This window comes from Streptomyces sp. x-80 (assembly GCF_046549095.1).
GTDB lineage: Bacteria > Actinomycetota > Actinomycetes > Streptomycetales > Streptomycetaceae > Streptomyces > Streptomyces celluloflavus.
Window position 1 is genome coordinate 1 of the sequence record NZ_JAJPWM010000002.1, and the last position, 57671, is coordinate 57671.

Below are 57671 nucleotides of genomic sequence, written 5' to 3' on the forward strand. Positions count from 1 at the left end.
CCGAAACCGGTTCATCGTTCGACTTGCATGTGTTAAGCACGCCGCCAGCGTTCGTCCTGAGCCAGGATCAAACTCTCCGTGAATGTCTCCCCGATACCGGGGCAAACACCACGAGAGCGGAACCACCGGACGGAATAAGTCCAGCAGTTCACAGCGTCCTCGCTAGTGTCGCCTCCCACACCACCACGGGTGCCGGAGGACTTTTTCAAAGGAACCTCATCCACCGAAGTGGACGGGGTATCAACATATCTGGCGTTGACTTTTGGCACGCTGTTGAGTTCTCAAGGAACGGACGCTTCCTTTGCGCCTGTTTCACCAGGCTCTCCGGGCGCTTCCCTTCGGTCTTGCGTTTCCGACTCTATCAGATCCTTCCGGACCCGATTTCCGCCGGTCTGCGTTTCCGCCTTCCGGCTTCTTCGCTTTCCCACCGTACCAGATCCGTTTCCGCATCCGGCCCCCTGTGAGATCGGGGTCGGCCTTCCCGCTTTCGCTTTCCGGCCTTTCCGACTCTATCAGACCCGGTTCGTTCCGTTTCCGGTTCGAATTCGGTTCCGATTACCCGTCGGAGGGGCTTTGCCTTTCGGCTGATCCGACGTTATCAGAAGTGATTTGGTCGATTTAATCGACCGCTTCTTCCGGTTAGTGATCGGATGTGCTTCGCCGAATTGAACTTCCGGCCGAAGCGGAGATGGATACTACCGTTGCGACCGGACCATGTCCAGTTCCGCTGCAACCGTTCGAATCTACCTCCCCCTGACTCCCATGTCAATGGGTGCCTGGGGCGAAGAGGAGATTAGCAGGTCAGCGGGGTTCGACGCACATCAGGCGGCGGTCGGCAGGAGTGCGGTGCGGTCGGCGGTGGCCACGTCGCCCGTCTCGCCGGCGCGTACGGCTCGTCCGCCCAGGACGTAGACGTACAGGAGGAAGGCCAGCTCGGCGGCGATGCCTGTGCCGATGCGGGCCCAGGTGGGCAGGCCGGAAGGGGTGACGAAGCCTTCGATGGTGCCGGCCACGAAGAGGACCGCGGCGAGTCCGACGGCGACGCCGAGGGCGGCGCGGCCCTCCTCGGCCAGGGCCGTACGGCGGCTGCGTGAGCCCGGGTCGATGAGGGTCCAGCCCAGGCGCAGGCCGATGCCCGCCGCGACGAAGACGGCGGTCAGTTCGAGGAGGCCGTGCGGAAGGAGCAGGCCGAGGAAGGTGTCGAGGCGGCCCGCCGAGGTCATCAGGCCGAGGCCGATGCCCAGATTGAGCATGTTCTCGAAGAGGATCCACAGGACAGGCAGACCGGCGAAGGCGCCGAGGACCAGGCAGAGGGCGGTGGCCTGGGCGTTGTTCGTCCATACCTGGGCGGCGAAGGACGCGGCGGGGTGGCTGGAGTAGTACGTCTCGTACTTGCCGCCGGGGCGGGTCATGTCGCGGAGGTCCTGCGGGGCGCCGATGGCCGACTGGACCTCCGGGTGGGTGGCTATCCACCAGCCGATGAGGGCGGCGACCACGACGGAGAGGACCGCGGTGGGCATCCACCAGTGGCGCAGGCGGTAGACCGCCGCCGGGAAGGCCGTCGTGAAGAAGCGGGCCGCGTCGCGCCAGGACGCCTTGCGGGCGCCCGTGACCGTGCTGCGGGCGCGGGCCACGAGCGACGTGAGGCGGCCGGTCAGCGCGGGGTCGGGGGCGCTGGAGAGGAGGAGGGAAAGATGGGTGGTGGCGCGTTGGTAGAGAGTGACCAGTTCGTCGGCCTCGGCGCCGGTGAGGCGGCGCTTGCGGCGCAGCAGCGCTTCCAGGCGGTCCCACTCGGCACGGTGGGCCGTGACGAAGACATCGAGGTCCATGCGGTGTCGCTCCTCGCAGCGCCGTGACGTGAGTGCCTGGTCAGCTTGGCAGACTGGCCGGGGCCGGCATGGGGCGGGCGGGGCATCGGGGAACGAGAGGGAGTGGGCGCGTGAGTGAGCTCGTCACGGGTGAGGCGGTGGTGCTGGGGCTGCGGCCGGCCAGGCTGCCGAGCCGGGCGCTTGCGGTGCTGGTCGATCTGGCCGTGGCCTGGGGGACGTACCTCGTGGTGGCGCTGCTGCTGATGAGCGCGACGTCGTCGATGGACGCCGCCGCGATGGCGGCCCTGTCCGTCGCGCTGTTCATCCTGGTGCAGGTCGGGATACCGATCGTGATCGAGACGCTGAGCCATGGTCGTTCGCTGGGCAAGCTGATGTGCGGGCTGCGGGTGGTGCGGGAGGACGGAGGGCCGATCCGGTTCCGGCACGCGCTGGTGCGGGGGGCGATGGGGGCCGTCGAGATCGTGCTGACGATGGGGGTCGTGGCGTCGGTCGCCTCGCTGGTGTCGGCGCGGGGCCGGCGGCTGGGGGATGTTTTCGCGGGGACGGTGGTCATCCGGGAGCGGATACCCGCGGCGGGCCTGGGGCGCCCCGGGGTGGCGCTGTCGCCTCCGCCTCCGTGGCTGGCGGCGCAGCTCGCGGGCCTGGATCTGTCGCGGGTGCCGGACAGCTGGTGGCTGACCGTACGGCAGTACCTGGCGCGGATGCGGCAGCTGGATCCGCAGGTCAGCTGGACGATGGCCGGGCGGTTGGCGGGTGACCTGCGGGGGTTCACCGGAGTGGCCGGGCCGATAGGGGCGCATCCCGCGGCGTATCTGGCCGCGGTGGTGGGTGAGCGGCAGGCGCGGGAGGCGCAGCGGGCTTTCGGAGCGCCGATGCGGGCGCCGGAGAGAGTGGGGGACGCTCCTGGGGTTGGGGGCGCGGCCGGGGGGCCGGCGGCCGGTGAGCCGTGGGTTGCCGGTGGGGTGCCCGGGGCGGCCGGGGCGTGGTCGCCGCCTGCGGGGGTGCCGGTGGCCGGTGGCGGGGCGGCGGGTGTCGGGGTCGTACGGGACCGCGGGGACGGGGCCAGGTACGAGGACGGGGATGCGTACGGGCGCGGCGGGGGTGCCAGTGCCAGTGCCAGCCATGGTGGAGCACCGGGTACGGGGTTCGCGCCGCCTGGGTGAGAGATGGCGGTGGGGGTGGTGAGGGTGAGCTGGGGGGGGAGCGTGAGCCTGTCGGGGGTGTGTGGCGGACGGCGGCGCAGGTGCTGACGGGCGCCAGGGCTGCGGCGCGGCTACGTGGGCAGTTGCTCGTTCTGGGCGCGGGGCACGTGCTCGTCCAGGGCGCGGGGCACGAACGGAGCCCGGCGACTTCGGTTCGGTTTCGGTGGCGGCGCGGGTTTCGGGGCCGGGTAGCTGACGGGAGCGTCGCGTAGAGGGTCATGGCCCGTACCGGTGACTGGTGTGGTGCCGCGGCAGTGGGCATCGCGGGGCCGTCACAGGTGGCGCGCTCGGAAGCTTCGGCTTGTTGGCGGCGCGGGCGTCCAGGCCGCGTGGCTGCCCAGGGCGTCACGTAGACGGGTGGCCCGTCCCGACGGGCGGCCCAATCTCGGTGATTGGGGTGGGGCCACTGTGGTGGGCATCGCGGAGCCGTCACTGGTGGCGCGCCCGGCGGCTTCGGTTCGTTGGCAGCGCGGGCGTCGGGGCCGGGCGGCTGCTGGGAGCGACGTGTAAAGGGGTACGGCCTGTCCCAGTTACTGAGGTTGGGCCGCAGTTGTAGGCATCGCGGGGCCGTCGAGGATAGGTGTGCAGCGGGGCGCTTGTCGCGGTGAGCGGCTGGGCGTCGGTTCGTGGTGCGGTTTCGCGCGGGGTGTGGGGGTTGTGCGGGGTGTGGAGGCGTGCTCGATGGTCTCGGTGTGCGGGTGGGGTGTCGCGTAACGCCCGGGTGCTTCGCGGCGCGCTCCGGAGGGGCTGGGAGTGTCCGGGGCCAGAAGAGCCGGCGGGGCGGAGACTCAGAGCAGGCAGGTCCGCGTGTTCATAGCCATCCGCCGTACGCACACGTCGTGCGCGCATGTCTTACGTGCGTGACATGTCCGTAGGGCGTGCCCGGCCGCCGTTTCGGGTGCCGCGCTGTGTGGTGAAGGTGGCAGGTGGGTGCTTCGGGCCGGGTCAGGAGAACGTGGACGGCGGGGATTCGAGGGATTCGAGCTCGATGCCGGGGGCGGCCAGGACGACGTCGCCGGCGATGTGGACGGGGTGCTGCTCGCCGGTTTCGAGGTCGTTGACCTGGTATTCGTCGGCGATGAGGGGGGCGTTGTCAGTGGCGTGTGGTGTGCTTTTCAGCAAGGCCCAGGACTGGTCGAGGGTGCGGGGGGCGAGGACGGGGGGTGTGAGGGCCAGCAGGCGGGCGCGGACGGCTCCGGCGCCCAGGGCGGGGCGTAGCAGACGGGCGGCGGCGATGAGGAACGCGGGGGACGCGCCGGTGAAGGCGTGGGCGCGGACGTTTCCTTCGGTGGCGTGTTCGCCGGTCGGGTCGGTACGTACCCAGGTGACGCCGTCCAGGGCGGCGCCGCGGACCTGCCAGGCGGAGGCGTGGAGTTCGAGGCGGATGGGGCGGCCGAGTTCGTCGAGGGTGAGGTCGACGGAGCCGGCGTGGTCCCCGGAGGGGCTGATGATCTGGGAGACGTAGCGCCAGCCGGTGGGGCCGGTGGCGCAGTGGAAGTGCTCTTCACCGAGGGGGGTGTGATCGTGCGGGTCGTGCAGGGAGTAGTGACCGCGGGGCATGGGCGTCCTTCCGGCGGGCCGGTGCGGGGGCCTTCACGGGCCAGGCCCCCGCCGCGAGCGGCGAGGGCCTGGATACACCGCCTGCTGCGTGATCAGTAACGGTAGTGGTCGGGCTTGTACGGGCCGGTGACCTCGACGCCGATGTAGGCGGCCTGCTCCGGGCGCAGCTCGGTGAGCTTGACGCCGAGCGCGTCGAGGTGGAGGCGGGCGACCTTCTCGTCGAGGTGCTTGGGCAGCACGTAGACGTCGGTCGGGTACTCCTCGGGCTTGGTGAACAGCTCGATCTGGGCCAGCGTCTGGTCCGCGAACGAGTTGGACATCACGAAGGACGGGTGTCCGGTTGCGTTGCCGAGGTTGAGGAGGCGGCCCTCGGACAGCACGATCAGGACCTTGCCGTCCGGGTGGGTCCAGGTGTGGACCTGCGGCTTGATCTCGTCCTTGACGATGCCGTCGAGCTTGGCCAGGCCGGCCATGTCGATCTCGTTGTCGAAGTGACCGATGTTGCCGACGATGGCCTGGTGCTTCATCCGCGCCATGTCCGAGGCGAGGATGATGTCCTTGTTGCCGGTAGTGGTGATGAAGATGTCGGCGGTCTCGACGACGTCCTCAAGGGTGGTGACCTGGTAGCCGTCCATCGCCGCCTGGAGGGCGCAGATCGGGTCGACCTCGGTGACGATCACGCGGGCGCCCTGGCCACGCAGCGACTCCGCGCAGCCCTTGCCGACATCGCCGTAGCCGCAGACCACGGCGGTCTTGCCGCCGATGAGGACGTCGGTGGCGCGGTTGATGCCGTCGATCAGCGAGTGGCGGCAGCCGTACTTGTTGTCGAACTTCGACTTGGTGACGGCGTCGTTCACGTTGATCGCCGGGAAGAGCAGGTCACCGTCGCGCTGCATCTCGTACAGGCGGTGCACGCCGGTGGTGGTCTCCTCGGTGACACCGCGGATCTCGGACGCCAGGCGCGTCCACTTCTGCGAGGTCTCGTCCACGGTGCGGTGGAGGAGTTCGAGGATGGCGCGGTGCTCATCGCTCTCGGCGGTCTCGATCGCGGGGACCTTGCCGGTCTTCTCGTACTCGACGCCCTTGTGGACCAGGAGCGTGGCGTCGCCGCCGTCGTCCAGGATCATGTTCGGGCCGCCGGTGGGCGAGCTGGGCCAGGTCAGCGCCTGCTCCGTGCACCACCAGTACTCCTCCAGGCTCTCGCCCTTCCAGGCGAAGACCGGGACGCCGCGGGGGTTGTCGGGGGTGCCGTTCGGGCCGACCGCGATGGCCGCGGCGGCGTGGTCCTGGGTGGAGAAGATGTTGCAGGACGCCCAGCGGACCTCGGCGCCGAGGGCGACCAGGGTCTCGATGAGGACGGCGGTCTGGACGGTCATGTGCAGGGAGCCGGTCACCCGGGCGCCGGCCAGCGGCTGGGCGTCGGCGTACTCCTTGCGGATCGACATCAGGCCGGGCATCTCGTGCTCGGCGAGGGTGATCTCCTTGCGGCCGAAGTCGGCGAGGGACAGGTCCGCGACCTTGAAGTCCTGGCCGGTGGGTACTGACGTCATGGCTAACTGCTCCTGAGCGGTGCGGTGTTTAGGGCTGGGAGGTCTGCGACACGGGCAGGCAGGGACGTACGCAGAAGCGAACGCACCTCTCCCCCGGCCGCAGCGCAGTCCGTCGGAGGCCCTCTCTCCCTCGGCCGGTCCGCGGTGCGGGCCGCCCGACCGCCATCAGCAGCGACGTCTGGTACTGCGGACGAATCTACACCGCTCGGCCCAATGAACCCCAGTCGGCGGATTCCGGGGGGATCCGGCCGCTCCGGTTCGGTCAGGGACGGGATCCGGCACGGAATCCGGCACAAGGACCGGGGCGAGGTCCAGCCGCGGCCCGGATCAGGTGTGCGGCGGCGAACGGACCGGCGGCAGGCCGGGGCGAGCTCGCGGGCGGGGCCCCGTACGACGCGGGCGGGGCCCCGGACGGCCGGACCCGGGACCGGATCGCCAGGGCCAGGCGCCCGGGGCCGAGCCCTCCCACAGCCGCATGCCAGGACCTCTCGGATGTCAGCCTCCAGCGCGCGGCCCCCTCCGTACGGCTACGCGCCGGGGCCGAGGCGTCGCGCGGCCAGTGTCCGCGCCGTCCGCGGGCGGGCCCCGTACGGACGGACGGACGCACCCGCGACCGGGACCGCCAGGACCGGGACCGGGCGCCCTCGGCCGAGCCCTCCCACAGCCGCATGCCGAGCCCTCCCACGACTCCGCGCCGAGCCTCTCGGATGTCGCTCTCCAGCGCGCGGCCCCCTCCTACGGCTACGCGCCGAGGCCAGGGCGTAGCACCGCAGGGTCCGCGCCGCCCTGCCCGTCGGCCCGGATCGCCGCATCCCGGCGGGCCGGCAGGCCGGGCCTGGTCGTGGCAGGCCGGGCCAGGGCACCGCCGTGTTCAGGCCGATGGTCCCTGGTGTCCGGGTCTTGCGCACCTTTGCTTGTGTGGCCGCATGTTGCAGTATGCAAAGTGCGCGGGAGCTGTCGTACGTCCCGTGCGCACGTTCGTCTTGAGGAGAACCACGTGACCAGCAGTCCAGCCGATCCCCCCAGGGACGCGGGGAAGAGCGGGCGAGGGTTGAAGCTGCTCGCAGTGACCGCCTGCCCGACCGGTATCGCGCACACGTATATGGCCGCCGAGAAGCTGTCGCAGGCCGCGGAGGCGCTCGGCCACGAGATCAAGGTGGAGACCCAGGGCTCGATCGGGGTCGAGAACGCCTTGTCCGACAACGATGTCGAGGGCGCCGACGGCGTCATCATCGCCGCGGACAAGGATGTCGACCGCAGCCGGTTCACCGGGAAGCGGCTCCTGGCGGTCGGCGTCGCCGAGGGCATCCACCATCCCGCGCAGCTGATCGAGCGGGTGCAGCACGCCCCCGTGTACGACGGGGAGGAGTGCGGGTCCGCCAAGGACGGCGAGAGCGCCGGCGGTGGCGGCGGCAAGGAGCGCAGCCTCGCGTACAAGGCGCTGATGAACGGGGTCAGTTACATGATCCCGTTCGTCGTGGTCGGCGGTCTGCTGATCGCGATATCGCTGGCGATCGGCGGGCACGCCAACCCCGAGGGCGGCCTGGTCATCCCCGACGGATCGTTCTGGAAGCACGTCAACGACATCGGGGTCATCGGCTTCGCGCTGATGGTGCCGATTCTGTCCGGCTATATCGCGTACGCGATCGGGGACCGCCCCGCGCTGGTGCCGGGCATGATCGGCGGCTGGATCGCCAACACCGGTGATCTGTACGGCTCCAAGGCGGGCGCGGGGTTCATCGGCGCGATCGTCACCGGCTTCCTGGCCGGCTATCTGGTGCACTGGATCAAGAAGGCCAAGGTCCCGAGGTTCATCCAGCCGATCATGCCGATCATCGTGATCCCGATCGTGGCGACGGCGGCGCTGGGCCTCTTCTTCATCTACCTCATCGGCAAGCCCATCTCGTGGGTGTTCACGCACCTCACCGACTTCCTCGGCGGGATGACCGGGTCGAGCGCGATCCTGCTCGGCGCGATCCTCGGGCTGATGATCGCGTTCGACATGGGCGGGCCGGTCAACAAGACGGCCTTCCTCTTCGGCGCCGGGCTGATCGCCAGCGGCAACCAGACCGTCATGGGGATGTGCGCCGCGGCGATTCCGGTCATGCCGCTGGGCCAGGGGCTGGCCACGCTGATCCGTAAGCGGCTCTACTCCGACCAGGAGCGGGAGACCGGTATGGCGGCGCTGTTCATGGGGCTCTTCGGGATTTCCGAGGGCGCGATTCCGTTCGCGGCGGCGCGGCCCGCACAGGTCATTCCGGCGAACATGCTCGGTGGTGCGGTGGCCGGTGCCATCGCGGGCATGGCCGGGGTCACGGACGCGGTGCCGCACGGTGGTCCGATCGTGGCGGTGCTCGGTGCGGTCGGCGGGGTGCCGGCATTCTTCATCGCCGTCGCCATCGGTTCGGTGGTCACGGCGCTCGCCACGGTGACGCTGGTGGACATCGCCGACCGCAAGAAGAGCGGTGCGCCCGCGAAGTCGCTGGTGCCGGAGCCGGCGTTGGCGATGGCCGGGGCCGGTGCGGGAGCCGGGGCCGAGGTGGCGGACCGCGCGGCCGCCCCCGCCGGCACGGCCGGCGCCGCGGTACCGGCGTCCCGTACGGCCGTGTCCCCGGAGAAGCCGACGGCGACGGACGGCGCGACGACGACGGCACCGGCGGCCGGTACGGACACCGGCACCCGTACGGCGGCGGACGCAGCGGCGGACGGCGCCGTCGACGAGGTGCTTTCCGGGTATCTGACCGAGCGGACCCTCAAGACGCAGCTCGTCTCCCGGGAGAAGGAGGCGGCCATTCGCGAGATGGCCGAGCTGGTGGCCGGTACCGGCAAGGTGGCGGACGTGGACGAGCTGGTGCGGGTGGCGCTGGCCCGTGAGGCACAGGGCACCACCGGACTCGGCGAGGAGATCGCGATTCCGCACGCCAAGACGGACGCGGTGACCGCGCCGGTCGTCGGGTTCGCACGGTCCGCCGAGGGCATCGACTGGGGTTCGCTGGACGGCACACCGGCCAGGCTGGTCTTCCTGATCTCGGTGCCGCAGGCGGCGGCCGGTGACGAGCATCTGCGCATCCTGGCGCTGCTGTCGCGGAAGCTGATGGACCCCGGCTTCCGCGCCCGGTTGCAGAGCGCGCCGGACACCGCGGCGATCCTGCGGGTACTGGGCGAGATCCGGTAACCGGCCGCGCGCGAACGGTCACCGCGGGACTCCCGCACGGAGAAGGCCCCCGCACCAGATCGGTGAGATCGGTGCGGGGGCCTTCGCCGTATCCGTGGCTGTCCCGGTGCCGCTGCTGTCCGTAGCTGCGGCCGTACCCGTACCCGTATAGCCGTGGCCGGGTCCGCGGCCGTACGTACCGCAGCCGGTCAGCGGCCGCCCGGTACCTTCCCCGGGTTGTTCCCCGCAGCGGCCGCGGCCTCGCTGTAGATGTCGGGCTCCAGATAGATGACGCGGGCGATCGGCACCGCCGCGCGGATGCGGGCCTCGGCGGCGTTGATCGCGTCCGCGACCTGGGTGGCCGTGTCGTCGTGCTGTACCGCGATCTTGGCGGCGACCAGCAGTTCCTCGGGGCCGAGGTGCAGGGTGCGCATATGGATGACGCCGGTGACGACATCGCCGTCGACCACCGCGGCGCGGATCTTGGCCACCTGGTCGGCGCCCGCGGCCTCGCCCAGCAGCAGCGACTTGGTCTCGGCGGCGAGGACCAGCGCGATCAGTACGAGCAGCGTGCCGATGCACATGGTGCCGATGCCGTCCCAGAGGGCGTCACCGGTGGCGACGGTGAGGCCGACGCCGCAGAGCGCGAGGGCCAGACCGATCAGCGCGCCGAAGTCCTCCAGCAGGACGACCGGCAGCTCGGGGGCCTTGGCACGCCGGATGAACTGGGCCCAGCTCTGCTTGCCGCGCAATTCGTTGGACTCCTTGACGGCGGTCCGGAAGGAGAGCCCCTCGGCGACGATCGCGAAGACCAGGACGGCCACCGGCCAGATCCAGTTGTCGAGTTTGTGCGGGTTCTGGATCTTCTCGTAGCCCTCGTAGAGCGCGAAGACGCCGCCGAGGGTGAACAGGACGATGGAGACCAGGAAGCCGTAGACGTACCGCTCGCGGCCGTAGCCGAAGGGGTGTTCCTCGGTCGCCGCGCGCTTGGCCTTCTTGCCGCCGAGCAGCAGCAAGCCCTGGTTGCCGGAGTCCGCGAGGGAGTGCACGCCTTCCGCCAGCATCGAGGACGAGCCGCTGAAGGCGAAGGCCACGAACTTCGCCACGGCGATCGCCAGATTGGCGCTCAGCGCCGCGACGATCGCCTTTGTTCCGCCTGATGCACTCATGAGGCCGTTATGTTCCTTCCGTCGACCGGGCTTTACCGCCCCTTTAACGCTGGTGCGGCGGTCATTGTCGCAGCCCGGCCGACGTGCTTCACAGGTTCCTCAGGACTGTCCCGTCGTACCTGGTGGATCGGCGCGCGACGTCAGATGCGGTGCATCGCAAAGCTAAGGAGCGTCCGCCTGCTGGATGTACGTGGACGTTCCGACAACGCGGCGAGGTGCCGTAGCCGTCGTCGCGCACCCGCCAGGCATGACAGGACGGCCCTCAGGCGACCACCGTCGCGCGGAAGAGCGTGCCCTCGCCGGTGAGGGCGACCCGCTCACCGGCCCGGACGAACGCCGACTCACCGGGCGCGAGCACCAGTTCACCGTCCGCCGTCGCCTCGCCGCGCAGCACGACCGTCCCCGCCGTGCACAGCAGGACCTGCGGCGTACGGGCGTCGAGCGGACGGGGCGCGGCACCGGGCGCCAGGACGAAGCGGGAGAGCCGGAATTCGTCGATCGGGGTCTCGTAGACCTCCTCGCCGTCGACCGCCTCCGGGCGCAGGACGCCCGGGTCGCCGGACTCGAAGCGGACGATGCGCAGCAGTTCGGGGACGTCGACGTGCTTGGGGGTCAGACCGCAGCGCAGCACGTTGTCGGAGTTGGCCATCAGCTCGACGCCGAGGCCGTTGAGGTAGGCGTGCGGTATGCCGGCGCCGAGGAACAGGGCCTCGCCGGGCTGGAGTTGGACGTAGTTGAGCAGCATCGCGGCGATCACGCCGGGGTCGCCGGGGTAGTGGTGCGCGATGGCGGCGTAGGCGGCGTAGGAGGCGGCGAGCGGGCCGTCCCCGGCGCCCAGCTCCGCCGCCGCGGCGGCGGCCTGTTCGACGGTCTCGGCCATCGCGTCGTGCTCGGCGGTCAGGACGGCGGTCAGAACCTCGCGCAGCGCGTCCTGTTCGGGGCTGGCGCGCAGGATGTCCGCGTACGGCTTGAGGGCGTCGACGGCCAGGCCGTCCAGGAGGTCCGCGGCCTGCGCCGGGTGCCGGAAGCCGCAGAGCCCGTCGAACGGGGTGAGCGCGCAGACCAGCTCGGGCTTGTGGTTGGCGTCCTTGTAGTTGCGGTGCCCGGCGTCGATCGGGACGCCGCGCCGCTCCTCGTCGGCGAAGCCCGCCCGCGCCTGTGCGAGGTCGGGGTGGACCTGGAGGGAGAGCGGCGAGCCGGCCGCGAGCAGCTTGAGCAGGAACGGCAGCCGGGGGCCGAAGGCGCGGACGGCGTCGGCGCCCAGTTCGGCTTCCGGCGCGGCGTCGATCACCTCGGCCAGCGAGACGGGCCCCGCGCCGCGGTCGATGCGGGAGGGGGCGCCGGAGTGCGCGCCCATCCACATCTCGGCCTGCGGCGCGCCGGTCGGCTCGACGCCGAGCAGCTCGGGGATGGCGGTGACGGAGCCCCAGGCATAGGGGCGCACAGTGTTGGCGAGGCGGTCCATGGGGGTGCTTCCTGACGTTCGGTCGTGCGGGAGAACGGTGGTGCGGCGGGGCGGTCCGGGCCGGTGTGCGGAGCGGACCGGCCCGCGTCAGCCGGTGCCGGCGAGTGCCAGATAGACGGCGGCGAAATCCGTGACGGCGAGCAGTTCCGCGGCGCTCTCCAGGTCGCTGCCGGCCTCCGGTTCGAGCTCGCTGACGGCGGTGTCGCGTTCCTCGGCGAGGGCGTGCGCGGCGCGGGTGGCGGAGTGCGGGCCGGGTGCCTGGTCGCGCAGGAGGACGATCCGGGCGTGCAGGGTGGCGGGCTGGTCGACGCGGTCGCGGAAGAAGTCGTCGGGGTCGGCGCCCGCGGCGAGCGCGCCGGCGAGCAGCGCGCGGTGCGTGGCGAGCGCTTCGGGCAGCTCGGCGGTGAGCGCGGGGCGGCCCGCGAGGCCGGTCAGCACGGCCGCGAAGTGCCGGCCGACGGCTCCGGCGACGGTGCCTTCGGTCCAGATCAGCGGCAGCGTGTCGGCGAGCTCGGCGGCCAGCGTCTTGGCGGGGTTGCTGTACGTGGCGATGGCCGGGCCGCAGCGTTCGGCGAGCTGGTCGAGGCGGTCGGCGAGGCGGGCCAGTGCCTCGGGCGGCGCGTCGAGCAGGCCGATCCGGTCGGCGAGCGCGAGCAGCGGGATGAGCAGCGACCAGAGCGTGCCGGGGGCGGCCGGGGGCGCGCCCTCGACGTCGAACTCGGCGTCGTACGGGGTGGTGACCAGGGGGACGGCGAGGCCGCGGGCCTGGATGACGGCATCCGCGAGAGGGCCGCCGGCGGGGGTGACGGCGACGACGGCGCAGCCGCGGCGGTATGCCTGTTCGACCAGCTCGGCCAGACCCGGGTCGGCGGCGTCGGGCCCGGCGAGCAGCAGCAGGTCCAGCGGGCCGGTCCAGCCGGGCAGGGTCCAGCGCAGGGCGCCGGGCTGCGGGGCGACGCCGGTGGGCGGGAGGAGGGTGGCCGGGCAGCTGCCGCCGCCGAGTGCGGCGACGAGGTCGGCGACGCAGGCGGCGGCCGGGCCGGGGCCGGCGACGAGGACGGCGCGCGGCCGTCCGTCGGGGGTCAGGTCGGGGATGCCGGACTCGGCGGCGCTGCGGGCGGCGGTGCGGACCCGGGCGCCGGATTCGGCGACACCGCGCAGCAGCCCGAAGCGGTCGGCGCCCGCCAGCGCCTCGGGGGTGTCGAGGAGTGACTCGTCGAGCATGGTGGCGCGGCCTCCGGTCGCCGAAACGGGCGGTGAACTCCGGGCGGTGCCGGGTCGGGGCCCGGCGGTACGGTCAGGCGGGGCGGCGGGCCTCGTCGACGAGGAGTACGGGGATGCCGTCCCGGACGGGGTAGGCGAGGCCGCAGTCACCGGAGGTGCAGACCAGCTCGGACTCGGGGCCCGTGACGCCGTCGGCCGGGGTGCCGGCGGCCGGGGTGGCGGGTGCCGGGCGGTCCGCGAGCGGGGCGTGGCACGCCGGGCAGGCGAGGATCTCGATCAGGCTGGCTTCGACCGGCATGGGTGCTGCTCCTTCGGGTGGTTGCGGCTCGGCCAGCCTACCGCCGTAAGGGGTGCGCGGGCCTGCGCGGCGTGGGTTCGGGGTGGCCGGGCGGGGCCGGGGCGCCGGTACGCGGTCCGGGGCCGGTCCGGTCCCCCCGCCGCCGTGTCGGCCCCGGCCGCTCCGGTGTCAGCCGCGGATGATCGCCAGCGCCTCGTCGCGGACGCGGTCGACGGTCGCCGCGTCCCGGGCCTCGACGTTCAGCCGCAGCAGCGGCTCGGTGTTGGAGGCGCGCACGTTGAACCACCAGTCGGCGGTGGTGACCGTCAGTCCGTCCAGCTCGTCGAGGGTGACGCCGGGGCGGTCCGCGTAGGCGGCCCGGATCGCGGCGAGCCGGCCGGCCTGGTCGTCGACGGTGCTGTTGATCTCTCCGGAGGAGGCGTACCTGTCGTACTGCGCGACCAGCTCCGAGAGCGTGCCCTGCTGGCCGCCGAGCGCCGCCAGGACGTGCAGGGCGGCGAGCATGCCGGTGTCGGCGTTCCAGAAGTCGCGGAAGTAGTAGTGCGCGGAGTGCTCGCCGCCGAAGATCGCGCCGGTCCGGGCCATCTCCTGCTTGATGAAGGAGTGGCCGACCCGGGTACGGACCGCCTCACCGCCCAGCTCCGCCACGACCTCCGGGACCGACCAGGAGGTGATCAGGTTGTGGATGACCGTGCCGCCGGGGTGCTTGGCCAGCTCGCGGGCGGCGACCAGTGCGGTGATCGCGGACGGGGAGACCGGGTCGCCCTTCTCGTCCACCACGAAGCAGCGGTCCGCGTCGCCGTCGAAGGCAAGCCCGAGATCGGCGCCGACCTCGCGCACCCGCGCCTGGAGGTCCACGATGTTCTTCGGGTCCAGCGGGTTGGCCTCGTGGTTCGGGAAGGAGCCGTCCAACTCGAAGTACAGGGCGTCCAGTTCGAGCGGCAGTCCGGCGAAGACGGTCGGTACGGTGTGCCCGCCCATGCCGTTGCCCGCGTCCACCACGACCTTCAGTGGCCGGCTGCCGGACAGGTCCACCAGGGACCGCAGATGCGCCGTGTAGTCCGCCAGCACATCGCGCCGGCCGATCGTCCCCGGCGTCGCGGCCGGTTCCGGGGCGCCGTCCTCGGACCACCGCTCGACCAGTGCGCGGATGTCCGCGAGACCGGTGTCCTGGCCGACCGGGGCCGCGCCCGCCCGGCACATCTTGATGCCGTTGTACTGAGCCGGGTTGTGCGAGGCGGTGAACATCGCGCCGGGCAGCCCCAGCGCACCGCTGGCGTAGTACAGCTCGTCGGTGGAGCACAGCCCGATCTCGGTGACGTCCACCCCGCGCGCCGCGGCGCCGCGCGCGAAGGCGCCGGCCAGACCCGGCGAGGAGGGCCGCATATCGTGCCCGATCACGATCGCGTCCGCGCCGGTGACCTCCGCGAAGGCCGCGCCGAACAGCCCGGCCAGCGCCTCGTCCCACTGGTCGGGGACCACACCGCGCACGTCGTACGCCTTCACGATCTGCGACAGATCAGTCACAGCCAGCCCTCCTGGGGTCTCTACGGAGCCCCAAACCTACCCGTCCGGCCCGAGGCGGGGCGAAACGACCGCCGGGTACGCGCCATCGCGCGCGGCGGGCGCCCGGCACGGTTCCGGGCGTGGACCGGCGCCGGCGTCGGGGTGTGACCAGGGGGACTTGACGCAACTCACGGATGGTGACGATCACTTCACGCACCGCCATGCCGATCCGCGTGCGGCCGCGCACAACGGCGGCCGGTCGCTCAGGAGTCGGGCGAGCGCAGTACCCGCAGATGGCCGCGGCGGCCGGCCTCCGTGGGCTGGCCGTCCCGGCCGCCGGGCCCGGCGGTCTGCGGCCCCTCGCCCGCGGCGCGCTCCTGCGGCCGGGCGGCCTCGCGCACGGCGTTGGCGAGCGCTTCGAGGTCGTCGCCGCTGGGGCGGGAGGGTCCGGAGTCGATGGCGAGACGGACGACTTCCCAGCCACGGGGGGCGGTCAGGCGCTCGGAGTGCTCGGCACACAGGTCGTAGCAGTGTGGTTCGGCGTAGGTGGCGAGCGGTCCGAGCACTGCGGTCGAATCCGCGTAGACGTACGTCAGCGTTGCGACGGCGGGGCGGCCGCACGCAGTGCGCGAACAGCGACGTACAGGGCTCACGACGTTGGACGCTACCGCACTCTTGAGCGGGCCGCGACGACTCACCCCCGGCTCACCCAACCGTGTCGTCCCGCTTCGTCCGATGCGTCTGACCTGCACCCGCTCGACCTGACCTGCGCCGGGCGGGCCGGGACGGACGGTGCGGGGCGATAAATCCCGTCACTATTCGCTGCAATTCATGTCATTCCACAGGGGTTCCGCGATCTCATGACGGGACGCAAACGAACGCAACGCGGACCGTAGCGATCAACCGGCGACATGACGTGTGTTGTCGCGCACTGCGGTCCCCGCCGCCCCGCGGCGGCTACGCTCGACGGTGATGGACACCCCCGTACCGCCTCGTCAGTCGGAGCCGCGCCCGCGCCGCCGCGACCGCCACGGCCGTGGCATGCGCGGCCCGATCGCGCCGCCTCAGGTACCGCTGTCGGTGACCCGCGCCGATGCCTTCGTGGACCTCGTGTACGACTCCCGGGACCGGCTGGAGCGGCGCTGGCCGCAGCTCCAGAACGTCGACTTCATCGTCCTGGAGGTGCCCGGTTTCGGTACGGACGAGGTGCCGGACACCGATACGGACGACGAGGCCGTGCCGCTGGGCCGGGCGGTGCCGGCCGCCGGCGGATATCGCGACCGGATCGTGATCTACCGCCGGCCGGTCGAGATCCGCACCAAGAGCCGCGACGAGCGCGCACTGCTGGTCCATGAGGTGGTCGTCGAGCAGGTCGCCGAACTCCTCGGCCTGTCGCCGGAGTCGGTGGACCCGCGGTACGGCCAGGAGTGAGGCCGTACCGCGGTCCCGGCGCTCCGGTCGGTCAACTCCGCCCGGTCCGCGACCGTATGTCCGCTATGTGATCGCGCTGTGCGGTCAGTCCGTCAGCAGCGACAGGTCCTGGCGGGCCGTCGGGACGGTGACCGAGCCCCGGTCGTCCGGCAGGGTCTGGATGGTGAAGGCGGGAATCCCGCCCTGCGGTTGCGCCAGCATGCGCGCCGCGTAGACCGGCCCGCCGCCCGGTTCCGGCTCCACCGTCAGCGCGTAGGAGCCCTTGAGGCCCTGCGGGCGCGGCGGTTCGACGGCGAGCGTGGCACCGCCCTTGACCGTGTACGTCTTGCTGACGGGCGTGCCGCCGCCGCTCCCGGCGGACGCGGTGACCTTGACCTTCGCGTCCTTGCCCTTCTCCGGTGCGACGAGCGTCAGGGTGCTGCCCTTGTCGCGGTTGTCGGCGGCGGTGGCGCGCTCGCCGACCGGCCGGGTGGCCGGGATGAACGCCGTCTCCTGTTTGTCGCCGGTGCCCCGGGTCACCCGCAGCGCCGCCACGACCGGCGTCTTGGAACCGCTGTCGGTGGGCGTCAGCACCAGCGACGCGGCCTCGCCCTTGGTGATGTCCTTGAGGTCCACTGCCGTCGTCATACCGCTCTTGACGTGCAGCGTCTCCACCCCGGCCGGGGTGATCAGGCCGGTCGGGGTGGCCAGCTGCACCTTCAGGTCGGCGTCCGCGTCACCGGGCGCGAGGGCCACCAGCCGGACGGACGTGGCGTCGCCCGGGATGCCCGGCAGCACCGCGCCCGGCGCCGGGTCGGCGGCGGCCGGCAGCCAGTCGCCGCCGAGCTTGGCGTCGACGGCCTGGACGGCGGCGCCGACCCGGCCCTCGCGGGCGATGACGTTCAGCGTGGCGTCGGTGGCCGGGGCGCCGGTCAGGGTGGAGAGCAGCACCGGGACCGTGGCGTGCGGCGGTACGGAGATGTTCTCGCCGGCCGCGGCCCGCAACGCACCGTCCTTGCCGTGCAGTTCGAGGTCGACGACGGCCGGGGTCGAGTCGGGGTTGGTCAGATGGACGTAGTCCTGGCGGTCCTTGTCGGTGCTCACACCCGGGAACCAGAACGTCGTATCGGGCGCGACACAGCTCAGCCCGAGCAGCCCGCGGCCCGCGCCGGCCGCGATGGACGTGGTCTGCTGGACGGTCCAGCCGGGCGCGAACGCGCCGTCGGCGGCCCCCACCAGGGCGGGGGCACCGGCGCTGTCGGTGGTCGCGGTGACCGGCTTCCCGGCCTCCGTCAGCGGCGCGACCGGCTTGGTGTCCTGCGGTGCGGCGGCCTGCTGGCCGCCCCCCGCGCCACCTCCCTTGTCCTTCCCGTCCTTGCCGCCGCTCTCCTTGACCGACCCGGCGGGCAGCAGCTGCGCGGTGCCCTTCTTACCGGTCTTACCGGTCTTACCGGTCTTACCGTCCTCACCGGCCTTGCCGGCCGCACCGGCACCCGCGGGGACGAAGGAGGTGTACGTGGTCTCGCCGACCGCCGAGGAGGCCGGCGGCGGGCAGAGCAGCGCGGAGCGCTGGACGGGCAGCCGGGAGCCGCCCGGCGCCACGGCCTGCGCGGCGCCGCCGGGGGCCGGGGCCGCGACGGTGGCGACACCGGTGACGGCGGCGAGCGCGACGGCCGCGCCGATCAGGGACATCATGGTGCGCTTCACTGCTGGTCGCTCCCGTCACGGCGCGGCTCGGGGTAGGAGCCGTGGTACGTCGTGCCGTCGTCGTAGGGCAGGTGCTGGGGGGGCTGCTGCGGTCCGTCGGCGTAGGGCTGCTGCTGCGCCGGGTCGTAGCCGGGCTGCGGCGTCCCCTCGTAGGACTGCTGTCCATAGCCGTAGGGGTCGTAGGCGCCCGCCTGGTAGGGATCCGCCGGATACGCGGCGTTCTGGTACGGATCGGCCGACGGGTACGGCTGCTGCCCGTACTGGGCCTGGTAGGGATCGGCGGGCGGGTAGGGCTGCTGCTCGCCGGGGTGAGCCGGCTGGGCCGTCTGCCAGTCCTCGTACGTGTACTGGTGCGGCACCGCCGCGTACGGGTCGGCGGCCGGGCCGGGGGCCTGGGCGGGGAGCGCGGCGGTCACCGGACCGGGCGCCGGGTCTCCCGGCGGGCCGGCCGGTGTCGCCTCGTCCGTGCGCGGGCCCGCGACGGCGTCGGCCGCGGGGGCGGCGGCCTGCGCCGCGGCCCGCAGCCGCCGGGCCCGGCGGCCCTCGCCGGTGGCCCCGTCGGCGGCCGGCGCGGGGGCCGGGGCCACGGTCTCCTCCGGCAGGTCGTCGTCGATCTCCCGGCGGCGGCCCGGCAGGGCGAGCACCACCAGGACGACCGCGAGCAGGCCCTGCGCCGCCAGCCAGAGGGAGTGGCCGAGCGGGTCGTCGTGGGTGAGGTCCAGCTGTCCGCCGCCGGCCGGGAGCTCGAAGCCCTGCGCCCAGCCGTCCAGCGTCACGGGCTTGAGCGGTTTGCCGTCGAGGGTGGCCTGCCAGCCCGCGTCGGCCGCGTCCGCGATCCGCAGCACCCGGCCGTCGGCGCCGTCGGGCACCTGGGTGTGCGCCTCGACGGGCCCGGCCGGTACCGCGATCGGCGCCACCGCCTCGCCCGTCCTGGTCCCGTCCCGCCCGGCGCCCGCCACGATCGAGACCCGGGAGACCCGCTGGTCCACCCGCCACAGGGCGCTGCCGTCGTCCTGGCTGAGCCGGGTCAGCCCCGGGGTCGCGTCCAGCACCCGGCCGGTCTCCCGGGGCGCGCCGTTCCGGACCAGGACGTAGCGCACCGCGTACCCGCCGAGCTGGCTGGTCTGGTCGGCGCCGGAGCCCGCCACGAGGTGGGCGACGATGCCGCCCAGCCGCTCGTCCTCACCCGCCGCCGCGGCCACATCGGCATCGCCCAGCCGGGCGCCGGAGCCGCGGACGAGGGTGTAGGCGACCTGTCCGGGGCGGCCGTCCAGGATCAAGGTGCGGGGCCGGTCGGCGGTACCGGACTCCTCGGCGACGAACGCCGGGACCTGGACCGCGTCGCGCCGCTGCACCGGCCCGGCCGCGCCGGTGATCATCCAGCTGACCGCGGCGTAGAGCGGGGCGAGGGCGCAGGCCAGCGCGATCAGCACGGCGACCGGCTGCTTCCAGCCGAAGCCGAGGGCGGTCATCCGGGTGCGGATGCCCTCGGCGCCGACCGCGGCGGCACAGAGCAGCGCCAGGCCGTAGACCAGCAGGGCGGGTCCCGTCCAGCCGGAGCCGTTGCCCAGCGCCGCGCACAGCAGCCCGGCCGACGCCGCCACCCAGGCGGTACGGATCGCCGTCTGCCGGGCGTCGCGGAGCGTCGCCGCGAGGGCGGCCAGCACGAGGCCGAACAGCAGCACCCCGCCGGCCGCCTTGGGGCCGCCGGGACTGAGCCCGAGCAGACCGAGCGCGGTGGCGGAGCCGGCGCCGTAGTCGAGACCGGCCTCCTGGAAGAACCGCGCGGGGTGGGTGAGCAGCGACAGCGACCAGGGCGCGAGCACGACGAGCGGGGCGAGGGCGACGGCCAGGAAGCGCAGCCCGTACCCGAGCAGCGCCGCCCGGCTGCCGTCCAGGGCGCGCAGCACCAGCAGGGCGATACCGAGGACGACCGCCAGCGGCCAGACGACCGGGGTGAAGGCCGTGGTCACGGTCACCAGCAGGGCGTACGCCCAGGTGGCGCGCCAGCCGGGCCGGGTACCGGGCGCGAGCCGCAGCCCGCCGGCGGCGACGGCGGCGCGCGCCATCAGCGGCAGCAGGACGGCGAGTACGGCGGTGCCCAGCCGGCCGCCGGCCAGTGCGCCGGCGACCGCGGGCAGGAACGCGTAGGCGACACTCCCCCAGGCCCGCAGCAGCCGGGAGGCGACCAGCGGGCGGGAGGCGAAGTAGGCGGTCAGGCCGGCCAGCGGGACGGAGCAGACCAGCAGCAGCGTGACGGCGAAGCCGGTGCTGCCGAAGCAGGCCGTGGCCACCAGGGCGAGGACCGCCAGGTACGGCGGCGCGGCGGCGGTGTCGCCGGTGCCGACCGTATGCCAGTTGTCGAGATAGGACGACCACAGCTCGGACACGTGCGCGGGTGCGGGCAGCAGGGCGCCGCCGGACAGCGCGCCGGAGCCGAGCAGATCCCGGCAGGCGACCAGCGACACCACGAGCAGCAGCAGGAAGAGCACCGGGGCGGGCTTGCGGGCCATCCGTTTGAGCCGCGCGAACTGCTCGATCTCCAGGAAGTCGGCGTCGTCGCCTCCGGGTCCGGACTCCACGGCGCCGTGCCGGCCGGCCGACGCGGCATCCGGCGCCTCCCGCCCGCCGAAGTTGCTGACGACCTGTTCGACGGAGGCGCGCACGGTCGCGCCGGGCAGCGGGAAGAGCGGCCGCAGTTCGCTCGCGTCGACCGTGGGACGGCCGCGGCCGCGCCGGGCGGCGAGGATCTTGCCGGGCCGCAGCAGGGTGCCGAGGAGCCCGGCGAACTCGTCCAGCGCCTGGCCGGGGGCCTTGCCGACGAGGTAGGCGACGACCCGCAGGAAGGTGCTGAGCAGCAGCCGCAGCAGGACGTACGGGAGCAGCGCGCCACGGGTGTTGGCGAGCAGGGTGTAGACGGCCCCGGCCTTGTCGACGCGGTGCGGGGTGGCGCCGCGCAGCGCGAAGCGCTTGGCCGGTGTGGCGGGGGCGCGGTCGCCCGAGGGGCGGGCCGAGCGGCCGACGCAGTCGATCGGCCGGCGCTCCCGGGCGGACGCCTCGGCGTGCCGCAGCACCGCGTCGGGCGCGACGAGGACCTGATGGCCGGCGGCCTGGGCGCGCCAGCAGAGGTCGACGTCGTCGCGCATCAGCGGCAGCCCGCGGTCGAAGCCGCCCAACTGCTCGTAGACGTCGCGGCGGATGAGCATGCCGGCGGTGGAGACGGCCAGGACGGGACGCACCTGGTCGTGCTGGCCCTGGTCCTGTTCGCGGCGGTCCAGACCGGTCCAACGGCGGCCGCTGCGCGCGATGCTGACGCCCACTTCGAGCAACTGGCGGCGGTCGTACCAGCTGCGCAGCTTGGCGCCGACGATGGCGGTGGCGGGGCTGGAGTCGACGACCCGCAGCAGTTCGGCGAGGGCGGCCGGCTCGGGCGCGCAGTCGTCGTGCAGCAGCCAGAGCCACTGGACCGGTTCGCCGTGCGGGAGTTCCGGCTGGTCGTAGGCGTCGTCCTGCCAGGTACGGCTGACCGGGTCCCAGCCGCTGGGGCGTCGCAGATAGGGCAGGTCGTCGGCGGTCAGGACGGGAGCCGTACGGACCGCCTCGTCGACGGCGATGCCGAATCCGGAGCGGCGGGCGAGGTGCAGCACCCGCTCGTCCCCGAGGGCCTCGCCGAGCAGCCGGGCGGAGTCGTCCGCGCTGCCGGTGTCGGCGCCGACGGCGTACTGCACCGGGCGCTCCTGGCCGAGCAGCCCGGCGAGCGCGTCGGGCAGCCAGCGGGCTCCGTCGTGGGAGACGAGCACGGCGGTGACGACATGCCGGGGGAACTCTGGGGGGGCGGCTGCGTATGAGGCGGCCTGGGCCGCCGACTGGCTGTGCACGGACATCGAGGTACGGGCCCTCCGGACCCGGGAGTCCGGGGCCCGCGGCGAAGCCGCTCAAGGCCCCCGCCCCCGGCAGACACACTGCGACGGACTACGAGGGACGCGCGCGCCCCGTGGGGGCGTCGGCACGTCTCGGACGGGGCCCCACACTAATGGTTCGCGCAGGGGCGCCGACCTGCTCCGTACACAGCAGTCCGCCTCCGGCGGGCAGTACGCCGGAGGCGGAGCGTTCGCTATAGGGGGATATGGGGAGTTGGCGTGACACCGCGGCGGGGCCGCGTGCCGCCTCTCGCGCGGGCTGCCGTGCGGTGTTCAGACGGCGGCCTTCTTCAGCCGGCGCCGCTCGCGCTCGGACAGACCGCCCCAGATACCGAAGCGCTCGTCGTTGGCGAGGGCGTATTCCAGGCACTCGGAGCGGACCTCACAGGCGAGGCAGACCTTCTTCGCCTCGCGGGTGGAGCCGCCCTTCTCCGGGAAGAAGGATTCGGGATCGGTCTGGGCGCACAGCGCGCGCTCCTGCCAGCCGAGCTCCTCGTCCGCCTCCTCGACCAGCAATTCCTCGAACAGCTCGGTCATGTGCGCCCCTCGTCTGTCTTGACGTCCCCGTGTCTGTCTTGACGTCCCCGTGATCTCGCCGTGATCGATAACGGCTGAACGACACGAGTGAAATTACAAGTGTGCCGATCCGGGCCAGTCAAGCCGAGATCTGCTATTGAGCCTCTTATTCACTCTGCGGAACCAAGCCTATGCGGAAAGTGTTCAAATCACCAAAAACCCGGACACTTCCCCAGGCGCATCACCCGGCACTCGCTTCCCACCCACCGAGACGCGACCACGCGCCACACCCGTTGCACCCCACCCGTCGAAGCGGGGAAGATCACAGACGGGTCACAGGACCGCAACGGCGTTTGGGGACGCCGATGCCGGGCGACTTCTCCTGGTCAACGACTGCACAAACCTTTCGCCTATGACAGTAACCGGATGAGGTGAATCATTTGTCGCAAACGCGACATCCGGTTGACATTGCGCCATGGACCCGGTCTCCTTGACCGCATGCCAGCGACTACCGCGCCCCGACTGACCCGTGCTTACGGGTCGCTCTGCGCCGCGCAGGCTCGCTGTCGCTGTTCCAGCTGTTGAAGCCACCGAGCTCCAGCCGTTCCGCTCGCACCACCCCCGCAGCCCCCTGCTCCGCGCCATCGCGCCGCGCTCCCCACCGGGACAGCCCCGCGCCGTGCCGCACCCCGTTCGCGTCACCCCAGCACTTCTGCCGAGGAACCCGAAGCACATGAACAGCGACGTCCAGATCGCCGGCGACCCGCTCGCCATCCCGCACCTGCTGCCGCCCGTCCCCGCCCACCCGGCCACCGTCGCCGGCTTCGCGGGCCTGGCCCGTTCGATCGCCGCCGACCGCGCCGCCTGGGTCCCGCTCGTCCGCTACGACACCACCACCCGCTGGTACCACCGGCTGCGCACCGGCCCCGGCTACGAGGTCTGGCTGCTCAGCTGGGTCCCGGGCCAGGGCAGCGGCCGGCACGACCACGGGCGGTCGTCCGGTGTACTGACCGTCCTGGAAGGCGAGTTGACCGAGCACGTCACGGCCGGCACCCGCACCGCACATCACACCCTGCGGGCCGGCACCCAGCGGGTCTTCGCCCCCGGCTACGTCCACGACGTCGTCAACGACGCCCTGGCGCCCGCCGTCAGCCTGCACATCTACTTCCCCGGCCTGACCGAGATGCCGATGCACAGCTCCCAGCGGGCGGCGGCGGACACCAGAGAGACCGCCGCCCCCTGACGTACACCCACCTCCGCCACCACCCCTCAAGGAGTCAGCCTTCGGCTGACACACTGTCTTTATGCGCATTGTGGTTCTGGCCGGCGGTATCGGCGGCGCCCGCTTTCTGCGGGGACTGAAGGCAGCGGCGCCGGAGGCGGACATCACCGTCATCGGCAACACCGGTGACGACATCCATCTGTTCGGACTCAAGGTCTGTCCCGACCTCGACACCGTGATGTACACGCTCGGCGGCGGCATCAACGAGGAGCAGGGCTGGGGCCGTACCGACGAAACCTTCCGCGTGAAGGAGGAGTTGGCGGCCTACGGCGTCGGGCCCGAGTGGTTCGGGCTCGGCGACCGGGACTTCGCCACCCATATCGTGCGGACCCAGATGCTCGGCGCCGGCTATCCGCTGAGCGCCGTCACCGAGGCGCTGTGCGCGCGCTGGCAGCCGGGCGTGCGGCTGCTGCCGATGTCCGACGACCGGGTCGAGACCCACGTCGCCGTCGACCAGGACGGCGAGCGCAAGGCGATCCACTTCCAGGAGTACTGGGTCCGGCTGCGCGCCTCGCTCCCCGCGCACGCGGTGGTGCCGGTCGGCGCCGACCAGGCCGAGCCCGCGCCCGGTGTGCTGGAGGCCATCGCCGAGGCGGACCTGGTGCTCTTCCCGCCGTCCAATCCCGTGGTGAGCATCGGCACGATCCTGGCGGTGCCGGGCATCCGCGAGGCCATCGCGGACACCGAGGTGCCGGTGGTCGGGCTCTCGCCGATCGTCGGGGACGCCCCGGTGCGCGGGATGGCCGACAAGGTGCTGGCCGCCGTCGGCGTCGAGTCCACCGCCGCCGCGGTGGCGCTGCATTACGGCGGCGCCGAGCGACGTCCCGTGGCGGAGGGCGGCGGGCGGCGGAAGGGCGGTCCGGGGCTGCTGGACGGCTGGCTGGTCGACACCGTCGACGCCGGCGCGGTGGACGAGATCGAGGCGGCCGGTATCCGCTGCCGGGCCGTACCGCTGATGATGACGGACCTGGACGCCACGGCCGCGATGGCACGTGCGGCGCTGGCGCTGGCCGAGGAGGTCCGGGCATGACCGCGGCGGCCGAGGTGCCCGCGTACCGGGTGTGGGCACTGCCGGGGATCCCCGAGGTGCGGCCCGGCGACGACCTGGTCAAGCTGATCGCCGGCGCGGCGACCGGTGCCGGGCTGCCCGGACTCGCGGACGGCGATGTGCTGGTGGTGACCTCGAAGATCGTCAGCAAGGCCGAGGGCCGGGTGATACAGGCCACCGACCGGGAGGCGGCGATCGACCAGGAGACCGTGCGGGTCGTGGCGCGCCGCGGCACGCTGCGGATCGTGCAGAACCGGCAGGGGCTGGTGATGGCCGCGGCCGGCGTCGACGCCTCCAACACCCCCGCCGGGACGGTGCTGTTGCTGCCCGAGGACCCGGACGCCTCGGCCCGCACCCTGCGGGCCGGGCTGCGCGCGACGCTCGGCGTCGACGTCGGCATCGTCATCAGCGACACCTTCGGGCGGCCGTGGCGCAGCGGGCTCACCGATGTCGCCATCGGGGCGGCCGGGGTGCGGGTGCTGGACGATCTGCGCGGTGGCGTGGACGCGTACGGCAACTCGCTCAGCGCGACGGTGGTCGCCACCGCGGACGAACTGGCCGCCGCCGGTGACCTGGTGAAGGGCAAGGCGGGCGCGCTGCCGGTCGCGGTGGTGCGCGGGCTGCCACAGATCGTCACAGACACGGACGAGGACGAGGACGACGGGGCGCACGCCCTGGTGCGGAACGCCGCGGGCGACATGTTCCGGCTGGGGACCTCGGAGGCGGTACGGGAAGCGGTGACGCTGCGCCGGACGGTCCGCGAGTTCACCGACAGCCCGGTGGACGGCGGCGCGGTGCGCCGGGCGGTCGCCGCGGCGGTGACCGCACCGGCCCCGCACCACACCACGCCCTGGCGGTTCGTGCTGCTGGAGTCCGCCGGGACCCGGCTGCGGCTGCTGGACGCGATGCGGGACGCGTGGACCGCGGATCTGCGCGCGGACGGCTTCGGCGAGGAGTCCGTCGCCAGGCGGGTACGGCGCGGCGATGTGCTGCGCAACGCGCCGTACCTGGTGGTGCCCTGTCTGGTCCTGGACGGTGCGCACACCTACCCGGACGCGCGGCGCAACGCCGCGGAGCGCGAGATGTTCGTCGTCGCGGGCGGCGCGGGCATCCAGAACTTCCTGGTCGCGCTGGCCGGTGAGCGGCTGGGCTCGGCGTGGGTCTCCTCGACGATGTTCTGCCGGGATGTCGTACGGGACGTCCTCGGCCTGCCCGCGGACTGGGAGCCGATGGGCGCGGTGGCCGTGGGGCACCCGGCCGCGCCGCCGAAGGAGCGGCCGGCCCGGGACGGTGCGGACTACATCGTGGTGCGCTGAGCGGGGCACGGAACGACGGGGGGCGCGGACCGGCCGGTCCGCGCCCCCCGTCCGTCACAGCCGGGCGATGTCCCCCACCGGGAAGCGGGGTGCGCGGCGCGGCGGGACGCGGCCGGCGAGCAGGATCAGCCGGGCCGCGCGGTGCCGCTGACCCTCGTAGGGGGCGAGCAGTTCGAGCATCTGCGCGTCGGTGGTGCCGCGGCGGCCGGTGAGGGCGTAGCCGATGATGCCGGGGAGGTGCAGATCGCCGACGGTGATCGCGTCCGGTGCGCCGAGGACGCGCTGGAGTGTCTCGACGGCGGTCCACGGGCCGATGCCCGGGACGGCGGTCAGCCGCCGGGTGGCGTCGGCGAGGTCCATCCGCGCGGCCTCCTCCATACGGTGGGCGAGGCGTACGGCGCGCAGGATCGTGTCCGACCGTTTGGCGTCGACGCCCGCACGGTGCCACTCCCAGGACGGGATCAGCGCCCAGCCGCGCGGCTCGGGCATCACCCGCAGCCGCTCCCACGGTCCGGGGGCCTGTTCGCCGTGCCGCTGGAGCAGCAGCCGCCAGGCGCGGTACGCCTCGTCGCTGGTGACCTTCTGCTCCAGGACCGAGGGGATGAGCGACTCCAGGACCAGACCGGTCCTGGTGAGCCGGAGGCCGGGGTGGCGGCGGTGCGCCGCGTGCACGATGCGGTGCCGGGCGGTCAGCTCCGCCGGGTCGTCCGGCTCCCCCAGCAGATCGGGCAGCCGTTCCAGCAGCCAGTCGGCGCCCGGCCCCCAGGACTCGGCCTCGACGGCGCCGGCCGCCGGGCGGGCCTCCAGGCGCAGGGTGCCGGGGCCCTCGGGGGTGCGGCAGGCCCGCCATACTTCCGCACCGCGCACCGCGAACGCGGGGTCGCCCGGCCCGCGCCGCAGCACGCACAGCGTGCGGTGCAGGTCGTAGGGGCCGGGCGGAACCCAGGTGCGGACGGGCATGCTGTCAGGTTAGGCGATGGGGGTGACGCGGCTCCGCGGCCGACGGCCGGGGGCCGGAGCCGGGGAATGACGGCCGGGCAGCGGCAGCCGTGTCACCCGCCGGCCGCTCCGACCGCCCGCGCCGCCTACTGGTCGGAGGAGAAGCGCACCGAGCCCGCCGGGAGGTCGGCGCCGCACCAGATGCGGATGCCGCCGCGCAGCTCGTTGTCGGCGCCGACCCGGGCGCCGTCGCCGATCACCGCGCCGTCCAGGACCGTACGGGCCCCGATGTGCGCGCCGGCGCCGATCAGCGAATCGTGGACGCGAGCGCCCGGTTCGACCACCGCGCCGTCGAGGACGACGCTGCCGTCGATCTCGGCACCGGCGCCGATGGTGCAGCGCGGACCGGCGACCGTACCGCCGGAGAGCTTGGCGTCCGGGGCGACGTCGGCGGTCTCCAGGACCAGCCGGTCGCCGCAGCGGCCGGGGACGGCCGGGGACGGGGCGCGGCCCAGGACGAGGTCGGCGGAGCCGCGCACGAACGCCTGCGGGGTGCCGAGGTCGAGCCAGTACGTGGAGTCGACCATGCCCTGGAGGTGGGCTCCGTCGGCCAGCAGCCCGGGGAAGGTCTCCCGCTCGACGGAGACCGGCCGGCCCGCCGGGATGGTGTCGATGACCGAGCGGTTGAAGACGTAGGCGCCCGCGTTGATCTGGTCGGTGACGATCTCCTCCGGGGTCTGCGGCTTCTCCAGGAAGGCGGTGACCCGGCCGGTGTCGTCGGTCGGCACCAGGCCGAAGGCGCGCGGGTCCGCGACCCGGGTGAGGTGCAGCGAGACATCCGCGCCGGTGGTGCGGTGGGTGTCCACCAGCGCCGCGATGTCCAGACCGGTGAGGATGTCGCCGTTGAAGATCAGTACCGGGTCGCCGGGCGCCGAGTGGAGCCGCGAGGCGACGTTGCGGATGGCGCCGCCGGTGCCGAGCGGCTCCTCCTCGGTGACGTACTCCAGACGCAGGCCGAGCGCCGACCCGTCGCCGAAGTACGGCTCGAAGACCTCGGCGAGGTAGGAGGTGGCGAGGACTATGTGCTCGACACCGGCGGCGCGGGCGCGCGCCAGCTGGTGGGTGAGGAACGGCACACCGGCCGCCGGAACCATGGGCTTGGGCGTATGCACCGTCAGCGGGCGCAGCCTCGTGCCCTTGCCGCCGACCAGGAGGATCGCTTCGGTCACCTTGTCTTCACTGCTTCCTGCTGGGGTCGGCCGGTCGGCGGACCAGTGTAGGCAGACGGTCTTCCCCCCTGCCCTGCGGGACGGACACGAGCGACGAGCGGCGGTGGTCGTGCTCCGTAGGACGTGTCGTGGCGGAGATCGGTTCAGTGCGCCGGGACGGGGGTCGGTTCAGCGGTCGGAGGGCGGATCGATCGGTTCGGTTCGTAAGCGGTTCGGTTCGGTTCGTGCGTGGTGCGATTCGGTTCGTACGTGGTTCGGATTGGTCCGTACGCGGATCGGGCCGGTGTGTACGGAGTGACGGTTCGGTGCGTACGGAGGGTCGGTTCGGAGATCCCCGCGATTCGGTCCGGTAATCGCCGTAACGGAACAGTCTGGTAATCCCCCTGAGGGAAGCGGCGCCGGGGCTCGGGCGGGGACGACGGGGACTCGGCGCCGAGCGCCGGCGGTGGCCGCGCGTAATCTGACGGCGATGAACGCCACCGAACGCACCCCCGCCGACCTGCTGTCCGCCGCGCTCGTCGCGGACCCGGCCCGCCCGCTCGTGACCTTCTACGACGACGCCACCGGTGAGCGCGTCGAGTTGTCCGTCGCCACGTTCGCCAACTGGGTGGCGAAGACCGCCAACTACCTCCAGGGCGATCTGGTCGCCGGGCCCGGCGACCGGCTCGCGCTGCTGCTGCCCGCCCACTGGCAGACCGCCGTCTGGCTGCTGGCCTGTTCGGCGGTGGGCGTGGTCGCGGAGGTGGGCGGCGATCCGGCCGCGGCCGACCTCGTCGTCAGCGGTCCCGGCACGCTCGACGCGGCGCGCGGCTGCTCCGGGGAGCGGGTGGCGCTGGCACTGCGTCCGATGGGCGGCCGTTTCCCGCAGCCGCCGGCGGGTTTCGCGGACTACGCCGTCGAGGTGCCGGGGCAGGGCGACCGGTTCGCGCCGTTCGCGCCGGTGGACCCGGCGGCGGTGGCGCTGGTCGTCGGCGGCGAGCAGCTGACCGGGGCCGGGATCGGGGCCCGCGCGCTGGCCGACGCCCGCGCCGCCGGGATGCCCGAGGCCCCGCGGGTGCTGTCCGGACTGCCGTACGACACCTGGCAGGGCCTCTCCTACGGGCTGTACGCGCCGCTCGCCACGGGCGGTTCGGTGGTGCTCTGCCGCCATCTCGGCGAGCTGGGTGCGGACGGGGCGGCCGCCCGCGGGACCAGCGAACAGATCACCGTAGAGGCGCCGCCGTCCGTCTCCTGACGCGGCGTCCCGTCCGGCCCCGCCGTCCGGCGGGCCAGGCTCCGGTCGGCACAGGCCGGGCCACCGGTTCCGGCCCAAGTCCCGGAATACGTACGGATTCCCCCAACACGTACGGATCGCCTACGCATCACGCACAGAATCGTACGGATCTTGAGCATAAACGGTCAGATTCTGAGCACGAATCGATCCCGAACGCGCAAAGATCTTGAAAAAAGCACAACCGAGCGCGAGATCCGGCCGTCTTCCGTTCGACCCGGACCCCGAGTGCGGGCGCGACGCCGACTCCGTAAGGGATGGACGCACACGTGACCGAGAGCCCGGATTCCCCTGCCGACCTCCAGGGCCCCGCAGGGTGGACCCGCGCCGCTTCGTCCGACGGGCCGGGGCCCCCGCGCACCCCGCCGCACCGCCGCCACCGGCTGCGCTGGGCCGCGCTCGCCGCCGCCGTCACCGTGCTCGTCGCGACGGGCACCGGCTGGGCCTTCTACACCAAGCTGAACGGCAATATCCGTACCGACAACGTCACCCAGCACGAACTGGCGCGGCACGAGTCCGAGCGGCCCACCGAGGGTCCGCAGGACGCCCAGGACATCCTGCTGATCGGCTCCGACGACCGCGGTGGCGACAACGCGCAGTACGGCGAGGACAGCGGCACCCAGCGCTCGGACACCACGATCTGGCTGCATCTGGCCGCGGACCGGCGCAGCGCCACCGCGGTCAGCATTCCGCGCGACCTGATGGCGCGGATTCCGTCCTGCACCCGCCCGGACGGTTCGTCCACCAAGGCCCAACTGGCGCAGTTCAACTGGGCGTTCCAGTTCGGGGGCGCCGCCTGCACGATCCGTACGGTCGAGGAGATGACCGGCGTCCGCATCGACCACCACATGGTCCTCGACTTCGTGGGGTTCAAGAAGATGGTGGACGCGGTGGACGGTGTCGAGGTGTGTCTGCCGAAGGCCGTCGACGACCACGCGGCGCATCTCGTGCTGCCCGCCGGCCGCCAGACGCTGCGCGGGGAGGCCGCACTCGGCTACGTCCGGGCCCGCAAGAGCCTGGGCGACGGCAGCGATACCGAGCGGATGGGACGCCAGCAGGGTTTCCTCGGCGCTCTCGTGAAGAAAGTGCAGAGCAATGGCGTGCTGCTCAATCCGGCGCGGCTGTATCCACTGCTGGATGCCGCGACGGGTTCGCTGACCACCGACAAGGGTCTGGCGTCGCTCTCCGGGCTCTACGAATTGGTGCACAGTATGCGCGGCATTCCCGCCGACCGGATCCAGTTTCTGACCGTGCCCCGTCAGCAGTACCGCTACGACCACAATCGCGACGAGCTGGTGCAGCCGGACGCGGACAAGCTTTTCGCGCGGCTGCGCACGGACCGCCCGGTGACGGTGCAGCCCCCGGAGAGCACCGCGGACAGCGCGCCGGAGGGTACCGGGAAGACCACCGCGCCGGACGGGAAAGCCACCGCGGGCACCCCCGGTGACGGTACTTCGGACGGCCCGGGTGAAAGTAGGCCGCCGTCTCCGGCCGATGCGGGCCCGGCCTTTCCCGGCACCACCGCGGACCGCGGGGTCTGCCGATAGAAATGCCACAGAGGCAGCCGCGAAATCCCGAATGGATTGGGCGGAATGCCCAGTTGTAGGGAAGTGGAATCTGTCACGGGCGTCGCCCGGCGCCGAACCGGGCCGATAGTGTGAGTGATCCGGCCAGCACGACCAGTTGACCGGATATTGCACAATCGACCGACCGAGCGCCTTGGGGGGAGGCGCCGCGTGGCACCGACGGAGGACTCAAGGCACCGTGGACGCGCAAGGGCGTGGGCGGGAGGGCGGCAACGTCGATCCCGCCGATCAGTGGGTGTTCAATCCGGACACCGGCACCTACGAGCTGCGACTTGACCCCGCCGGTCAGGCCGCCGCTCAGCCCTCTCCGCCGACGGCGCCCGACCCCGGAGACCCCGGGGGAAACCCCAGGGGCACGGGCCGTGGCGACACCGACACCCGTCCGCTGCCGACCGCCCGCCGGGGTGAGCGCGCCGCGGGCGACACCGCGCCGGACGCCCCGGCGGAGGATCGCCCCACCGGTGGCCGGGCCGCCCGACGGGCCGCCGGCAGCCGTTCGGCGGCGGCCGCGGGTCCGGCGAACCGGCGCAAGCCCAAGCCGAAGAAGACCGGGAAGAAGAAGGCGCTGCACTGGACGGCCGGGGTGGTGGGGTTCGTCCTCATCGCGGGCTGCGGTGGCGCGTACTTCCTCTACCAGCAGCTGAACGGCAACATCTCCAAGGTCGACGTCGGTATCGACAACGCCGCGGTGTCCGACGGCCCGGTCAACATCCTCATCATCGGCACGGACGCCCGGACCGGTAAGGGCAACTCGGGCTACGGCGACAACGACAGCGTCGGGCACTCGGACACCACGATCCTGATGCATGTCTCCAAGGACCGGTCGAACGCGACGGCGCTGAGCATCCCCCGCGACCTGGTCACCGACATCCCGGACTGCCCGACCAAGCAGCCGGACGGCTCGACGAAGACCGTCCCCGGTCAGCGGGGGGTGCGCTTCAACACGAGCCTGGGCCAGGAAGGCCGCGACCCGGGCTGCACCTGGCGCACCGTCGAGAAGCTGACCGGGCTGAAGGTCGATCACTTCATGATGGCCGACTTCAACGCGGTCAAGGAGCTGTCCGAGGCGGTGGACGGCGTCGAGGTGTGCGCCGCCAAGGACATCGACGACCCGAAGTCGCACCTGAAGCTGAAGGCCGGCCGCCATACCGTCAAGGGCGAGCAGGCGCTGGCGTTCGTCCGTACCCGGCACACCGTCGGCTTCGGCAGCGATCTGAGCCGGATCGAGCTCCAGCAGCAGTTCCTCAGCTCGATGATCCGCAAGATGAAGTCCGACGACACCCTCACCAGCCCCACCAAGCTCTACGCCATCAGCCAGGCCGCGACCAAGGCGCTCACCGTCGACACCGGCATCGGCAGCGCGAAGAAGCTGATGGATCTCGGTACGGACCTCAAGCGGGTCGACATCGGCAAGATCACCTTCGCGACGGTGCCGGTGCTGGACAACCCCCAGGACAAGAACACCGTCATCCTGGACAAGGCCAAGGCCGGTCCGCTGTTCCAGATGGTGCAGGCGGACCACTCCCTGGCCAAGGGCGAGAAGAGCGCGAAGGACAAGGGCGGCAAGGATTCCGGCGCGGTCAAGAAGGCCCCGCCGCAGCTCGTCCGGGTCGATGTCACCAACGGCGGCGGGCCACTCGGCTCCGCGCAGGTGACGGTGGACTGGCTCCAGAACAGCAAGGGCGCCAAGCTCTCCAGCAACGTCGGCAACACCTTGCCCAAGCTGGCCACCACCCGCCTCGAATACGCCCCCAACCAGGCCGATCAGGCCGCCACCCTGGCCGACTGGATGGGCCTGCCCAAGAGCGCGCTGAAGAAGGCGACGGCCGACGCCGGCCCCCGGGTGCCGATGAAGCTCATCCTCGGCAAGGACTTCAAGGCTCCCGGCACCCCGATCGAGGCCCCGACCAAGACCCCGGACGGGGTGCAGAACGTCACCGCGGACGACAAGAACGTCTGCGCCAAGTGAACTGACGCGATCCGGCGGATCCGGCAGCCCTGCCGGACCGCCGAGCACCACCGACCTGACAACGGGGAGAGGCCCAGTGCGGCAGAGCAGCGTGCGCGGTGACAGATTCCGTCGGGGCCGCCCCGACGCGCGGGAGCTGGGCTGGGACGACAGCCTGTACGAGGGCGGCCGGCCGGCGGCCGGCCCGGCCCCGTCGGCCCCCGGCGACGGCGGGAACGACGGGGACGGCGGCCCGCCGGACGGCAGCGGCCCCGGCACCGGACAGCCGCCCCGCCGCACCGGCCGCAAGGTGCTGCGCTGGACCGCCGTCACCCTCGCCGTCCTGGTGCTGGGCGGCGCCGGCGCCGGGTACCTCTACTACGAGCACCTGAACGCCAACCTCCGCAAGGACGCGCTGGATCTGGGCGCGGGCGGGCTCCAGAAGCCCGAGCCGAACGCCTTCGGGCAGACCCCGCTGAACATCCTGCTGCTGGGCTCGGACGGCCGGAACAGCGAGGAGAACATCGAACTCGGCGGCGCCCGGCAGGACGCGGACCGCAAACCGCTGGCCGATGTGCAGATGCTGCTGCACGTCTCCGCGGACCGCAGCAGCATGTCGGTGATGTCGATCCCGCGCGACACCCGCGTGCCCATCCCCCAGTGCACCGACCCCGAGGACGGCACGGTCTACCGGCAGACCACCGGCGCCATCAACGAGTCGCTCCAGCGCGGCGGTCCCGGCTGTACGGTCGCCACCTGGAAGGAGCTGACCGGCATCTACATCGACCACTTCATGATGGTCGACTTCTCCGGGGTGGTGAACATGGCAGACGCCATCGGCGGGGTCCCGGTCTGCGTCGACAAGAACGTCTACTCGCACGACCGCAAGGGCCACGGCAGCGGGCTGAAGCTGACCGCGGGCACCCACGCGGTCAAGGGCGTACAGGCCCTCCAGTGGCTGCGCACCCGCTACGGCTTCGAGGACAACAGCGACATCGGCCGGGCCAAGGCCCAGCACATGTACATGAATTCCATGGTCCGCCAGCTGAAGGCGGGTACCAAGCTCACCAACCCCGCCCAGCTGCGCGATCTGGCCGAGGCCGCGACGAAGTCGCTGACCGTCGACGAGGGTCTGGGCACCGTCAAGAAGCTCTACGACCTGGGCGGTGACCTCCAGCGGGTGCCGACCGGGCGCATCACGATGATCACGATGCCCTGGCAGTACGGCCCCGGCGGTCAGTACGTCATGCCCGAACCGGGCGACGCCGAGGCGACCTTCGCACTGCTGCGCAACGACTCGGCGCTGGACGGCAAGGACACCAAGAAGACCCCGGCGCCCGATCCGAAGCCGTCAACTCCCAGGAGCCGGCTGAAAGTTGTCGTACAGAACGGCACCAGCAGCGCCGTCTCGGGACCGGTCTCCGGCCGGGCGGCCACCGTCCAGCAGCAGCTGGCCGGTCTCGGCTACACCGCCGCGGGCACCGACTCCACCCTCATCGCCCAGGCCGACACCACCCTCACCTACCGGGACGCGGCGCAGCGCGGCGACGCCCTCGCGCTGGCCAAGGAGCTCGGTCTGCCCAAGGACGCGGTCAAGGAGTCCGGTGCGGTCCCCGGGCTGCGGCTGGTGGTGGGCAACGACTGGCGCACGGGGTCCGCGTACCCGAAGGCGGCGGGCGGCGGCCGGGCCGATACGGCCGGGGACAGCGCGCCGAAGAAGGCCCCGGAGAGCGCGGACGCGCTCAACGGCGAGGACACCAAGGCGTGCATGAAGGTGAATCCGCAGTACAGCTTCTAGCGCGGCGGTGCGGCCGTCGGCTGCGCGCGGCGGGGGCGTACGCGGAAGGGGCGGGCCGCCGCGGCCCGCCCCTCGCTGCTCTCCGTACCCGGCCCGGCCGGCCCGTGCGGCTATTCGGCCGGGGCCAGGACCGCCGGGCGGCGGCTGGCGATGACCTTCTTGGCGAGCGCGCGCGGGCTGGTCAGGAAGCCCACTCCCCACGCCATGTGCATGGTCGCCAGCGCGACCGGGATCTGGGCGCGGGCCTTCAGCGACAGCCCCTTGCCGGCCGGCACCGAGCCCGCCGCGATGGCCGCGAGATAGCCGGCCGGGACCACCAGGCCCCAGGGCGTGACGGCCGCGCCGACGACGAGACCGGCGGCGATCGCGCACACCGCGGCCGGCGGTGCGAGATAGCGCAGATTGATCGAACCGGCGTGGTAACGGGCGACGACGTGCCGCCACTTGCCGTAGTCCTTGTACTGCTTGGCCAGCGCCCGGACGCTGGGGCGCGGCCGGTAGCGCACCTTCAGCTCCGGCGAGAACCAGATCTGCCCGCCGGCCTCGCGGATGCGGTAGTTCAGCTCCCAGTCCTGGGCGCGGATGAACTCCTCGTTGTAGCCGCCCTGCCGCTCCAGCGCCTCGCGCCGGAAGACCCCGAGGTAGACGGTCTCGGCCTGGCCGGCCTCGCCGCCGGTGTGGAAGGCGGCGTTGCCCACGCCGATCCTGGAGGTCATCGCGGCGGCGACCGCGTCCTCCCAGGCGTTCTCCCCCTCGGCGTGCATGATGCCGCCGACGTTCTGCGCACCGGTCTCCGCCAGGAGGCGGACGGCGGTGGCGATGTAGTTCGGCGAGAGCATGCCGTGGCCGTCGACGCGGACCACGACCGGGTGCCGGGACGCCTTGATCGCGGCGTTCAGCGCGGCGGGGGTGCGCCCGGTCGGGTTCGGGACGGTCTGCACCTTGGCGCGCGCGTCGGACGCGGTTTCCGCGACGAGTTCGGCGGCGATCTCGTCCGTCCGGTCCGTGGACGGGCCGAGGGCGATCACCACCTCCATCTCGCCGGCGTACTCCTGCTCCAGGATGTGCCGGACCGCATCGCGCAGATGACGTTCCTCATTGAGCACCGGCATGATCACGGAGACGGCCGGGAGCTGCTGCTGGGGCATGGTTCCTCGGGGATCGGCCCGCGCGGCTCGGCCGCGGGCGGCGGCAGCGCTCGCCGGGAGACTGCGGTATCCCGTTCACGTTACCGCGAACGGGGGACGCCGACGGACGGCAGCCGGGTGGCCGGGCGGCCGGCGCCCGGCGTGTGGCGCTTTACAGCCGATCATATTGGCCTACGTTGACCCCGCCGGCGCCGCCCCGCCCCGCCGTACCCCGCCGGCTGCCGCTCGCACCCGTACCGCCGCGGAGGAGTCCCCGTGACCGCGCCGTCCCGTCCGCCCCACCCCGCCCCCGACTGGTCCGACGAGGAGCCGCACCCGATGCGGCGGCGCTGGGGACTGCGGATCTGCACCGCCGCGTCGGTCGTGCTGCTGGCCGCGAGCGGCGTCGGGCACGCGGTGGTCACCGGTGTCGAGCGCGGGATCGGCCGGGTGGACGCCTTCAAGGGCATGACCGACCGCCCGGTCCGCGCCGCGGGCCTGAACTTCCTGCTCGTCGGCACGGACAGCCGCGACCACATCACCAAGGAGCAGAAGCGCAGGTACCACCTGGGCGGCGAAGCCTGTCACTGCACGGACACCGTGATGCTGGTGCACCTCTCCGCCGCCCGGGACCGCGCCAGCGTCATCAGCCTGCCGCGCGACTCCTACGCCGAGGTCCCCGCCCGCCAGGACGCCGCCACCGGCAAGCAGCGCCCCGCGCACCCCGTCAAACTGAACGCGGCGTACGCGGAAGGCGGCCCCGGCCTCACCGTGCGGACCGTCGAGCACATGACAGGCGTGCACATCGACCACTATCTGGAGGTCGACTTCACCAGCTTCATGCGGAGCGTGGACGCGGTCGGCGGGGTGGAGATCTGCACCCCGCGGCCGCTCAAGGACAGCTATACGGGCCTGGATCTGCCGGCCGGCAAGTCGAAGCTCGACGGCGGCCAGGCGCTCCAGTACGTGCGCTCGCGGCATATCGACGGCGCCGCCGACCTCGCCAGGATGCAGCGCCAGCAGCGTTTCCTGGCCGCCCTCATCCAGCAGGTCACGTCCTCCGGAGTGCTGATGGACCCGGTCCGCTTCAAGGAGGTCGCGGACACGATGCTGACGTCCGTACGGGCCGACTCGGGCTTCGGCGCGCACGACCTGGTCGATCTCGGGCAGGCGATGCGCGGCCTGACGCCGTCGTCCTCGGAGTTCGTCTCCGTACCGCTGAGCGACGCGGACTACAAGGTGCCGGGCCTCGGCTCGACGGTGCGGTGGGACCTGACACGGTCCAGGGAGCTCTTCCAGGCGATCCGCGACGACCGGCCGCTGGCCGTGCACCACACCGACAAGGCGCCCGCCACGGCCGTGGAGGTGCCGCCGGCCAAGGTCCGGGTGCACGTCGACAACGGCACCACGCGGCCCGGCCTCGCCGGCGCGGTCGCCCGCGCGCTGCACGACACCGGTTTCCGGACCACCGGCGTCCCCCGGCACGCCACAGGCGGCGCCCCCGGCCGCACGGTGATCTCCTACGACCCGCGCTGGGACCACTCGGTCCGGTCGCTGGCCGCGGCGCTGCCCGGCGCGGAGTTGCGCCAGGTGCCGCGGCAGGGGGCGGTGATGCAGGTGACGGTCGGCCGCGACCACCAGACGGTGCACCCGGTGCGGGCGGCGGATCCCACATCGCGGGGCGCGGACTCCTTCGCGGCGATGACCGGCGACGAGGCCGGGTGCCCGTGACCGTCCCCACGCCCCGTCGTACGGCCCCCCGCCCGCCGGTGGGCGGCCCGGCCGCGCGCGGGCACGTGCGGCGGGCCGGCGCCGCCGTCGCCCTGTGCCTGGCCGCGGCCACCGCCGCCGCGGCCCCGCCGGCCCCCGCCACGCCGACCGGCTGCGGCGAAGTGGTCCGCGGCCAGCTGTGTCTGCGCGGCCCGGCCGGATCGGCGGGGACATACACCGCGACGTACCGCAGGCACGGGGCGCCCGCCCGGCACGGTCCACGGGGCACGGGCGGGGCCCCGGGCCCGCCCGGCACTCGCGACGAGATCTCCGTACGGGACGAGATCTCCGTACGGCTGGGCTACCAGCGCCGGAACGACCGGATCACCGCGTTCCCCGGCTGGTTCGGCACCCGGCGGACGGTACGCGGCGCCGCCGAGCTGAGCGGCCGGGTGGAGATGCGGCCGGACGAATGCATCCGGGGCGTCATGGAGCACGGGGCCGAGGTCTCCGTCACCACCTGGAGCTGCGGCTGATCCCTGTGGCTGACTCCCTGCGTCTGATTTCCCTGCGTCTGATTTCCCTGCGTCTGATTTCCCTGTGGCTGACCCCTGTGGCCGATCTCCCGGTAGCTGATCTCCACGTCCGGGATCTCCTGAGAGGCGGGCATCGTGTGGCAGGTCGTACTGATCATCTCTCCGCCTGCGGTGGCGCTCTTCCTCACCGCGGCGCTGACGCTGGCCCTGGCCCTCGCCCTGTGGTCGGCGCTCGCCCCGGACAGCGGCGCGCCCCGGGTCACCGCCCGGGTACTGCTGGCCGGCTGGCTGCTGCTGCTCCTGGTGGCGACGCTCGCCCCCACCCAGCCCATCGGCTCCGGGGACGCCACGGTCTGGTGGCTACCCGGCCGGGAACTGTTCGACCCGGGCGCCCAGCTGCTGCCCGGTGAACTGTCCATGCTGGTCAGGGAGCAGATCGCGAACACCGCGCTCTATCTGCCGCTGCCACTGCTGCTGCGTTTCGCCGCCCCGCACTGGTCCGCCGCCGCCGCGTTCCTGCTGGGCGTGGGACTGTGCACGGCCATCGAGGCGACACAGTTGCTGATGCGCGCCGGCCGGATCGCCGACACCGGCGACGTACTGTGCGCGGCCGCCGGCACCATCCTCGGCGCGGCCCTGGCGGCACTGGCACAGCGCACGGCGGCCGTCGCCACGCGCCGCCGGACCGGGGGACGGGCCGTTCGTGTGGCGCCTTGATGGCGTGATGGCGTACCGCCGGGCCGCCGGGCGAACCGTGTGTCCCGGGGTGAGGTGGGTGTCTACGCGCGCCTCGGGTGGGGTGGGTACGCGGGCGCGCCTTGAGCGAGGTCGATACCCGGGCGCACCCGAAGGCCGGGGGCCTACGCGCGCCTCGGGTGGGGTGGGTGCCGCACGTACCCCGAGTGGGGGGGATGCCTACGCACGCCTCGGGAGGGCTGGGTGCCCGCGCCAACCCCGGGTGGGGTGGATGCCCGGCCGGCGGCGTCGGGGCGGGTTCGGCGGCTCGGGCCTGCCCGGCCCGGTCGGTACCGCGCCCCGGCCGGCGCCACGCCATCACCAGGTCTCGGCCACGCCAGGTCTCGGCCACGCCATATCCCCGCTAGCCGAGGCCGTCCGGCTCCCGGCGCATGCACCGGGTACGCGGGCCGCCGTCCGGCAGGGCGACGCTCGCCGTGACGACGAAACCCAGCCGCTCGTAGAACCGCACATTGCGCTCACTCGACGTCTCCAGAAAGGCGGGGACGCCTTCCCGCGCGGCGGCTGCCAGACCGGGCCGCAGCACCGCGCTGCCCAGCCCCCGCCCTTGGGCCTGCGGCGCCACGCCCACCGTGGCGAGGAACCACACGGGCTCGCGCGGACGGTGCGGCTCCAGCGCCTGCTCGGCGGATGCGAACGCCGCCGCGCGGTCCCCCGCGCCCCGCGCCCCGCGCCCCGCGGCCGGCCCTCCCGGCTGGTCGTCCAGCCCCTGCGGCCCGGCCGATCGCCCCGGCTAGTCGTCCAGCCCCTCGGCCGCCCGCTGCTCCCGGAGTTCCTTGATCGCGCGGCGCCGGGCGAGCCGGTGGGTGCGCCGGATCTGCGCTTCCTGGTAGCGGCGCCGGTCCTTCTCCGTCTCCGGGATCACCGGCGGGACGAACCGCGGCCTGCCGTCCTCGTCGACCGCCGCGAAGACCAGATATGCGGAGCCGACCTGTTGCGCGGGGGTCGATTCGTTCCAGCGTTCGGCCATGACGCGTACGCCGATCTCCATGGACGAACGGCCGGTCCAGTTGCACTGCGCGCTCACATGGACCAGATCGCCGACCCGGACCGGCTCCAGGAACGCCATTTCGTCCATGGACGCGGTCACCGCGGGCCCGCCGGAGTGCCGGCCCGCGACGGCGCCCGCCGCATCGTCCACCAGCTTCATGATCACGCCGCCGTGCACCGTGCCGAGCAGGTTCGTGTCGCTCGCGGTCATGATGTGGCTGAGCGTCGTACGCGACGCGAATGTCGGCTTTCCGGGGAGATCGTCCCCGGGTTCGGTAACGCCCTGATCGGTCATGGCCCTAGCCTAAGCGCCCCGCGCCGGGGCCGTTCCGCCGCTCCCTCACCAGGCATCCACGCAGGTCAGCGAGGTGATACGGAAAGGGAGCCGGCAGCGTCGGCGGAACCGCCCGCCCGTCCGCCGGAATGATCGCGTCCGTTATCACGCCACGCCCCGCTTTGCATCAGCTCTGCAACAGGCCCGGCCCGATCCGGTACCCGCCCTGTCGGGCCGGGCCCCGCGGCAGGCACACTCTCCCCTATGAACGAATGGCCCAATGGGTGGTCGGGCGACCAGAGCGGCAGCGGCAACCGGTACGGACGCGGCAGCGGCAGCTCCCAGCCGGAGGGTGCGCGCGCCATGCCGCAGGTGCGGCGGGACGCGGGCCCCGGGCGGCCGCGCTCCGAACGGCCGCTGCCGCCGCACCTGTCCCCGAACCGGGGGTCTGTGCCGCCGCAGCAGTCGCAGGGCTACGACTCTTACGACAGCGGCTACAACACCGGCCAGGTCTACGGCGACGGCGGCGGGCGCGGTGGCCACGGCGGCGGTCCCGCCCCGGCCGGCCGCGGCGGCCGGCCGGCGCCCAACTGGGGCCGCCGCATCAAGTGGACCGTGCTGACCCTGGTCGCCGTCTTTCTCGTCACCTCGATCGGCACGTACTTCTGGGCCGACGGCCAGATGCGCCGCGAGGTCGACCTGAGCAAGGTCATCGACCGGCCGGCGGCCGGGGACGGTACGAACTACCTGATCGTGGGCTCGGACAGCCGCGAGGGCATGACCGACGAACAGAAGAAGGTGCTGCACACCGGCTCCGCCGAGGGCAAGCGCACCGACTCCATGATGATCCTGCACGACGGCAGCAACGGCCCCACGCTCGTCTCGCTGCCGCGTGACTCGGACGTGGTCGTCCCGTCCTTCGTCGGCTCCCAGTCGGGCAAGAAGTTCCCCGCCCAGGGCCGCCACACCAAGCTCAACGCCACGTATGCGATGGACGGCCCCGAGCTGCTGGTGCGCACCATCGAGGCCAGCACCCATCTGCGCATCGACCACTACGTCGAGATCGGCTTCGCCGGTTTCGCCAACATCGTGGACGCGATCGGCGGCGTCGAGCTGAACATCCCCAAGGCGTTCAAGGACAAGGACGCCGGCGCCGACTTCCAGGCCGGTACGCAGACCCTGGACGGCCAACAGGCCCTCGCCTTCGTCCGGACCCGGCACGCCTTCGCGGCCAGCGACCTGGAACGCACCAAGAACCAGCAGAAGTTCCTGGCCGCCCTTGCGCACCAGACCGCCACCCCGAGCACCCTCCTCAACCCTTTCAAGCTCTACCCGACGCTGAGCGCCGGCCTGAACACGGTCATCACCGACAAGGACATGAGCCTGTGGGACCTGGGCCAGATGTTCTTCGCGATGAAGGGCGTCACCAACGGCGAGGGCAAGTCCATGAACATGCCGCTCTCCGGCAACATCGGCAACAACCTCCTGTGGAACAAGACCAAGGTCGCCCAGCTCGTCCAGCAGCTGAACAACGACGAGAAGGTCACGGTCACGAGCGACTGACGGGCGACTGACGAACAGCTGCCGGTGGCGGCCACCGACCGGCGCCGCCACCCGGACCCTGCTCATGTGTGAGGCCCCGCCAACCGGCGGGGCCTCACACATGAGTTGCGCCGGTGCGGGCGCCCCGCTGCGCACCCGTCTCCCGCACCTGCCCCTTCGACCGGGGCTGCGCCAAGGGGTGCGGGCCGTGCAACCAGGGGCGCTGCGACGGCACCGTGACGCTTCACGGACATCGAAGCGCACGTCCTCGATTCCCCCACCCCGGCCACATCGGCACGTTGATCGTGCGAGGCGTGGCGTCCTGACAGGCGCTGCGTACCGCAAAGCGTTCCTGCTGCTCACCGACCCGGCAGCGTTCCTGCCGTTGAGGCGGCAGGGCCTTCCGCCGGTGGGGTGTACGCCTCGGAGACGATCGGTCACGGCTCTCAGAGCACCGAAGAAGCCACCGCCCCGCGGCTCCCGCCCTACGGCAGATTCCGCGCCATCACGATCCGCCGCACCTGATTCGTACCCGCATAAATCTGAGTGCTTTACGGCATACAGGGCTCCGACCTGCATATACACCCCACGATGGAAACGTTCCCCCGGCATTTCCCCATGATCGTCACGGCAAGGCGCCCCTACGCCTTGATCTCGTCCATGAGCATCCGGAGCGTCAGTGAGTGCTTCTCAGACGGCAGGGCGTCCATCGCGGCCTGCGCGTAGTGAACACCTCCCGTGCGGTCACCCGACCTGGCCAGCATCAGACCCCGGTGAAGCTCAAGGTGAGTGGCGAACCTGGGGAGCGACGCCGGAAGCTCCCTACGAGATTGCTCCTGAGCCTCCACAGCCCCTTTCTCGTCACCGAGGCGGGCCAGCAGCAGGGAGCGGAATACGTGCAGCCGCCACCACGGGACGGCATAGTCCGAGGTCTGTTCGTACGACCCGGAAGAATCGAAGATCCGGCGCCCTTGTGCATCCAGCTTCAGGGCCGTTTCGCGGTCGCCCCGGAGAGCAGCGGCGTGCGCCTTGCCGTAGATCGCATTCAGCAGCCCGAGGGACGGTCGGTCGGTGACGGCCATGGCCTGATCGGCGAGCACGTCGGCCACAGGCAGAGAGGCACCCTCGTACCCCAGGGCGATGGCCGCCCGGCCCCGGACCCACACCCGCGCCGAGTCATCCCCCGACTCGTCAGCAGCCTTGGCTGCCATCCGGTACCAGTGGACAGCCTTGGACCCGTCCGACCCGGGAAACGTCTTGGCATACAGGGTCATGAGCCGAGAGGCCACAGACCACAAACGAGGGGTGTCGAGCTGCTGCTGCACCACAACAAGCTCGCCGGATACGCGGCGCTGAATGTCAGCCGCACCCATGGACATGTAATCCGTGCCGTAGGTAGCCAGCTTGCCCTCCCAGTCGTCCGCAGACGGGCCGCCACGAAGCCGGGCGGCGAACCCTACGGACAACAGGTCTGAGGCAACCACGGGAGCTATAGCCGCACCCGCGACATCGGTGAGGAAGGTACGCCGTTCCAACTCGTTCTCCAGGACAGCTAGAGGTACGTCCAAGACCGCCGATAGAGCCCGGAGGTAGAACGCTCCCGGCTCATGCCTGGAACACTCCCAGCCGCTCACATACTCCCGGCTTAGGGTCGTTCCGAACTGGTTGTTGATTTCCGACGCCAAGCGCCCCTGCGACCAGCCTCGCGCCGAACGTAGCTCCCGGATCAGTTCCCCGATGCCCATGAGCCCATCTTGCTCCTACGGATGCCACTGGTCATCCAACATCTCTGCCGATGGGGCGGTTTGCCACTACGAGTCACACTAGGCCGCCCATACGGGATGCCCGACGCTCAAGGAGCCGAGCAACGGAGCGAGAACACACCATGATTGACGCCACATCAGAAATCCGCACTCCCACCGAGGCCGCCCAGGAGGCGGTGAGCGATCTGAGGAAGGCCGCAAGGGAGGCGGGGGTGCCGTTCCCCAGCCTGCGGCTCGACCCGAAGCCCTTGGGCGAGGACGGAGCGCTTACCCACCTGATCGACACCGGCCGCATCAACATCGGCACCGCCCGGAAGCTGACGAAGATTCTCAGAGCGGCGCGGTGATGAGCGAGAAGAAGGAAAAGGGCAGCACCGCGGATCTGTCCAAGAAGGTCAAGGACACCAACAGCCAGAGCCGGAGCGGCGGGGAAAGCGATGAGCAGAGGCCGCCATACGCCCCCGAGAATCACGCCGTTACGCGGACTGCGGGTGTCCTGCGACGGTTGGTTCCGGGGCGGAATCCTGGCCGTCATGGCGTGGGGCGTTGCATTTCCTTCCTGGTCATCGCAGCTACCGGACGGTTCATCCAGGGGCGCCGGTGGGTTCCCGTTCCTCGGGCGGTGAATCGGACCCGGTGGGGCACGGAAACGGTGCCGCCAGACGACGTGCCATAGGGTCCAATCGTGCAAATTTTCGGGTGTGTTGAAGAACTAGGCTCCTCAGCTACATCCGCCCGACAGAGATGAGCACACCATGGGTATCACCGAGTTCGAGGCCAGGGCGTTGAATATCAACGTTGGAGCCATCGTCGCGACGATCAAGCAGCGTGGCGGCGTACACATCGCGGACCGGTTGATGCGCCGGTACGTGTACGACGTAGTCCCCGGCGAGCAGGGACGCTGGATCAGGCTGCGGGACACCGGCTCGGAGGTCACGCTCTGCGTCAAGCACATCACCTCCGACGCGATCGACGGCACGCACGAGGAGGAAGTGACCGTCTCCAGCTTCGAGGACACAAACACCCTGCTGAACCTCATGGGCTTTACCGCGAAGGCGTACCAGGAGAACCGTCGGACCTCATACGTCCTGGATGGCGTGCGGCTTGAGATCGACTCTTGGCCGCTGATTCCTCCGTACCTGGAGATCGAGGGCGACAGCGTCGAGGACGTCACCACCACGTCCAAGATTCTCGGCCTGGACCCGGACGGGCTCACCGGTGTGAACACCGTCGGCATCTACACCCAGTACGGCATCGATCTTGAGCAGATCAAGGACCTGCGATTCCCGGACTAGACCCACCCCTGTGGGAGGAATGCTGTGTACCAGGAAGACTTAACCGGCCTGCCAGTTTCCGTGGTACCGGACCGCACAGTACGAGTGAAGATCATTGACGCCTGTGGGTTGGCCTGCGGGTTCTGTCACAACGAGGGAACGCCGGTCGCCACCGACAACACCGGGCGCCGGCCGGATGGATTCACCGGGGAACCCGGCAAGACGGGTCGTGTCTCCATCTACCTGCGCACCAACGGGGCGGACTTCCTTCCCGCGCGGATCGAGCCTGACGCCGACTTCGCCCTGGCGCTGGCGGCCATGCGAGGGGCGATAGAGACCGATGAGGTTCACTTCACGGGTGGGGAGCCCACACTGCACCCGAAGCTTCCTGACCTGGTGGCCAGGGCGCGTCAACTGGGGCTGACCGTTGGGCTCACCTCCAATGGCGAGAACGGCGCCGCCGTGTTGGAGGACTGTGCGAAGGCAGGGCTCGACCGCGTCAATCTCTCCGTGTTCGGGACTACCGCGGATGAACTCGCCGCCGTCCAGGCGCCGCGCTTCGGTTCGGTGAAGCTCGCAGAGCGGAAGATCACGGCACTTCACGCCTCCATCGACTCGGCGCTGAAGAGTGGTGTGAAGGTCTCGGCCAACCTGGTTGTTCCGGACAGCAGCCACGCGTCCAGGGTTCTGCGGGTCATCGAGGAGTACGGCCGCAATGTGGTGGTCCGGATGCTGGTCAGCCTCGAAGATGACGGTGCCTCGCTGGCCGCGATGAGGGAGGTTCTGAACACCCTTGGAGCGGTCCCCGTACGTCGCATCTTCACGGCAGGCACCTCTGATCAGCGCACCCGCTACCGTCTGCCCGACGGCCGAACGCTCTACGCCAAGTCGATTCGGCCGGTACGGCTGCCCGAGACCTGCGAGGGATGCCGTTTCAACAACGGCATCGATTGTGACGAGGGGTACTACGGAATCCGCTTGTACCGCGCGCAGCACGGTCCGTTCATGGTCGGGGTGTGCATCCAGCGAATGGACCTGTGCGTCACTCTCGGCGAGTTCGTCATGAGCAAGATGCGCGACGAGGTGCGCTACCTACGCGATCAGGAGTTGCTGCGCTTGCGGATTGAGCACAGATCTCAGATGCAGGAAGCGGCGTAGGTACTGCTCGACCTGTGGAATCAAGCAATGAAAGCCCCGCGAGGCGGGGGCTTTCCGCTGCGGTCGCCCCGACGTAGGGGAGGACCTGAGAAGACGTGGCCGACTGGATGGGCCACAGCAGTACGGACGTGCCGCGCGAGCGCTACCACCACATCTTTATCTTTGAGGGAGCCTGGCAGCGCGGGCGTGCGGCCATCGCAACGATGCTGACGCCCGGCGCGGACGGCCCCACCGAAGGACAGGCGGAAGTCGCCTGGCAGAGACCGTGCGAACGGCCCCCGGCACAGCGCCGGGGGCCGTTGCGTTTGCGCAGGTGGGAGGCGGTTTTCCGTCCAGCGTCAGCCCAGGATTTCCCCAGCATGACGCCCATGATCAGCCCGAAACGGACCCGAACGGACCGGAGGCCGATCACAGCCCGCGAGCCATGAAAAATGACCACTGACCTGCGAAAACTCAACTACGGCAGATTCCGCGCCATCACGATCCGCTGCACCTGGTTCGTACCTTCATAAATCTGCGTGATCTTGGCATCGCGCATCATCCGCTCGACCGGATAGTCACGGGTGTAGCCGTAGCCGCCGAGCAGCTGGACGGCGTCCGTGGTGATTTCCATGGCGGCGTCGGAGGCGTAGCATTTGGCGGCGGCGCCGAAGAAGGTGAGGTCCTCGGGCTTGCCGCCGGCGGAGATCCGCTCGGATTTGGCGGCGGCGGCGTAGGTGAGCTGGCGGGCGGCCTCCACCTTCATGGCCATGTCGGCGAGCATGAACTGGACGCCCTGAAAGTCGCCGATCGGCTTGCCGAACTGCTTGCGCTCCTGGACGTACCCCTTGGCGTAGTCCAGGGCGCCCTGGGCGATGCCGAGCGCCTGGGCCGCGATGGTGATGCGGGTGTGGTCCAGGGTCTTCATCGCGGTGGCGAAGCCGGTGCCCTCGGCGCCGATCAGGCGGTCGGCGGGGATCCGGACGTTGTCGAGGTAGACCTCGCGGGTCGGAGAGCCCTTGATGCCGAGCTTCTTCTCCGGGGCGCCGAAGGAGACACCCTCGTCGCCCTTTTCGACGACGAAGGCCGAGATGCCCTTGGAGCGCTTCTCGGGGTCGGTGACGGCCATCACCGTGTAGTACTCGGAGACGCCCGCGTTGGTGATCCAGCGCTTGACGCCGTTGAGGACGTAGTGGTCGCCGTCGCGGACGGCCCGGGTCTTCATACCGGCCGCGTCGGAGCCGGCGTCCGGCTCGCTCAGGCAGTACGAGAACATCGCGTCGCCCTTGGCGAGCGGGCCGAGGTACGCCTTCTTCAGCTCCTCGGAGCCGGAGAGGATCACCGGCAGCGAGCCGAGCTTGTTGACCGCCGGGATGAGGGAGGAGGAAGCGCAGACCCGGGCGACCTCCTCGATGACGATGACGGTGGCCAGCGCGTCCGCGCCCCCGCCGCCGTACGCCTCCGGTACGTGCACGGCGTGCAGGTCGTTGGCGACCAGCGCGTCGAGTGCCTCCTGCGGGAAGCGCGCCTCCTCGTCCACCGCGGCGGCGAACGGCGCGATCTTCGCTTCGGCGAGCGCACGCACCGATTCGCGGAGCATGTCGTGCTCCTCGGACGGCCGGTACAGATCGAAATCAGCGGTTCCCGCCAAGGTTTCTCACTCCCCTGAGAGCTTCTGCCAGAGCTAACTACCGTTAAGTAACCCGGTATGTATGCGGATTCTAGGCGCCGCTGCCGCATCGGGATACGTGAGGTTGCCGACAGCTCCGGCGAGCGGCCGGTGGCCGGTGGCCGGATCTTCCTCCCCGGGCCCGACTATGCTCGGTCAGCGCCGTTTCCCCGTACGCGTCTGGAGCACCCATGGCCCTCAAGATCACTGTGATCGGCACCGGCTACCTCGGCGCCACCCATGCCGCGGCCATGGCCGAGCTCGGCTTCGAGGTGCTGGGGCTGGACGTGGTCCCGGAGAAGATCGAGATGCTGGGGCGCGGTGAGGTCCCGATGTACGAACCGGGGCTGACGGAGCTGCTGCGCCGTCATGTCGCCGGTATCGAGGGCTCCAGCGGCCGGCTCCGCTTCACCACCTCCTACGAGGAGGCCGGGGCCTTCGGCGATGTGCACTTCGTCTGCGTCAACACCCCGCAGAAGCACGGCGAGTACGCCTGTGACATGTCGCATGTGGACGCCGCGTTCGACGCGCTGGCGCCGCATCTGACCCGGCCCGCCCTCGTCGTCGGCAAGTCGACGGTGCCGGTGGGCAGCGCGGTCCGGCTCGCGGCGCGGCTGGCGGCGCTGGCCCCGGCGGGCGAGGACGCCGAACTCGCCTGGAACCCGGAGTTCCTGCGCGAGGGGTTCGCCGTCCAGGACACCCTGCACCCGGACCGGATCGTCGTCGGCGTCGCCAGTGAGCGGGCCGAGCGCGTGCTGCGCGAGGTGTACGCGAAGCCGGTCGGCGCGGGGTCGCCGTTCATCGTCATGGACTACCCGACGGCCGAGCTGGTGAAGACCGCGGCCAACTCCTTCCTCGCGACGAAGATCTCCTTCATCAACGCGATGGCGGAGGTGTGCGAGGCGGCCGACGGCGATGTGGTGAAGCTGGCCGAGGCCATCGGCCACGACGAGCGGATCGGCAGGAAGTTCCTGCGGGCCGGTGTCGGCTTCGGCGGCGGCTGTCTGCCCAAGGACATCCGGGCGTTCATGGCCCGCGCGGGCGAACTGGGCGCCGACCAGGCGCTGACGTTCCTGCGCGAGGTCGACTCGATCAACATGCGGCGCCGCGGCCACATGGTCGAGCTGACCCGTGACGCGGTGGGCGGCAGCTTCCTCGGCAAGCGGGTCGCCGTCCTCGGCGCGACGTTCAAGCCGGACTCCGACGACGTACGCGACTCCCCCGCGCTCAATGTCGCGGGCCAGATCCACCTCCAGGGCGGGCAGGTCACCGTCTACGACCCCAAGGGCATGGAGAACGCCCGCCGGGTCTTCCCCACCCTCGATTACGCGGACAGCGCGCTGGAGGCGGCGCGCGGCGCGGACGCGGTGCTGCATCTGACGGAGTGGCGCGAGTTCCGCGAGCTGGACCCGGCCGCCCTCGGCGCGGTCGTCTCCGAGCGCCGCATCCTGGACGGCCGCAACGCCCTCGACCCGGAGCTGTGGCGCAAGGCCGGCTGGACCTACCGCGCGCTGGGGCGCCCGCAGGCGTGAACCGTCGTATGGGGCGGGGCACCGGTGAGCGCACCGGTGCCCCGCCCCGCGTACGCGCTGGCGTCCTGGTGCCGTGACCGGCAAGGTTCGCCCCGTGCGGAGCATCGTCCGGTGCGTGCGATCGCAAGGCGGCCGGAAGTCCTCGCAGCGGAGCTACCCAGGACTTTTGGCCAACGCGGCGAGCGTGCGTGCTGCACGGCGCGACGCGGCAATGCTTGCCGGGAGAGGCACCGGCCGGCGTCCTGACCCCGCCGGGGCACTCCGCCGGCGGGGCGGCTGGTCCCGCCGAGGGGCCCGTAGGGCAGCCGGCCGGTGGCGTACCCGCCGCCGGCCGGCGAACCGGCGGTACGACAGACCCGGGCCCGCCGGCCGGGCTGCGGCCCCGCCGGCCGGCCCGGGGGGGGCGCCGGTGTCAGCCGTCCAGTTGCTCGATCGTCGCGTGGGACGGGCCGCGGCGGGTCTGTTCCTCGCGGGCGACGTCCTCGGCGGCGCGCAGGGTGCGGACCGCGTTCTGCCAGGTGAGCTTGGCGAGGTCGGCCGGTGACCAGTTGCGGTCGAGCAGTTCGGCGAGGAGGTTGGGGTAGCCCGCGACATCGGCCAGGTCGGTCGGGGTGAAGGGGGTGCCGTCGTAGTCGCCGCCGAGGCCGAGATGGTCGATGCCGGCGACCTCCCGCATATGGTCCAGGTGGTCGGCGACGTGCGCGGCGGTGGCCTGCGGCATCGGGTGCCCGTCCTGGTAGGCCCGGTGCACCCGCATGGCCTCGGGGGTGGTGTCCAGGTGGTGGAAACCGTGCGCCCGCATGTTCTCGTCCGCGCCGAGGATCCACTCGCCGACCTCGGAGAGCACGAACTTCGGGACGAAGGTGGCCATCGCGATCCCGCCGTTGGCGGGCAGCTGGGCCAGTACGTCGTCGGGGATGTTGCGCGGATGGCCGCAGATCGCGCGGGCGGAGGAGTGCGAGAAGATCACCGGCGCCCGGCTGACGCGCAGGGCGTCGCGCATCGTCTCGGCGGCGACGTGCGAGAGGTCGACGAGCATGCCGACGCGGTTCATCTCCCGGACGACCTCCTCGCCGAACGCGCTCAGGCCGCCCGCCCGCGGTTCGTCGGTCGCCGAGTCCGCCCAGGCCAGCGAGTCGTTGTGGGTGAGCGTCAGATAGCGGACGCCCAGCTGGTGCAGCGTGCGCAGCGTGGCGAGCGAGTTGTTGATGGAGTGGCCGCCCTCGGCGCCCATCAGGGAGGCGATGACACCGGCCGCGCGGGCGGCCTCCATGTCGTCGGCGGTGTACGCCAGGCGCAGCTCGTCCGGGTAGCGGGCGGCCAGCTGGCGCACCACGTCGATCTGTTCGAGGGTGGCGCTGACCGCGTCGTCGCCCGCGTAGTCGGAGCGTACGTAGACCGACCAGAACTGCGCGCCGACGCCGCCGGCCCGCAGCCGCGGCAGGTCGGTGTGCAGATGCGCGGACTGGTCGCCGGCGATATCGCGCTGGTCGAGGTCGTAGCGGACCTGCTCGCGCAGCGCCCAGGGCAGGTCGTTGTGGCCGTCGACGACGGGGAACTCGGCGAGGATCCCGGCGACCCGCGGGTCCGGCGTGGTGGCGGTCATCGCGTGCCCCCGAAGCCGAAGCCGGCCGGGGCGGCGACCTTGTTGCGCAACCGCTTGCCCTTCTCGGTGGCCTGGTCGTTCAGCTCCTGCTGGAACTCCCGCATCCTGCCCAGGAGTTCGGGATCGTGCGCGGCGAGGATGCGGGCGGCGAGCAGACCGGCGTTCCGGGCCCCGCCGACCGAGACGGTGGCGACCGGCACCCCGGCCGGCATCTGCACGATGGACAGCAGCGAGTCCATCCCGTCCAGGTACTTCAGCGGGACCGGGACGCCGATGACCGGCAGCGGGGTCACGGAGGCGAGCATGCCGGGCAGATGGGCGGCTCCGCCGGCGCCCGCGATGATCGTCTTGAGGCCGCGCTCGGCGGCCCGCTCGCCGTACGCGATCATTTCGTGCGGCATGCGGTGGGCGGAGACGACATCGACCTCGTAGTGGATCTCGAACTCGTCGAGGGCCTGGGCGGCGGCCTCCATGACGGGCCAGTCGGAGTCGGAGCCCATGACGATGCCGACGAGCGGGCCACCGAGGGGGGTGCCGGAGCCTGAAGTCATTCGGTGATCGTTCCTCGCAGATAGCCGGCGGCGTGCGCGGCGCGCTCGCGCACGTCGGCCAGGTCGTCGCCGTAGGTGTTGACGTGTCCGACCTTGCGGCCGGGCTTCACGTCCTTTCCGTACATGTGAATTTTCAGCTGCGGATCGCGTGCCATGCAATGGAGGTAAGCCGCATACATGTCCGGGTAGTCACCGCCGAGGACGTTGGCCATCACCGTCCAGGTGGCGCGCGGGCGCGGATCGCCGAGCGGGAGGTCGAGTACGGCGCGGACGTGGTTGGCGAACTGCGAGGTGATCGCGCCGTCCTGGGTCCAGTGGCCGGAATTGTGCGGTCGCATCGCGAGTTCGTTGACGAGGATGGCGGGCTCGCCCTCGGCGTCCCGGATCTCGAACAGCTCGACCGCGAGGTGGCCGACGACGCCCAGCTCGTCCGCGATCCGCAGGGCCAGCTGCTGCGCCCGCGCGGAGAGCTCGGCGGACAGGCCGGGCGCCGGGGCGATCACGGTGTCGCAGACGCCGTTGACCTGAACGGATTCCACGACCGGATACGCGACGGCCTGGCCGTGCGGCGAGCGGACGGCATTGGCGGCCAGTTCGCGGACGAAGGCGACCTTCTCCTCCGCGAGAACCGGCACTCCGGCGCGGAACGGCTCGGCCGCTTCCTTGGAGGATCGTACGATCCAGACGCCCTTGCCGTCGTAGCCGCCGCGGACGGTCTTGAGGACCACCGGGAGGCCGCCGCCCGCGCCGTCGTCCGGCCAGTGCCCCGCGTCGGGGCCCGGCGCGCTTCCGGCGAGCTCGGCCGCGAAGCGCGCGGTGTCGGCGGGGTCGGTGACGATGCGGTGCCGTGGGCAGGGCGCGCCGATCGCGTCCAGCTTCGCCCGCATCACCCCCTTGTCCTGGGCGTGCACCAGCGCCGCGGGGCCGGGCCGGACGGGAATTCCGTCGGCCTCCAGCGCCCGTAGGTGCTCGGTGGGAACGTGCTCGTGATCGAAGGTGATCACATCGCAGCCACGGGCGAAGGCGCGCAGCGTGTCCAGGTCGCGGTAGTCGCCGATGACGACCTCGCTCACCACCTGGGCCGCCGAGTCCTGCGGAGTGTCGCTGAGGAGCTTGAACTTGATGCCGAGGGGGATACCCGCCTCGTGGGTCATACGGGCGAGCTGACCGCCGCCGACCATGCCGACTACCGGGAACGTCACGCCCCCAGGGTATCCGCACGGCTGCGCGGCCCCGACCCCGGCTTGGAGGATCCTCCGAGTCCGCACGTTCGAAGATCGTCGAGGAATGACCATCAGCAGCCGTGAGGCCCGGACCGGGCGGAGGAGCCCGGCCGCCCCGCGCGGCGGAGAGGGAAGCCGGATGGAGAGCAGCGGCATACCGAAGAAATCCAGACTCCTGGCGATCGCCGTCGCGGTCGCCGCACTGCTGATCGCGGTCTACTCGGTGATCAGCCAGCTGTCCGGACCGGAGGTCTTCGCCGAGGGCGACACCGAGATCGCCGTGACCGCCGGCGAGCACTTCTCGGTACGGCTCGCGGACGACCCCGCCGACGGCGGGCACTGGGTGATCGCCGAACCGCGCCCCGATCCGGCCGTTCTGAAGGTCACCGGCGGCCATTTCGACGCGGACGATCCGCCGCCGTCCGGCGCGGGCGGTTCCCGCTATCTGGACTTCACGGCGGTCCACCCGGGCCGTACGGACCTGCGGTTGCTGCGCTGCCGTCGCTGCGGTACCCCCGACGCCGACGAGGGCGCCCGGAGTCTGAACTTCCGCGTCACCGTCGGCTGACCACGGCGCGCGGCCGCTCCGGTGCCGGATTCCCGGGTGGCGGGCGGCGCCCTCCGGCGCTGGTTAGCATGAGGCAGCGGTCCAGGGTTGACGGTCCGCGGACACATACCCACGACGGGGAGCTGGACCATCGCCATGAGTGAACCGAGCGCGCTGCGGTCGAAGCTGGCGGCGCTCACCCGGGAAGTGGTGAAGTTCGGCGCCGTCGGCGGCGCCGGTGTGGTGGTGAACTTCGCGGTCTTCAACCTGGTGCGGCATCTGACCGAGGTGCCCGTGGTGCGGGCCAGCATCGTGGCCACGGTCGTGGCGACCGGCACCAACTACGTCGGCTACCGCTACTTCGCCTACCGCGACCGCGACAAGCAGGGCCGCACCAAGGAGCTCACGCTCTTCCTGCTGTTCAGCGTGGTCGGCCTGGTGATCGAGAACGGTGTGCTCTACGCCGCGACGTACGGCTTCGAGTGGGACAGCCCGCTCCAGAGCAACATCTTCAAGTTCCTGGGCATCGGCATCGCCACGCTCTTCCGCTTCTGGTCCTACCGCACCTGGGTCTTCCGGGCGCTGCCCGCGCGCGAGGCCGTGGAGACCGCCGAGTCCTTCCTGGCCGACGGCGCCGCGCGCCCGCGAAGCACCTCCCGCAAGTAGCCGCCGGGGCGCTCCGGCCGGGCGCAGGCGCCGTGCCCCGCCCACGGACGGATCCCCGAGGCGTACGGCCCCGGCAGCCCCGCGCGGTACGCCGTACGCCTCACACCTCGCTCGGCTCGGCCTCCCGGGCCAGGAAGAGCGCGAAGACCGGCGGATGCTGCTGGAGCAGTTCCAGGCGGCCGCCGTCGGCCTCCGCCAGATCGCGGGCGACGGCCAGGCCCAGACCGGTGGAGTTGCGGCCGGAGACCGTCCGCTCGAAGACCCGTGAGCCGAGGTCCGGCGGCACGCCCGGCCCGGCGTCGGTGACCTCGACCACCGCCTGATTGCCGGTGACGCGGGTGCGCAGCGCGACCGTCCCGTCCCCGTGCATCAGCGAGTTCTCGATGAGGGTGGCGAGCACCTGGGCGACCGCGCCCGGGGTGCCGACGGCCCGCAGCCCCTTCTTTCCGGAGCGCACGATGGCCCGCCCGCCGCTGCGGTAGGCCGGGCGCCACTCCTCGACCTGCTGCTTGACCACCTCGTCCAGGTCGAAGGCGACCGCGGAGCCGCTGCGCGGGTCGCGCGAGTTGGTCAGCAGCCGCTGGACGACGTCGGTCAGCCGCTCCACCTGCCCGAGCGCGATGGTCGCCTCTTCCTTCACGGTGTCCGGATCGTCGGTGAGGGTGATCTCCTCCAGCCGCATGGACAGCGCGGTCAGCGGCGTCCGCAGCTGGTGGGAGGCGTCCGCGGCCAGCCGGCGCTCGGCGGTGAGCATCCGGGCGATCCGTTCGGCGCTGGCGTCCAGGACGTCGGCGACCCGGTCCAGCTCCTGGACGCCGTAGCGGCGGTGGCGCGGGCGCGGGTCACCGGAGCCGAGCCGCTCGGCGGTCTCCGCGAGGTCGGTGAGCGGCGCGGTCAGCCGGCGGGCCTGGCGGATGGCCAGGATGACGGCGGCGATGATCGCCAACAGCGCGACGGCCAGGATGACCAGCAGCGTCCGGCCGATCTCCTCGCTGATCGTGGAGCGGGACTCCTGGACGGTGACGGACTCGCCCCGGTCGCCGTCGACCTTCGACTCGATGACCTCGCCCACCGGACGGTGCCCGATCTCGATCGTCGGCTTGCCGGGCACCTTGATCCGGGCGTACCGCGTGGAGGTGATCTGCTCGGAGAGGATCTCCGGGGTGATCTTCTCCCCGCTGCCCAGCCGGCTCTCCACGATCCCCACCAGCCGGACCGCCTCGGACGCCACGCTCTCCTGGGCGCCCTCCTGGATCGTGCGGGTCTCGACGATCACCAGCGAGACACCGAAGACGGCGATCACCACGAGCACCACGGCGAGCGTGGAGTTGATCAGACGGCGGCGCACGGTGTCCTCCGGGCGGGAATTCGGCGGATCGTTCGGTGCTGCCCGCCCGGTGTCCGGGCCCGGCCCGTCCCGGGGCGGACCTCAGCTCTTCTCGAAGCGGAAGCCGACACCGCGGACGGTGGCGATGTAGCGGGGGTTGGCGGCGTCGTCACCGAGCTTCTTGCGGAGCCAGGAGATGTGCATGTCGAGCGTCTTCGTGGACGACCACCAGGTGGTGTCCCAGACCTCGCGCATCAGCTGGTCGCGGGTGACGACCCGGCCGGCGTCCCGCACCAGGACCCGCAGCAGGTCGAACTCCTTCGCCGTCAGCTGGAGTTCCTCCTCGCCCATCCACGCACGGTGCGACTCGACGTCGATCCGTACGCCGTGGGTGGCGGGCGGCTGCTGCGGCTCGGCGGTGGAGCCACGGCGCAGCAGGGCCCGGACCCGGGCCAGGAGTTCGGCGAGCCGGAAGGGCTTGGTCACGTAGTCGTCGGCGCCGGCGTCCAGGCCGACGACGGTGTCCACCTCGTCGGCGCGGGCGGTCAGCACCAGAATGGGGAAGGAGTGGCCCTCGTTGCGCAGCCGGCGGGCGACCTCCAGGCCGTCCATGCCGGGCAGTCCCAGGTCCAGGACGACCAGGTCGATATTGCCCTGGAGGCCGGCGTCGAGTGCCGTGGGGCCGTCCTCGCGCACCTCGACTTCGTAACCCTCGCGGCGCAGTGCGCGGGCGAGCGGCTCCGAGATGGACGCGTCATCCTCGGCGAGCAGTACACGGGTCATGGCCCGATGGTAGTCCGCCGGGCCGGGGCCAAGTGGCGGACCTGCACAGACAGGCGACAACCGGGCAGGGGCGCGAAGCCGGCGGCCGCCAACCACGGACCCGTGCGGATGGTTGCCCCACATCGGTGTGAGCGTTGTCTCAGGTGGCGCACCGGTGAGCGAACCGCACGTATGGTGGGTAAACGTCCATCGCATAACCTCTGGGACCAATGACCCCACAACTGGCGTCATCGGTCCCTGTTGCGTGCAGGGCTGGGACCGCCAGTCTTGACACACAGTGACCGACCTGTCGACCGGGTCCGCCGCGCGAGAGCACGGGGGAGGGCGTGGATCCCGGTGCGGGACTGTCCAGCCGATTCCTCCTCGTGTGGCGTCGGCCCCCTGGATGTGGGGGCGGGCAGGTCTACGCAGGTCCCGGTCACCCCCGACGCGGGCGCGCAGTGGCTCATCAGCGCGTCCCGAGCAGACCAAGGAACCACCATGGCGTCCAGCCTGACGAAGGACGCGGCCCGGCAGGGAGACCCTGCGAACGGCGGCAAGACCTTCTTCGGCCACCCCCGCGGACTGGCCACTCTCTTCATGACCGAGATGTGGGAGCGCTTCAGCTTCTACGGCATGCGGGCCCTGCTCGTGCTCTACCTGATCTCCGGCGGCGGCGACGCCAAGCCGGGCGCGCAGGGCGGCGGGCTGGCCATGACGATGGCCACCGCGTCGGCGATCTACGCCGTGTACATGGCCATGGTCTACCTGCTCGCCATGCCCGGCGGCTGGTTCGGCGACCGGGTCTGGGGACCGCGCAAGACGGTCGCCATCGCCGCGAGCATCATCATGCTCGGTCATCTGACGCTGGCCGTGCCGGGCCAGGCGATGTTCTTCGTCGGTCTGGTGCTCGTCGCGCTCGGTTCCGGCCTGCTCAAGTCCAACATCTCGACGATGGTCGGCCACCTCTACGACGGTCCCGCCGACCCGCGCCGGGACGGCGGCTTCACGATCTTCTACATGGGCATCAACATCGGTGGCTTCGCCGCACCGCTGGTGATCGGCACCATCGGACAGCAGGTCAACTGGCACCTCGGCTTCGCGGTCGCGGCCGTCGGTATGGGCCTGGGCCTGGTGCAGTTCCTGATCGGCACCCGCCACCTCAGCCCGCGCAGCAGCATGGTCCCCACCCCGCTGGCCGCCGCGGAGCGCGCCTCCTGGCTGCGCAAGGGGCTGATGTGGGCAGCCATCGCCGCGGTCTTCTACGGAGTGGTCGGCGCCACCGGGCACTTCACCCTGAACTGGGCGCTCATCCCGATCACGCTGCTGGGTCTGATCATCCCGATCACCGTGCTGACCCGTATCAAGCGGGACAAGGACCTCAGCGAGCACGAGCAGACCAAGGTCAGTGGCTACATCTGGTTCTTCGTGGCCGCCGCCGCCTTCTGGATGATCTTCGACCAGGCCGGTTCGACGCTGAACGGCTTCGCCGAGAAGAACACCGCGGACACGGTCTTCGGCCTGAGCTTCCCCTCCACCTGGTTCCAGTCCGTGAACCCGCTGTGGGTGATGGCGCTGGCCCCGGTCTTCGCCTGGCTGTGGATGGCGCTGGCCAGGCGCGCCAAGGAGCCCAGCACCACGGTGAAGTTCGCGACGGCGATGCTCCTGATCGGCGCCTCGTACTTCGTCTTCATCGTGCCGATGCAGATGTCGGGTGACGGTACGAAGGTCAGCCCGATGTGGCTGATCAGCG

44 protein-coding genes, 1 rRNA gene and 1 pseudogene (1 of these 46 running past the window's edge) are annotated in these 57671 nt (G+C 71.7%); 21 read left to right on the forward strand and 25 right to left on the reverse strand.

Going from position 1 to position 57671, the window contains the following annotated elements:
- Positions 1 to 83: ribosomal RNA gene (locus ACLJWH_RS02720) — 16S ribosomal RNA — on the reverse strand; the annotation flags it as partial.
- A gap of 738 nt (positions 84 to 821) precedes the next feature.
- Positions 822 to 1829, reverse strand: coding sequence for a stage II sporulation protein M (locus ACLJWH_RS02725; RefSeq protein WP_411139912.1), 1008 nt, complete (start codon positions 1827 to 1829; stop codon positions 822 to 824).
- A gap of 110 nt (positions 1830 to 1939) precedes the next feature.
- On the opposite strand from ACLJWH_RS02725, the gene ACLJWH_RS02730 reads away from it, so the two are divergent.
- Positions 1940 to 2992, forward strand: a complete 1053-nt coding sequence (locus tag ACLJWH_RS02730) for an RDD family protein (RefSeq protein WP_411139913.1) — start codon at positions 1940 to 1942, stop codon at positions 2990 to 2992.
- Between the two features lie 984 nt (positions 2993 to 3976).
- Here the strand turns inward: ACLJWH_RS02730 and ACLJWH_RS02735 are convergent.
- Both ACLJWH_RS02735 and ahcY read right to left on the reverse strand, forming a co-directional pair.
- Positions 3977 to 4591 carry a hypothetical protein gene (locus ACLJWH_RS02735; protein ID WP_411139914.1) on the reverse strand — a complete coding sequence of 205 codons (615 nt, stop codon included), beginning with the start codon at positions 4589 to 4591 and terminating at the stop codon, positions 3977 to 3979.
- 92 nt (positions 4592 to 4683) lie between these two features.
- A complete protein-coding gene (gene ahcY / locus ACLJWH_RS02740; protein ID WP_411139915.1) occupies positions 4684 to 6141 on the reverse strand; it encodes an adenosylhomocysteinase in 1458 nt (485 codons plus the stop codon).
- Positions 6142 to 7207: 1066 nt separating this feature from the next.
- Between ahcY and ACLJWH_RS02745 the strand changes: the two genes are divergently transcribed.
- A complete protein-coding gene (locus ACLJWH_RS02745) occupies positions 7208 to 9316 on the forward strand; it encodes a fructose-specific PTS transporter subunit EIIC (RefSeq protein ID WP_411140407.1) in 2109 nt (702 codons plus the stop codon).
- 188 nt (positions 9317 to 9504) lie between these two features.
- Here the strand turns inward: ACLJWH_RS02745 and ACLJWH_RS02750 are convergent, their stop codons facing one another.
- The 6 genes from ACLJWH_RS02750 to ACLJWH_RS02775 all read right to left on the reverse strand — a co-directional run bounded on the left by ACLJWH_RS02750 (position 9505) and on the right by ACLJWH_RS02775 (position 15655).
- Complete coding sequence (locus ACLJWH_RS02750) at positions 9505 to 10464, reverse strand: cation diffusion facilitator family transporter (RefSeq protein ID WP_411139916.1); 960 nt, start codon at positions 10462 to 10464, stop codon at positions 9505 to 9507.
- 262 nt (positions 10465 to 10726) lie between these two features.
- Entirely contained in the window at positions 10727 to 11929 is a 1203-nt protein-coding gene (gene manA / locus ACLJWH_RS02755; RefSeq protein ID WP_411139917.1) for a mannose-6-phosphate isomerase, class I, read from the reverse strand.
- Positions 11930 to 12016: 87 nt separating this feature from the next.
- Positions 12017 to 13153, reverse strand: a complete 1137-nt coding sequence (locus tag ACLJWH_RS02760; protein WP_411139918.1) for an SIS domain-containing protein — start codon at positions 13151 to 13153, stop codon at positions 12017 to 12019.
- Between the two features lie 73 nt (positions 13154 to 13226).
- On the reverse strand, positions 13227 to 13451 hold the full coding sequence (locus ACLJWH_RS02765; protein ID WP_411139919.1) for a Trm112 family protein: 225 nt from the start codon (positions 13449 to 13451) through the stop codon (positions 13227 to 13229).
- A 168-nt stretch (positions 13452 to 13619) separates the two neighbouring features.
- Entirely contained in the window at positions 13620 to 14978 is a 1359-nt protein-coding gene (locus tag ACLJWH_RS02770) for a phosphomannomutase/phosphoglucomutase (RefSeq protein WP_411139920.1), read from the reverse strand.
- 242 nt (positions 14979 to 15220) lie between these two features.
- The gene (locus ACLJWH_RS02775; protein WP_411139921.1) at positions 15221 to 15655 is read right to left on the reverse strand and encodes a DUF3499 domain-containing protein; all 435 of its coding nucleotides are present in this window, start codon (positions 15653 to 15655) and stop codon (positions 15221 to 15223) included.
- 274 nt (positions 15656 to 15929) lie between these two features.
- On the opposite strand from ACLJWH_RS02775, the gene ACLJWH_RS02780 reads away from it, so the two are divergent.
- Positions 15930 to 16388 (forward strand): metallopeptidase family protein, encoded by a 459-nt coding sequence (locus ACLJWH_RS02780; protein WP_411139922.1) that lies wholly within the window; start codon positions 15930 to 15932, stop codon positions 16386 to 16388.
- 84 nt (positions 16389 to 16472) lie between these two features.
- Here ACLJWH_RS02780 and ACLJWH_RS02785 read toward each other — a convergent pair whose 3' ends face one another.
- From ACLJWH_RS02785 to ACLJWH_RS02795, 3 genes are all read right to left on the reverse strand, one after another.
- Complete coding sequence (locus tag ACLJWH_RS02785) at positions 16473 to 18074, reverse strand: DUF5719 family protein (protein ID WP_411139923.1); 1602 nt, start codon at positions 18072 to 18074, stop codon at positions 16473 to 16475.
- On the reverse strand, positions 18071 to 21958 hold the full coding sequence (locus tag ACLJWH_RS02790) for a glycosyltransferase (RefSeq protein WP_411139924.1): 3888 nt from the start codon (positions 21956 to 21958) through the stop codon (positions 18071 to 18073). Before ACLJWH_RS02790 ends, ACLJWH_RS02785 begins: the two co-directional genes overlap by 4 nt.
- Before the next feature lie 309 nt (positions 21959 to 22267).
- Positions 22268 to 22531: a WhiB family transcriptional regulator gene (locus ACLJWH_RS02795; RefSeq protein WP_030266018.1), complete on the reverse strand. Its 264-nt coding sequence runs from the start codon at positions 22529 to 22531 to the stop codon at positions 22268 to 22270.
- A gap of 712 nt (positions 22532 to 23243) precedes the next feature.
- Between ACLJWH_RS02795 and ACLJWH_RS02800 the strand changes: the two genes are divergently transcribed.
- The 3 genes from ACLJWH_RS02800 to ACLJWH_RS02810 all read left to right on the forward strand — a co-directional run bounded on the left by ACLJWH_RS02800 (position 23244) and on the right by ACLJWH_RS02810 (position 26156).
- The gene (locus ACLJWH_RS02800) at positions 23244 to 23753 is read left to right on the forward strand and encodes a cysteine dioxygenase (RefSeq protein ID WP_094794306.1); all 510 of its coding nucleotides are present in this window, start codon (positions 23244 to 23246) and stop codon (positions 23751 to 23753) included.
- Between the two features lie 61 nt (positions 23754 to 23814).
- Positions 23815 to 24822, forward strand: a complete 1008-nt coding sequence (cofD, locus tag ACLJWH_RS02805) for a 2-phospho-L-lactate transferase (RefSeq protein WP_411139925.1) — start codon at positions 23815 to 23817, stop codon at positions 24820 to 24822.
- Positions 24819 to 26156 (forward strand): coenzyme F420-0:L-glutamate ligase, encoded by a 1338-nt coding sequence (locus ACLJWH_RS02810; RefSeq protein WP_411139926.1) that lies wholly within the window; start codon positions 24819 to 24821, stop codon positions 26154 to 26156. Before cofD ends, ACLJWH_RS02810 begins: the two co-directional genes overlap by 4 nt.
- Positions 26157 to 26210: 54 nt before the next feature.
- Here the strand turns inward: ACLJWH_RS02810 and ACLJWH_RS02815 are convergent, their stop codons facing one another.
- Entirely contained in the window at positions 26211 to 27116 is a 906-nt protein-coding gene (locus ACLJWH_RS02815; protein WP_411139927.1) for a DNA-3-methyladenine glycosylase family protein, read from the reverse strand.
- A 125-nt stretch (positions 27117 to 27241) separates the two neighbouring features.
- A complete protein-coding gene (locus ACLJWH_RS02820) occupies positions 27242 to 28324 on the reverse strand; it encodes a sugar phosphate nucleotidyltransferase (protein WP_411139928.1) in 1083 nt (360 codons plus the stop codon).
- 469 nt (positions 28325 to 28793) lie between these two features.
- Here ACLJWH_RS02820 and ACLJWH_RS02825 point away from each other — a divergent pair, with 469 nt between their 5' ends.
- The 4 genes from ACLJWH_RS02825 to ACLJWH_RS02840 all read left to right on the forward strand — a co-directional run bounded on the left by ACLJWH_RS02825 (position 28794) and on the right by ACLJWH_RS02840 (position 34926).
- On the forward strand, positions 28794 to 29558 hold the full coding sequence (locus ACLJWH_RS02825) for a TIGR03089 family protein (protein ID WP_411139929.1): 765 nt from the start codon (positions 28794 to 28796) through the stop codon (positions 29556 to 29558).
- Positions 29559 to 29863: 305 nt separating this feature from the next.
- Positions 29864 to 31141 (forward strand): LCP family protein, encoded by a 1278-nt coding sequence (locus ACLJWH_RS02830; protein ID WP_411139930.1) that lies wholly within the window; start codon positions 29864 to 29866, stop codon positions 31139 to 31141.
- A gap of 217 nt (positions 31142 to 31358) precedes the next feature.
- Positions 31359 to 33149, forward strand: a complete 1791-nt coding sequence (locus tag ACLJWH_RS02835) for an LCP family protein (RefSeq protein WP_411139931.1) — start codon at positions 31359 to 31361, stop codon at positions 33147 to 33149.
- A 76-nt stretch (positions 33150 to 33225) separates the two neighbouring features.
- Complete coding sequence (locus tag ACLJWH_RS02840) at positions 33226 to 34926, forward strand: LCP family protein (RefSeq protein ID WP_411139932.1); 1701 nt, start codon at positions 33226 to 33228, stop codon at positions 34924 to 34926.
- Between the two features lie 110 nt (positions 34927 to 35036).
- Here the strand turns inward: ACLJWH_RS02840 and ACLJWH_RS02845 are convergent, their stop codons facing one another.
- On the reverse strand, positions 35037 to 36074 hold the full coding sequence (locus ACLJWH_RS02845) for a glycosyltransferase family 2 protein (RefSeq protein ID WP_411139933.1): 1038 nt from the start codon (positions 36072 to 36074) through the stop codon (positions 35037 to 35039).
- A 255-nt stretch (positions 36075 to 36329) separates the two neighbouring features.
- On the opposite strand from ACLJWH_RS02845, the gene ACLJWH_RS02850 reads away from it, so the two are divergent.
- The 3 genes from ACLJWH_RS02850 to ACLJWH_RS02860 all read left to right on the forward strand — a co-directional run bounded on the left by ACLJWH_RS02850 (position 36330) and on the right by ACLJWH_RS02860 (position 39016).
- A complete protein-coding gene (locus ACLJWH_RS02850) occupies positions 36330 to 37784 on the forward strand; it encodes an LCP family protein (RefSeq protein WP_411139934.1) in 1455 nt (484 codons plus the stop codon).
- Entirely contained in the window at positions 37781 to 38299 is a 519-nt protein-coding gene (locus tag ACLJWH_RS02855; RefSeq protein WP_411139935.1) for a hypothetical protein, read from the forward strand. Before ACLJWH_RS02850 ends, ACLJWH_RS02855 begins: the two co-directional genes overlap by 4 nt.
- Before the next feature lie 135 nt (positions 38300 to 38434).
- Positions 38435 to 39016, forward strand: coding sequence for a VanZ family protein (locus ACLJWH_RS02860; RefSeq protein ID WP_411139936.1), 582 nt, complete (start codon positions 38435 to 38437; stop codon positions 39014 to 39016).
- 382 nt (positions 39017 to 39398) lie between these two features.
- On the opposite strand, the pseudogene ACLJWH_RS02865 reads toward ACLJWH_RS02860, so the two are convergent.
- Positions 39399 to 39713 (reverse strand): annotated as a pseudogene (locus ACLJWH_RS02865) (GNAT family N-acetyltransferase); the annotation flags it as partial.
- Positions 39714 to 39788: 75 nt separating this feature from the next.
- Entirely contained in the window at positions 39789 to 40340 is a 552-nt protein-coding gene (locus tag ACLJWH_RS02870; protein WP_411139937.1) for an acyl-CoA thioesterase, read from the reverse strand.
- A gap of 243 nt (positions 40341 to 40583) precedes the next feature.
- On the opposite strand from ACLJWH_RS02870, the gene ACLJWH_RS02875 reads away from it, so the two are divergent.
- Positions 40584 to 41882 carry an LCP family protein gene (locus tag ACLJWH_RS02875; protein ID WP_411139938.1) on the forward strand — a complete coding sequence of 433 codons (1299 nt, stop codon included), beginning with the start codon at positions 40584 to 40586 and terminating at the stop codon, positions 41880 to 41882.
- A gap of 620 nt (positions 41883 to 42502) precedes the next feature.
- On the opposite strand, the gene ACLJWH_RS02880 is transcribed toward ACLJWH_RS02875, so the two are convergent.
- Positions 42503 to 43606, reverse strand: coding sequence for a helix-turn-helix domain-containing protein (locus ACLJWH_RS02880; RefSeq protein WP_411139939.1), 1104 nt, complete (start codon positions 43604 to 43606; stop codon positions 42503 to 42505).
- Positions 43607 to 43746: 140 nt separating this feature from the next.
- On the opposite strand from ACLJWH_RS02880, the gene ACLJWH_RS02885 reads away from it, so the two are divergent.
- The 3 genes from ACLJWH_RS02885 (at position 43747) to ACLJWH_RS02895 (ending at position 46056) form a co-directional block, all read left to right on the forward strand.
- A complete protein-coding gene (locus ACLJWH_RS02885) occupies positions 43747 to 43971 on the forward strand; it encodes a hypothetical protein (RefSeq protein WP_411139940.1) in 225 nt (74 codons plus the stop codon).
- 408 nt (positions 43972 to 44379) lie between these two features.
- Positions 44380 to 44919 (forward strand): adenylate cyclase, encoded by a 540-nt coding sequence (locus ACLJWH_RS02890; RefSeq protein ID WP_411139941.1) that lies wholly within the window; start codon positions 44380 to 44382, stop codon positions 44917 to 44919.
- A 24-nt stretch (positions 44920 to 44943) separates the two neighbouring features.
- Positions 44944 to 46056, forward strand: coding sequence for a radical SAM protein (locus tag ACLJWH_RS02895; protein ID WP_411139942.1), 1113 nt, complete (start codon positions 44944 to 44946; stop codon positions 46054 to 46056).
- A 457-nt stretch (positions 46057 to 46513) separates the two neighbouring features.
- On the opposite strand, the gene ACLJWH_RS02900 is transcribed toward ACLJWH_RS02895, so the two are convergent.
- Positions 46514 to 47686, reverse strand: coding sequence for an acyl-CoA dehydrogenase family protein (locus tag ACLJWH_RS02900; RefSeq protein WP_411139943.1), 1173 nt, complete (start codon positions 47684 to 47686; stop codon positions 46514 to 46516).
- Positions 47687 to 47895: 209 nt separating this feature from the next.
- Here ACLJWH_RS02900 and ACLJWH_RS02905 point away from each other — a divergent pair, with 209 nt between their 5' ends.
- Positions 47896 to 49236 (forward strand): UDP-glucose dehydrogenase family protein, encoded by a 1341-nt coding sequence (locus ACLJWH_RS02905; protein ID WP_411139944.1) that lies wholly within the window; start codon positions 47896 to 47898, stop codon positions 49234 to 49236.
- A gap of 412 nt (positions 49237 to 49648) precedes the next feature.
- On the opposite strand, the gene ACLJWH_RS02910 is transcribed toward ACLJWH_RS02905, so the two are convergent.
- From ACLJWH_RS02910 to ACLJWH_RS02920, 3 genes are read right to left on the reverse strand one after another with little or no spacing between them, the layout of a single operon-like run.
- Complete coding sequence (locus ACLJWH_RS02910; RefSeq protein ID WP_411139945.1) at positions 49649 to 50842, reverse strand: dipeptidase; 1194 nt, start codon at positions 50840 to 50842, stop codon at positions 49649 to 49651.
- The gene (gene purE / locus ACLJWH_RS02915; RefSeq protein ID WP_411139946.1) at positions 50839 to 51393 is read right to left on the reverse strand and encodes a 5-(carboxyamino)imidazole ribonucleotide mutase; all 555 of its coding nucleotides are present in this window, start codon (positions 51391 to 51393) and stop codon (positions 50839 to 50841) included. Before purE ends, ACLJWH_RS02910 begins: the two co-directional genes overlap by 4 nt.
- Entirely contained in the window at positions 51390 to 52595 is a 1206-nt protein-coding gene (locus ACLJWH_RS02920) for a 5-(carboxyamino)imidazole ribonucleotide synthase (protein ID WP_411139947.1), read from the reverse strand. Before ACLJWH_RS02920 ends, purE begins: the two co-directional genes overlap by 4 nt.
- A 160-nt stretch (positions 52596 to 52755) precedes the next feature.
- Between ACLJWH_RS02920 and ACLJWH_RS02925 the strand changes: the two genes are divergently transcribed.
- Together ACLJWH_RS02925 and ACLJWH_RS02930 are read left to right on the forward strand one after the other, a co-directional pair.
- Positions 52756 to 53184 (forward strand): protease inhibitor I42 family protein, encoded by a 429-nt coding sequence (locus ACLJWH_RS02925; protein ID WP_411139948.1) that lies wholly within the window; start codon positions 52756 to 52758, stop codon positions 53182 to 53184.
- 135 nt (positions 53185 to 53319) lie between these two features.
- Entirely contained in the window at positions 53320 to 53829 is a 510-nt protein-coding gene (locus ACLJWH_RS02930; RefSeq protein ID WP_411139949.1) for a GtrA family protein, read from the forward strand.
- Between the two features lie 100 nt (positions 53830 to 53929).
- Here the strand turns inward: ACLJWH_RS02930 and ACLJWH_RS02935 are convergent, their stop codons facing one another.
- Together ACLJWH_RS02935 and ACLJWH_RS02940 are read right to left on the reverse strand one after the other, a co-directional pair.
- Entirely contained in the window at positions 53930 to 55177 is a 1248-nt protein-coding gene (locus tag ACLJWH_RS02935; RefSeq protein WP_411139950.1) for an ATP-binding protein, read from the reverse strand.
- An 81-nt stretch (positions 55178 to 55258) separates the two neighbouring features.
- Positions 55259 to 55939 carry a response regulator transcription factor gene (locus ACLJWH_RS02940; protein ID WP_033266590.1) on the reverse strand — a complete coding sequence of 227 codons (681 nt, stop codon included), beginning with the start codon at positions 55937 to 55939 and terminating at the stop codon, positions 55259 to 55261.
- A 480-nt stretch (positions 55940 to 56419) separates the two neighbouring features.
- Between ACLJWH_RS02940 and ACLJWH_RS02945 the strand changes: the two genes are divergently transcribed.
- Positions 56420 to 57671: the 5' portion of a peptide MFS transporter gene (locus ACLJWH_RS02945; RefSeq protein WP_411139951.1), read on the forward strand. Its footprint extends 278 nt past the window's final position; the window shows 1252 of its 1530 coding nt (coding positions 1–1252); it begins with the start codon at positions 56420 to 56422; its stop codon lies off the right edge, out of view.

Bases quoted from the DNA above. Each gene is read 5' to 3' on its own strand.
- ACLJWH_RS02725 (WP_411139912.1), bottom strand. From the start codon at position 1,829: ATGGACCTCGATGTCTTCGTCACGGCCCACCGTGCCGAGTGGGACCGC.
- ACLJWH_RS02735 (WP_411139914.1), bottom strand. From the start codon at position 4,591: ATGCCCCGCGGTCACTACTCCCTGCACGACCCGCACGATCACACCCCC.
- ahcY (WP_411139915.1), bottom strand. From the start codon at position 6,141: ATGACGTCAGTACCCACCGGCCAGGACTTCAAGGTCGCGGACCTGTCC.
- ACLJWH_RS02750 (WP_411139916.1), bottom strand. From the start codon at position 10,464: ATGAGTGCATCAGGCGGAACAAAGGCGATCGTCGCGGCGCTGAGCGCC.
- manA (WP_411139917.1), bottom strand. From the start codon at position 11,929: ATGGACCGCCTCGCCAACACTGTGCGCCCCTATGCCTGGGGCTCCGTC.
- ACLJWH_RS02760 (WP_411139918.1), bottom strand. From the start codon at position 13,153: ATGCTCGACGAGTCACTCCTCGACACCCCCGAGGCGCTGGCGGGCGCC.
- ACLJWH_RS02765 (WP_411139919.1), bottom strand. From the start codon at position 13,451: ATGCCGGTCGAAGCCAGCCTGATCGAGATCCTCGCCTGCCCGGCGTGC.
- ACLJWH_RS02780 (WP_411139922.1), top strand. From the start codon at position 15,930: ATGGACACCCCCGTACCGCCTCGTCAGTCGGAGCCGCGCCCGCGCCGC.
- ACLJWH_RS02790 (WP_411139924.1), bottom strand. From the start codon at position 21,958: ATGTCCGTGCACAGCCAGTCGGCGGCCCAGGCCGCCTCATACGCAGCC.
- ACLJWH_RS02795 (WP_030266018.1), bottom strand. From the start codon at position 22,531: ATGACCGAGCTGTTCGAGGAATTGCTGGTCGAGGAGGCGGACGAGGAG.
- ACLJWH_RS02800 (WP_094794306.1), top strand. From the start codon at position 23,244: ATGAACAGCGACGTCCAGATCGCCGGCGACCCGCTCGCCATCCCGCAC.
- cofD (WP_411139925.1), top strand. From the start codon at position 23,815: ATGCGCATTGTGGTTCTGGCCGGCGGTATCGGCGGCGCCCGCTTTCTG.
- ACLJWH_RS02810 (WP_411139926.1), top strand. From the start codon at position 24,819: ATGACCGCGGCGGCCGAGGTGCCCGCGTACCGGGTGTGGGCACTGCCG.
- ACLJWH_RS02815 (WP_411139927.1), bottom strand. From the start codon at position 27,116: ATGCCCGTCCGCACCTGGGTTCCGCCCGGCCCCTACGACCTGCACCGC.
- ACLJWH_RS02825 (WP_411139929.1), top strand. From the start codon at position 28,794: ATGAACGCCACCGAACGCACCCCCGCCGACCTGCTGTCCGCCGCGCTC.
- ACLJWH_RS02845 (WP_411139933.1), bottom strand. From the start codon at position 36,074: ATGCCCCAGCAGCAGCTCCCGGCCGTCTCCGTGATCATGCCGGTGCTC.
- ACLJWH_RS02870 (WP_411139937.1), bottom strand. From the start codon at position 40,340: ATGACCGATCAGGGCGTTACCGAACCCGGGGACGATCTCCCCGGAAAG.
- ACLJWH_RS02875 (WP_411139938.1), top strand. From the start codon at position 40,584: ATGAACGAATGGCCCAATGGGTGGTCGGGCGACCAGAGCGGCAGCGGC.
- ACLJWH_RS02880 (WP_411139939.1), bottom strand. From the start codon at position 43,606: ATGGGCATCGGGGAACTGATCCGGGAGCTACGTTCGGCGCGAGGCTGG.
- ACLJWH_RS02885 (WP_411139940.1), top strand. From the start codon at position 43,747: ATGATTGACGCCACATCAGAAATCCGCACTCCCACCGAGGCCGCCCAG.
- ACLJWH_RS02890 (WP_411139941.1), top strand. From the start codon at position 44,380: ATGGGTATCACCGAGTTCGAGGCCAGGGCGTTGAATATCAACGTTGGA.
- ACLJWH_RS02905 (WP_411139944.1), top strand. From the start codon at position 47,896: ATGGCCCTCAAGATCACTGTGATCGGCACCGGCTACCTCGGCGCCACC.
- ACLJWH_RS02910 (WP_411139945.1), bottom strand. From the start codon at position 50,842: ATGACCGCCACCACGCCGGACCCGCGGGTCGCCGGGATCCTCGCCGAG.
- purE (WP_411139946.1), bottom strand. From the start codon at position 51,393: ATGACTTCAGGCTCCGGCACCCCCCTCGGTGGCCCGCTCGTCGGCATC.
- ACLJWH_RS02925 (WP_411139948.1), top strand. From the start codon at position 52,756: ATGGAGAGCAGCGGCATACCGAAGAAATCCAGACTCCTGGCGATCGCC.
- ACLJWH_RS02930 (WP_411139949.1), top strand. From the start codon at position 53,320: ATGAGTGAACCGAGCGCGCTGCGGTCGAAGCTGGCGGCGCTCACCCGG.
- ACLJWH_RS02940 (WP_033266590.1), bottom strand. From the start codon at position 55,939: ATGACCCGTGTACTGCTCGCCGAGGATGACGCGTCCATCTCGGAGCCG.